Below are 57,671 nucleotides of genomic sequence, written 5' to 3'. Positions count from 1 at the left end.
TTGAATCGGTCTTAATTTGTAATAATGAATTGTATTCAATCAACTGCACTTTTTGGCTGTTGAAGTGCATCCGTGGCTTGGCTGTCGTGATACTTTTAAGACTATCATTACCTTGCTGATAACCTGGTAATATAAGCAGGCTTCCGGTTTTGAGTTTATTTTTATTTTGGCTAATAAAGGCCTGTGGGTTGAGTCGAAAAATCATATCTATGTATTGGTCTTGTGAGGTATTTTGGGGTGCCCGTTGTTTTGCTATCGATGTTAATGTTTCTCCTTTGCGAACGGGTCCATGTTGTAATTGGCTATTCACTCCGGCGGTTAATTGATTAACAATAATATCTTGCGAGGGATTACCTTGTGGCATGTGCGCTGGTGAGACATGCGCATACACTTGACTCACCGTGATGCTATAGCCTATGACCAATTTAAGCCATTTAGCGAGTTTAAATCGGCTATGTAATAGGTGTCCATTCAACATTTTATCGCCTTAAATTATCATCCATAATGATAATAATATTAGCGTATATTTTTCTTGTCGCTGCTTGTAGTTGATGTTAGACGCTTATTTTTCATTCTTTATGGAGTATTAAGGTGGCCGCATCCCATTGCTGGCTAAACTCGATAAACGCAGTGATTAATTCACTTTTGTATTTCTGTTTATGAATGATGATCTTGTACTGGCGTTCTAATTTTTTATCGAGTGTTAATATTCTGACTCGGTCATTGGCTAAAGCGTGAGTCGCACTGAATTTAGACACACAGGCAAGTCCTAATCCGGCCGCGATAAAGTTAAGTTGTGCTTCAATTGAATTGAGCTCGTAGGCGAGTTGCCATTGTGAGATCGAAGGTGCGATGTGACTTTCAAAAAATGCACGGCTACCTGAACCTGGTTCTCGTAATACCCACGCATTGTCTGTTAAATCGGCTAGGGTTAAGTTGGTCTTTTCCAATAAGGGGTGATCCGCGGCGACAATGATACACATTTCATCTTTGAGCCAAGCAAGCGTCTCGATGTCACTGTGATTAACATCTCCTTCGATAAGACCAATATCTAAGCGATAATTTAGTATCATATTAGCAATGTTAGCACTATTACTAATATGCAAGGTTTGCTGTGTGTGTGCTGTTTTCTGTCTAAATTGCGCAAGCAGCCAAGGACATAATTGGTTACCGATGGTCTCACTCGCGCCAATCGCGAGTTCACCGATCAATTCGCCGGATTGCTGAAATAAAGTATCAATACTTGCTGCTCGGTGAAGTAATTCATCGGCAATAGGTAATAAACGCTGGCCGTAGGGGTTTAGATGTAAACGGTTATTGGTCCGGTCAAACAATTGTAGCCCCAACTGGTTCTCGACCTCGCTCAACGCCATGCTTACAGCCGCTTTCGTTAGAAATAAGCTTTTTGCGGCGTGGGTAATACTTTGCTGTTGGCTCACAGCAACAAAGACACGCAGTTGTTTTAATGACAAATTCATACTTGTTTAGATTTCCTTAACGTTATATTAAAAATATACAGCTTTTCTTAACGAAAGGCTAGGCTTATAATTACCGCATCAACAAGTGAGGTGCATTATGTTAAGCCAAATAAAAATAAATTATAAATTATTACCAACACCAGTAGCTGGTCTTGCCTTGGGTATATCTTCATTAGGGGCTCTCTGGGAGTCGGTTTATAGCTTCAATGGTTACATTCAAACAGCGACGGCGATTGTTGCAGCTGTAATTCTATTTTCGTTATTATTACGTTTTATAATTCACCCTACAACACTGTTGAATGACCTGTCTCATAATATTGTTGGCAGTGTGATACCTACATTTGCAATGGCGACAATGGTGGTATCAAACTCACTAATTACCTCGTCACCAGCATTATCGACGACTATATGGCTGGCAGCTATTGTTGTGCACCTTGTGTTTTTGGTTATGTTTCTTTATCACCGTTTTCAAGACATGCAACTAAAGCATATGCTGCCGAGCTGGTTTGTGCCTCCAATTGGTTTGATTGTTGCGGTGTTTACCTGTCCTCAACCAGAAAAATTTGAGTCTATCTGTTACGCGATTTTGGTTTTTGGTCTTGTTAATTACGCAATTTTACTGCCTATCATGCTTAACCGCCTTATTTTTGGTGAGAAAGTACCTACTGGTGCAAAACCATCAATTGCATTAATAGCTGCACCTGCGAGTGTATGTCTAGTGGGGTATTTAGCTTTTGTATCTCAGCCATCACCGATTATTGTCGCAGTACTGTTAGGTATTGCTTTATTGATGACCTTGGTTACCTATATCGCATTATTACATTTATCTAATTTAACTTTCACTCCTGCTTTTTCTGCTTTTACCTTTCCTTTAGTGGTGAGTGCTAAGGGTATTTTTAGCACTGGCGATTGGTTTGCGAGTATCGGTATTGCAGAGCAATATATTACCCAGCTACATGTGGTTGCTTTGTTTGAACTGTGGGGGGCAACGGCTATCGTGACTTGGGTTAGCGCAGGTTATTTAAAAGTTTTTATCCAAAAACTAAAGATGATGTATATTGAACATAAAGTAGCTATTGAGCACGCACTATAGCGAACGGTATGGTTATTAAGTGTATTTAATAAGGGGATGGTGATAAAGTAACTTTTTACCGTGACCCCTTTTTTTTGAGTCTACTCTAATGTTTATAGAACAAGATATTACCGAGATTACTGCAGGTACTTACATTGAAAAGATCACCTTGCAAACTGGTAGTTTTAAGCTGACAAAACCGGAGTGGGTGAAAAATGATGTGGTGTTAAACAAATTGATTGAATTGGGTATTAAACGTGTACTCGTCGATTCATCAAAGTTTGATGCTCAGATGGCGGCCGATACAGCCGCTTTAAAAGCCAGTATGTTTGGACGTAAGCAAGAGTTCAATGTGAAAATGGTGCAAGCCAAAGCCCTCATTTCAACGTCTAAAGACGTGCAAAGAAAGCTATTCAAGCATATCGAAGAAGGAACTGAGATTAATCTTTGTTCAGTTAAAACGCTGACCTCTGAGTTAATCGATACGTTGTTCACCGATTCTGATGCATTAATGTGTGCGATCAATATCCGCCAAAAAGATGAATATTTGTTAGAGCACTCTTTTGCTGTATCTATGCTGATGGCCTTATTCTGCCGTCACCTTGGTATTGAAAAAAGCATTATTAGAGAATTAGCGATAGGGGCATTTTTACATGACATTGGTAAGATACGCACACCAGATGAAATCCTCAATAAGCCAGGTAAATTAACGAACGATGAATTCGCTATCATGAAGTTACACGTTAACCACTCTATTGATATCATTAAATCGATTCCTGGTATTTCTAAACTTAGTTTGGATGTAGCCGGTTTACATCATGAGAAATTAGACGGGGAAGGCTATCCTTATGGTTTAGCTGGACAGCAAATCTCTCGCTATGGTCGTATATTGACTATCTGTGATATCTACGATGCATTAACGGCAAACCGCTGTTATAAAACAGGCTCTACTCAGTTAAAAGCATTTGGTATCCTGCGTAACTTGGGACAAGCTGGGCAAATAGATTTAAGCTTGGTTAATGCCTTTATTAAGTGCATGGGAGTCTATCCCGTAGGCTCACTGGTTAAATTGAGTTCTAATCGTTTGGCGATCGTTGAAGGCTATAATCACGCCGACCCAATCCGCCCGAAAGTAAACTCGTTTTACAGCTTGGATAAATGTGATTTTGAACATGCAAATCAGATTGATTTATCGATGGGTGATGATGAAATTGCCCAGTCGGTCAGAGCGGATGATTTTAATTTAGACATGGAAGAAATCATGCGTTTCTTAGTGAGCGAAGCATAATACTTACAAAATAATACCAGCAACATCTGATGTGCAGCTGGTTGTTATAATCGTCGACTCTATAACAGCCGATTCGTTAAGCGCGCGCTAATCGCAATCATCAGGTTGTAAATACCTGCAAGTTTATACCGCACTGTGTGTACAAGTAGAGCTGACAATACCCCCATGACTGATGCGGCTGCAATATCGAAAGGATAATGTACGCCGATATATACCCGAGATAACCCACCTATAATGGCGAATACCGTTAACCCTAATGCGAATTTCTTTGTTACTTGATGACACAATAAACTAAAGGCGATACAAAACATAAATGTAGTATGATCTGAAGGGAATGATGAATTTGGCGTATGCGCGACAAGCGTAGTCCCCAAGTCATTCATAAAAGGACGTGGGTGAAAATAAACTTGTGCAATAAGCGTATTGATCGCGATACCAACAACTGATGCTAATGTTGCGCCAATAAGATAACGTTTCGTTTGTTCGTCACAGCGAAACCACTGGACGATGACTAAGATGATAAAGAGATAGGGCATCGCTTCAGCAAAAAACATGAAAATGTAATCAATGAATTGGTTTTGACCTGCGAATTGATTGATGGCTAAAAAGAGTTGGCTATTTAACTGTTCCATTACGACCGCTTATAATTATTTTATATAGCGCTAGGACACACTTAATGGGTTTTTGTTCCATTAAAATTGAAAATCCCGACTTATGCTGTAAGCAGCACAGCAAGTCGGGATTTATTTCTCTTTATTGTTAGCGACGAATTATTATTTACTACGTCTTATATCGCTATATTTTAGCGCCTTGATTGATCCAGTTTACAACGACGGTACGTTCACCATCCGTCATTTTAGTGATATTACCTTGTGGCATGACGCGATTGCGCACAGCTGATAAGACCCTGTCTGAGTTCAGTTTAATGTTCTCAGGGGTATCAAGATGAACACCGGCCATTGGTGCAACACCTGTTGTTGCATGACACACTGCACAACGTTCAGCGACAATCGTTTGAACTTCACTAAAAGCCACTTGTGGGGCGCTGCTATCTACAGTTGGTTTCGTCACAAACGCCAACGTGATCATTGCAAACGCGGCGAACGGTAATGTCCATGCGTATTTCTGATTGAGATGGCGAGTATTAAAGTAATGACGCACTAATACACTGATAATTGATACTGCAGCTAATATTAACCAGTTGTATTCACTACCATAAGTACTTGGGAAGTGGTTACTGATCATAATAAACAGCACGGGTAATGTCAGGTAGTTATTATGGCGTGAGCGTAACAGTGCTTTGGCTGGATCTCTTGGGTCTGGCGTATCACCTTTTGATACAGCGGCAACCATTTTACGTTGACCTGGCATTATCACAAAGAATACATTTCCGACCATAATAGACCCGATCATTGCACCGACATGGATATAGGCTGCGCGACCAGTAAATACCAGTGATAACCCATAAGCAACAGCGATGATCATCACCATTAATACTGCGCCCATCAAGGCTGGTTTTTGTGCTAATGGTGATTCACATAATAGGTGGTAAACAATCCAACCTACGACGATAGTCGCGATACCAATAGCGATACCTTGCCACTCGACTAAACCTGATTCTGGTGCAATCAGCATAGATTGGGCATTGAAGTAATAAACCACGGTTAATAGTGAAATACCACTTAGGAAAGTCGTGTACGCTTCCCATTTAAACCAATGTAATGTTTCAGGCATTTTTGCTGGTGCGAGTTTGTATTTCTCTAAGTGATAAATACCACCACCGTGAATAGCCCAGAGGTCGCCAGCGAGTCCTGTTTTTGGATTGATGCGATTAAGATGGTTTTCTAGCCATACAAAATAGAATGAGGCACCGATCCAAGCGATACCAAAAATCATATGCATCCATCGAATCGCAAGATTCAGCCATTCCGTAATATGCGGATCCATAAATACTCCCTGTATATAGTCACGTACTGAGTACGCTTAATTTAATATGATAATGTGAATTACAATTCGGTTAATTCTTAAACTGGATACGCTGGTTTTGCAAATATGCGTTTTTCAGCATCAGTGAAATGAACTTCTTCACAGTTATTTCCCGAACCTGCGCGATCGACGATCAAGAATTTATCTTGGTCGGTTAGTGCGAGGATAGGGTGGTGCCAAACTCCCTTGTGATAGTTGACACCTTGTGAACCATCGCTAATAAAACCACGAATGGTTTGGCTATCTAATCGATCTTGTTCTAGATCGCCTGTTGGCGCGGCGACTAAAATTAAATAAGCATTACCAAGTAAAGGAATGAAGGCTTGCGAACCCAGCGGGTGGCGTTCCATCATAGTTACCGATAGTGGGTAAGCTAATGGGGTCGCTTGGAAAATACTGATAATAGTGCTACCACCCTCTGTTTCAGTATCGACACTCGCAAGTTGATGATAACGACGGGTTGAACCATTGTTGATCATGAAGTAATCACGGTCAGCCGTTGCGATCACATCGCCATAAGGTTTAAATGCTGCAGCAGTTAATGGTTCAAGTGTTATTGTGTTAGTCATCCTTCAGTCCTTTATATTGACAATATGTTTGTTATTACTTACAAAGCTTGGTCATTATTTTGGCTCTGCTATTTCGATACAGTGCCAAACATACGCACACGGCTAATGCCACCGTCAGGGTAAATGTTCACGCGGATATGCGTAATATCGCCGAGTGCATTCACTTGTTCCTGATAGGTATGGATATTATCTGCAGATAATTTTTGTGCTGGTAACAGTTCACGCCAGAATAAGCTCTGCGCTTGGATCTGTTCTTCCGTACCACCTGCCACACAAGCTGCTTGGATGTTGACTGAATCAGGGAAGTTACCTTTAAAGTGCGCAGTATCTATTTCGATGCGATTAACACTGCCTTTATTACCTAATGCGATAATTACCCAGTCATTACCTGGTGTACGACGACGAGCCGTTTCCCAGCCGTCACCCATGTTGATACCACGGCCTGGGTTTAATAAGTTGCCCATGACGCCAAAGTGTTCATCGTTACACGCAATCGCACGACCGCCATTAACGGTTGCAGCAAGATCGATCTCTTGCTCGGCGCTGATGTCATCCCAGTTGATACTTGGCTTACCGTAAACACGCAGGCGTGCTACGCCACCGTCAGGGTAGATGTTAAGACGCACGTGAGTATAAACTGTATCGCCAGCTAGGCTGAATAGGTGTTCTGTATCACCTTGGAGTGACTCTGAACCGAGGATCTCGCTCCATACTGTGCTTTCTTGTGGATCTTGCCCATCAGCTACAAAGCAAGCATCAACTGAGGCTGAAGGTGCGTAGTTACCAGTGAAGTTTGAAGTATCAATGTTTAAACCTTCAATCGATCCCGGTAAACCCAGACGTACGATACAGTAATCATAACCTTCATGACGTTTGCGACGAGATTCCCAACCGTCCATCCATTTACCGTTGTCATCATATAAATCAGGAATGAATACAGCAGCTTCTGTTTTTAACATACGCTGCTTATCAGCAAAGAAATCATCGGTAGCAAAAATAGCTTCAGCACCTAATTTTTCATCTGCAAGGTTAATATGGCGGTCAAAGTTTAATTCAGTAGTCATTGTAGTCGTCCTTGTTATAAGTCGTTTAAGCGAAATGCAGCTATTTTGTTTATTTCTAATAATGCTTGCTTGAATTCGGTGTCGGCATCATTTTGGATACGACGTTTAAAGTCAGCTAAGATTAAAAAACGGTTGGCACCACGCACTGCTTTGATAAACGGGAAGTTGAATTTCGCTTTATAAGCATCATTGAGTTGCGTGAAACTGTTAAACTCTTCTGCTGTACATTGATCTATCCCTGCACCTGCTTGCTCTGAGGTCGAGGCTGTTGTAAGTTCACCATTTACGGCTGCACGGCCTGCTAAATCGGGATGGGCATTGATCAGTGCCAGCTGTTGTCCATGGCTAGCGGCGAGTAAAATGTCCGCCATGCATCGCTGTAATGAAGCTATGTCATCGATACTGCCATCAATAGTTTGATGCTGATATTGCTGATATGCCTTTTCTGCAACCCAAGGGCTGTGCTCATAAATATCCGCAAACAGGGCAATAAAGTCGGATTGCGTTAGCTGACTTGGGGTGCAAGTTTTAAAGTGTGTCATGTTAAGATCCCTGATATGGATGATTTTCAATCCAGTGGTTGGCAATTTGTTCACGTGTGCATAACCACACATCATCATGCTGTTTTACGTAGTCTAAAAAGCGCTTGAGTGACGCAATTCGCCCTGGTCTACCAACTAAGCGGCAATGTAAGCCCACTGACATCATTTTTGGTGATTCAGCACCTTCGGCATACAGGATGTCGAAGCTGTCTTTTAAGTATTGAAAGAACTGCTCGCCACTGTTAAAACCTTGCGGAGTAGCAAAGCGCATATCGTTAATGTCTAAGGTATATGGAATAACTAAGTGTGGCTGATTGTTGGCTTTAACCCAGTACGGTAAGTCATCATCATAAGCATCTGAGTCATATAAGAATCCCCCTTCTTCAGCGACTAAGCGACGGGTATTTGGACCTAATCGACCGGTATACCAGCCTGTTGGACGTTTACCTGTTAATGTTTTAATAATATCGATAGCTTTATATAAGTGCTCGCGCTCTTCGGCTTCATCGATGTATTGATAATCAAGCCAACGATAACCATGACTGCATATTTCATGATCCGCAGCGACAAAGGCTTGTGCCACTTCAGGGTGTCTTTCTAGTGCCATTGCGACTGCGAATACAGTTAATGGTATTTGATATTCTGAGAATAAGTTTAATAAACGCCAAACACCAACGCGGCTACCGTATTCATAACAAGATTCCATGCTGAGGTTACGTACACCTTGTAGTGGCACCGCTCCAGGCATTTCCGATAAAAAGGCTTCAGATTCACTATCGCCATGTAGAACACAACGTTCACCACCTTCTTCGTAATTAAGCACAAATGAGATTGCCAAGCGTGCTTTGTTTGGCCAATTAGCATTTGGAACATCTTGGCCATAACCAATAAGGTCTCTGGGATAGGCAACAGTCATCATGACTCCTTGTCATTAGTATATTTTGATAACAACTCTTTATGTTATAAATAAGTAATTACGCTGTTAAACAATTATTGCAATTATTGTGTACAAAATCCATATGTTTTTGTAACAAAGTTGCAAAGGTTAGTTTTGTACCTAATTAGAGAGTTTTAATTGACGTCTTATGGGTAGTTTGTTGAGGGATGTTCGATTTATGCTATCCATTAGTGATAATTCTGAGATATTCGTACAATTTATTTGTGTTTTTTAAGATTTAATTAGATTAATGATTTAACTTTTAGCTGTTTTTCTGTAATCATGTGAAACATGATGTTAACATTTTGTATCGCATTATGTATGCATTCTTTATTTTGACGATATTTAAATCGTGATATTCAATAGTGACAGTAAGGTATTTTTGATTATGAGTGGACTCAGTACACATGTACTTGATACAGCCAATGGCGTACCAGGTGCAGGCATCAATATTAAACTATATAGAGTAGAGGCAGATAAATTAGAGTTGATTATCTCGACTGTCACCAACAGTGATGGACGTACCGATGCGCTATTATTGACGAGTGATGAACTGCGTGTTGGTAAGTATCAGCTACAATTTGATACAGCTGATTATTTCCGAGCTCGTGGAACGGAAGTGCCTGAAACTGCTTTTTTAGATGACATTGTTATTCGTTTTGGTATTAGCGATACGCAGGCGCATTATCACGTACCGTTACTGGTATCACCGTTTAGCTATTCCACTTATCGTGGGAGCTAGTCTTTAACAATCACTAGTCTTTAATAATAAACAGTATAAAAAGTAAAATGGGTCAAACCAAAAATAACAAGGAAAGTATGATGGATAAGGCACAACAAGGATCTGAGTTAAAGGGATCATCTAAAGGTGGTATTTTAGAGCGGTTATTTAAACTCTCTGAACATGGCACAACGGTTAAAACTGAGCTTATGGCTGGTTTGACTACTTTCGTTACTATGGCTTACATTATTTTTGTAAATCCAGAATTAATGGCAAAGACAGGTATGGATAAAGATGCCTTAATTGTGGCTACCTGTATTGGTGCTGCAATTGGTTGTATGCTGATGGGGCTATACGCTAACTGGCCTGTCGGTCTGGCACCGGGTATGGGGCTTAATGCTTTCTTTACTTATACTGTTGTATTCGACATGGGTTATACATGGCAAGTGGCAATGGCGGCGGTATTTGTATCGGGTGTATTGTTCGCACTAATGAGCTTTTATAAGATCAGAGAGTGGATACTCGACAGCATTCCACAGAGCTTACGTTACGCTATGACGGCGGGTGTCGGTCTGTTTCTTGGTATTATTGGCTTTAAAAATGCTGGCATTGTAGTGTCTTTTGAACCGACTTTGACGACATTAGGTAACTTTAAAGAACCGAGTGTGTTACTGGCTGCGTTAACCTTCCTTATTATTGGTTCGTTATTCCGTCGTAATTTATTCGGAGCGGTATTAGTGGGTATGTTAGTGACAACGCTTGCTGGTATTCCACTGGGTCTCGTATCTGCGCCGGCGTCAATTATTTCTTCACCACCAAGCATTGCGCCTATCTTTATGGCGATGGATTTCGAACACCTGTTCTATAACGCTGAAGGCATCTTTAATGTAGGTATGATCAGTATTATCATCTCGTTCTTATTCGTGAATATGTTTGATACGGCAGGTACCTTAATGGGGGTCGCGGATAAAGCGAATTTGATTAATGAAAAAGGTGAAATTGAAAACCTGAAGAAATCATTGAAAGCGGATTCAGTATCAAGTGTGTTAGGTGCTTGTGTGGGCTGTCCACCAGTAACATCGTATGTTGAAAGTGCATCAGGTGTGGCTGCGGGCGGTCGAACAGGTTTAACAGCTGTTACTGTTGGTGTGCTATTTTTAGCGGCGACGTTCTTTACTGATATTGCGTTAATTATTCCGAGCTACGCGACTGCGGGTGCACTTATCTTTGTATCATTCTTGATGATGAGTGGCTTGAGCAAAGTTAACTGGGATGAGTTTACGGATTATGTACCTGCTTGTATTACTGCAATCATGATGGCATTTACCTTCTCTATTGCGAACGGTATTGCACTTGGGTTTATTGCTTATACGTTCTTAAAAGTGGGTTCAGGTAAAGCGAGTGAAGTTTCAATTAGTATTTGGGTATTAACGGCAGTGTTTGTTGCTAAATTAGCGTTTATGTAAGCAGAATTTATATAAATAGAGTTTAAAGCAAAAAAAGCCACTGATGTTATGTCCTTATTATTGGACTGTCATCAGTGGCTTTTTTATTTGTACGGTTTTTTGTACAGCTTACAGCTACTTCGCGTTATAAATCGTAGTATCTAATTCTTTTTCTGATTTTGCAATAATCACTGATGCAGCGATGTCACCGGAAATATTAACCGTGGTACGAGCCATATCAAGAATACGGTCGATACCAGCAATCAAGGCTACGCCTTCAACAGGTAAGCCTACGGTAGTAAGCACTAACGTTAGCATGATAAGACCTGCGCCTGGGACGCCTGCGGTACCAATGGATGCTAATGTCGCTGTTAAGATGATAGTGATGTATTCAGGCATACCTAAATCAATACCAAATGCTTGCGCGACGAACAGTGTCGTTACACCTTGGTAAAGTGCAGTACCATCCATGTTGATCGTTGTACCAAGTGGTAGTACAAAGCTTGATACGCCTTTTGATACGCCTAATTTTTCACGCGCACATTTCATTGATACAGGTAACGTACCCGCGCTTGATGTTGTTGTAAATGCCACAACTTGAGCATCCACAATACCGCGGAAATACTGTACTGGGCTTAGCTTCGCAATAAAGAGAATTAACGCGCTGTACACACCGAGTACATGCAAAATACTACCAAGGTAAACAGCACCAATCACTTTCATTAATGGCAGTAATAAGGTTAAACCGTATTTACCGGCAACCCATGCCATTAATGCAAATACACCGTAAGGTGCTAGCTTCATCACCAGATCTGTCAGTTTATACATTGCTTCAGCAAGGCTTTCGAATACTGCAACCGCAGGTTTACCTTTTTCACCAATCAACGTTAAAGAGATACCAAGTGCGACTGCAAATACGATGATTTGTAGTATGTGGCCTTGTGCTAATGCACCGATAGGATTTGTTGGTACTAACGCAACTAAGGTGTCTGCCAATGATGGGGTAGCTTTTGCTGCTTCAGCTTGTTGAGCGACAAGTTCTAAACCTGATCCTGGTTGCAATAGATTACCTAATAGGAGACCTATCGAGATTGCTACAGCTGTTGAGAGTAGATAAAACAACACCGCTTTAAAACCAATGCGACCCATTTTACTGGTATCTTGCATTGAGGTAATACCGACAATGATTGAACAGAACACTAAAGGCACAATCAACATTTTAATGGTGTTTACAAATAACGACCCAATTGGTTTTAAGATCTCGGCGTCTTCACCGAAGATAATCCCGACGGTAATACCGAGGATCATACCAATAACAATTTTTTGCCAAAGGGGTAAGTTAAACCATAATTTCTGGCCTAAAGTGGGGGTATCTAATGATTCAGTATTACTCAAAATTGACGTCCTCTGCTTTCTGTATCGTGATGTGGAGCATAATCTGTTGCGAATTAAGCGACAGTTAGTACAGTTGAGAGACGTCAGTTTATCGGCCATAATATAAATGTAAAGCCATTCGTGCTTTATCTTGAGAAATCTTTAGTTTTATCGACTTTTCACTGTGTTTTTAACAGCTATTGAATCTATTCAGTGCGCTTTATTTAACCAATCGTGGATACTGTTGACGATTCCGTTATTAATATGTAATTATTTCATGAGCTTTTTAATGTCACCGTATAGTGCCTTATAGCCATCGCTAATTAACATCATTATTGTGTCATGTGAATGTGGTTTAAGCGCTTTTTGCTTAATATACACAACTAAAGTAATACCAACGAAAAAAGAAATAAGCATAAGTAGAGCCCTATATAGAGTAGATTTGGATATTGATAGTAACATAATCAGATAGCCGTAAAATACTCGAGTTGTACTGTAGGTTTATAACGAGATGTATTATAAACATTATAAAGGAATGTAATGTATAAAATTTTAATCAGCCCGACAGCCAAAAAAGTATATTTCGTGTTGCTCACGATACTTATTCTAGATACGTTTATTGTGTCTCTTCAGTGGAGTGCCGTCGCAGGACCAAAGGCGATATTAGCTCAAAACGTGACAGTTCAGTCTACTACCTCTCTGCCTAGTACTCCGCTTATCGCTGCGACTCCTATTGCTGCCGCTAGCGTACCTAATCAGGATGTTTTACGTGTATTAACTTGGGCTGGTGGTGAAATTATTTTCCCTCGTAGAGGCCACCCACAAAATATAGAATTAGAATATTTACAACAATTTGCTGACGAAAAGAATTTAAAGCTAGAAAAAATTCGCGTTAAAAAGTTTGTTGATCTTATTCCTATGCTATTAGCTGGTAAAGGCGACGTGATTGCCGCGAATTTAACGAAGACCCGTGAAAGAGCGAAATTAGTCAGCTTTACCAAGCCTTATATGCTGACTAAAGAATATCTAGTGATGGGCAGTCAAAGCAAAATTTTAAAAACGGGTAAAGATTTAAATGGGCGCGAGATCGTGATTCAAAGAGGCAAGAGCTACGAGTCAACGGCGTTAGGGTTACAAAAGGTATACCCCCAACTTAAGATCCGTTTAGTCGATAGCGCCATTAGTCATGAAGCATTATACGATAAGTTAGCCAGCGGTGAATTCGATATAACCATTCAAGATAAAAACTTGATTAACTCTGCAAGTGCTTATCGTGATGACATAAAAATGAGCCTACAGGCGAGTGCAACGCGTTATCTTGGTTGGGGCGTTGCGCCGAGCAATAAGTCACTGCTAAATGACTTAAATGCATTTCTAAAAGCCCAAAACCTGATTGCTAAAACGACGCCAAAATCAAAACATCGTTATAAGTCGCAATGGCAAAAGATTCAAGAAACCAAAACAGTGCGCTTTGTATTACGTAACAACCTTTCTTCTTATTATATTTGGCGTGGCGAACTGCTTGGTTTTCATTATGAACTGGCCAAACGTTTTGCCAAAGAACATAAGTTACGTTATGAAATAATTGTGGCGCCGAATAATGTCGCTTTACTTGATTATTTACTTGAAGATAAAGCCGATATCGCATTAGGATTTTTAACGCCGACAGTGCAGAGACGAAAGAAGGGTATTGCTTTTTCACGCCCTTATCATTACGCGTCAGAACTTGTGATCGCACATAAAGATCGCGCTGAAATAGAATCTGAAGCAGAACTGGCGAATAGTAATATTTATATTAGACCATCGAGCTCGTATTGGGAAAGTGCGACAGCATTACAGAAAACGGTCGATAATATTAATTTAGTTGCAGTGCCTGAAAATCAAGAAACCGAGTTAATCATTGATAAGGTCGGTGAAAGAGAATATGAAATGACCATTGCAGATAGTCATATCGTTGATCTTGAAATGACTTTTCGTGATGATATTCAATCGTTAATAGCGTTAGGTGCACCTAAATCACAAAGCTGGGCGTTCGCGTCGGGTAATGATAAGTTATTAGCTAAATCCAATGCCTTTATTAAGAAGCACTACAAAGGTTTGTTTTATAATGTTATTTACAATAAATACTTTAAAAATCAAAAACGTTTAGATACCCACTATAAAGATTACGTACGCCAAAATAACTCAGGTGTATTGTCACCTTATGATGATATTGTTAAAAAATATGCCAACCAATATGGCTTTGACTGGCGTTTATTAGTCGCGCAAATGCATCAAGAAAGCCGTTTTAATCCAAAAGCTAAGTCAATGGCGGGTGCAAAAGGTTTATTCCAATTGATGCCGCGTACGGCGAAAGAGCTTGGGATCAGTAATGTGCATGAGCCAGAGCAAGGGATTAAAGCCGGTGTTCGTTATATGAACTGGGTACGAGAGCGTATGCGTAAAGATGAAGTACAGGAAGACCAATTGCTTTGGTTTACGTTAGCGTCTTATAACGCGGGTGCTGGTCATGTTCGTGATGCGATGCGATTAGCTAAACAGAAAGGCTGGCGTGACGATGTGTGGTTTAACAACGTAGAAAGAGCGATGTTGTTGCTGTCTCAATCTAAATATGCAGCCAAGGCGCGCTACGGTTACGTTCGTGGTCAAGAGCCTGTGCATTATATCCGCGAGATTAAGCGTCGTTTTGAAACATACGATAATATTTTAAAAAGAGAGTTAGTTGTTGCTAACTAATCAGACATGTTAACTTGATAACTTAACTAATAAATAGTACCGAGAATATTGTCTTAGGTCATTCCATTTGGAGTGACCTTTTTTATACCCGCAATATCTATGGACATTACTAAAGAGGTATTTTATCCTGATTCCATCTCTTGTTTTATGTTGTTAAATGTTATGACTACTTTATCTTCTTGGTTTCTTGTTACTCGTCCAAAAACACTGCTGGTGGCTCTCGCAGTAATTCTGCTGGGGCAAACGCTCGCTTGGTTCGATTCTCCTGCTCACTTTAGTGTTTATATCGCCACATTATGTATGATTTGTTGTATGGCATTACAAATTGCAGTGAATCTTTCTAATGATTATTTTGATGGTAAAAGTGGTGTTGATGGTGATGATCGATTAGGTCCTGATCGCGCGCTACAAAAAGGCCTTATATCAGCCTCGCATTTACGCCTTGGTATTATATTCATGTGCTTATTAGCTATAGTCAGTGGTTGCTATCTTATTTATGTTGGCGGCTGGGTCTACGTTGTATTGGGCTTATTATCGCTATTAGGTGTGTATGTTTATAGTGGTGGCCCACGTCCATTAGCGTCACATGGGTTGGGTGAAGTCGCTGTTTTTCTTTATTTTGGTTGGTTGGCGGTTGTCGGTAGTTACTACTTACAAACTCAAGTGCTGATTATTGATGTTTTTATTCCAGCTAGCCAAGTGGGCCTGTTAGTTGTGGCAATTATGCTGGTGAATAACATTCGTGATGTTGCATCAGACCGCCGCGCACAAAAATTTACCCTCGCAACGCGTTTAGGCGTAAAAACCAGTAAGCACCTGTATTGTATTACGCTGTTATTACCGTCATTTTTACTACTACTTGATCGTTACCAAGGGCTAACGATGTTGTTGGTACTGCCAGTGCAATTAGCCTTGTGCATCGCGATATATCAGCGTGATGGCAAGCAATTAAATACGCAGTTGGCACAAACGTCGATAGCGGTATTATTGTGGGGTGTATTGTATTCAGTGGACTTAATGTTACGCTGATTGAGTGCTGATTGGATATGAGAGGACATTGAAATAATACCGAGTTAGCTATTCACTGACAGTAAATAAGCTAACTCGGTTTTATCAATCGTGCTTAATAACGAGTCTTTCGCACACGCGTTGGCATCGATGAGGTGTTTTCATATAGCTCAAAAACACGTTTAAAGTCGAGTTCTAACTCTGTAGCATATACATCGTCATTAACAGGGTAAGTCTGAACTACACGTGCACCGCGGATAATACCCGATACCGATGCTTCGATTGACTCACCTTGCAGTGAACGTGATTTATAATTGCTATCACTGTAAATCTCTTGTCCACTGACTTGCTCTGCTAATTCACGATAAGCATCTAATTTAGAGGCGCGCATCGCATTAAGCATACGTTCACTGTCACTATTGCCCGGCTGCGAACTTAAAGCTGCATAGCCAACGGCTTTAAGCACAGGGAATGATTTTGGTTCTTTGATATCATAAACCGTATTTTTTTCTAATAGTGAACAGCCTGTTAAACTAACCAGAGTTGCAAGTATCAGTAAACGTAGATATTTCATTGATAAACCTTAATTAGTAATTTTAACTGAAGGTGCTGTACCGGTACGATAAATATAACGGCCACGACCTTCGAGCGGCCCCATACTATTTGAACCACCAATGACTAAATGGTTAGGAATGATACCCTGAGAGGTAGATTCAACAAAACCTGATTCCATATTAATCACACGCATATTCACAATTACGCCTTCGCTGTTACGCGACATGGTACCTGTTAGGATACGAGATACTGGTAATTGACCGCGTAGTTTTTTCCAATCACGTGTAAACACAAAGTCACCTTGACCTGTTACGCTGATTGTTCCCGTTGTCTTATAATCAATAACCGGAATTCGACGGATTGTTAATTCGTGTATGAACGATTCTGACAACGTTTGGCCGAGCCAATTGGTTGTCGATAGATCGTCAAGATTTACAAAGGAAGTGACGGCAATCGGTTCATTGTTCGGGATAATAGACAAATCATTGACGATCAGCTGATCCGCTAAACCACGTACGATAAAACTGAGTTCTTGTGTGTAGTTTATCGGTTGGTTTGGTAACAGACTTCTTGGATACTTTGGTTCATAAGAATTACCATCCCATGTAGAGTGAGGCGGTGTATCCTTCTCTTCTTCTGGTTGTACGGGCTGTTTTAATGCGCAACCAGTGAGTAGGGTAATTAGGCTGATAGCTATGACTGCCTTTTTCATATTACTTCCTTAAGTGCTTTAATTATTGTCGTTAAACCGTTATTTACCGCTGGCTGAAACGTCACGGCGGTAAGGGTAGGTATAAGGACTTCTAAATATATTGTTGTACTGTTCTTTAGTAAGCATACTCTGTGCCATGTTTGAATTTCGGCCATTTGGCTGATAAACAGGCTGTACAATAATCTGCTTGATAACTACAGGTTGCACTTTGGTATTTGCACCCGTTAATAATACGTGACTAGGTTCTTCAATTACAGTACATGCTGAAGTCAACACAACCGCTAATGACGGTAGTAAAAAACGCTTCATATTCATTCCTACATTTACATTATTACGTGATAATAAAAGGCATGCCTTTAATCGTCTAGGTCTGGTTATATGTGTGACCAATGTATAAATACAAGCAATTAACTTGCCAGAATATCATTGCCGCTTCATTTTTATAATGATACCGCTTTTATGCCATAATTTAACCTAGATGTTGTTTTATATTCGAAAAAAATTGATCTGGTACAAATGTTGCTTTTAAAATACACATCTCCAGAATTCATATGCGATTAAAAAATGAAAAAACTGCTGTTACTATTATTGGTTTGCTGCTCGTTTACCTTACATGCTGAGTGGTATGAGGTTGAGGGCGAAGCGATTATTATTGACAATGATGTCGATATTGCACGTGAATTAGCGGTGCGTAATGCCTTGAAACAAGCACTATTATATGCCGGAGCATCGGTTTCAAGTTTACAGTCTTTCAATGGCGGAAAAATACTATCTGATAGATTTCAAGTCCGTATGGATGGAGAAGTCAGGGATATTCGTTTAAAAAGTGAATCGATTAAACTCGATAAAATCACGGTACAAGTGATCACGGATATTGTTGCTGACCGTAATAAATGTTTAAGCGCTGGTTATCAGAAGTCAGTCTCGTTATTACGCTTTAATATACGCCACCGTGAACAAGCCAGTTATGGCGGTATCTACAATATTAATGAATCATTCAGTCGCTTGTTGTATCAAAGTCTGCGTAAAAACAGTCAAACTTTTGATGCGCGAGAGTTTATTAATCAAAATATTGGCTTTAGCGGCAGTTCTTTGCCGTTACGTGGGAATCTGACATCACATGAAGTGAAACAAATTAGTAAATCAGCAGATAGCCAATACATTATTTTAGGCTCTATTACCGATATATCTACCTTTAAACCGTCTGTTAATGGTTTCGCTAAAATATTAGCTGATGATTTACCAGAACGTAATTTCCGTTTGAATGTACAGGTATTCGATGGTTTTAACGGCAGCCTATTATTTGATCGTAACTACAGTAAAGTGACGAAGTGGGAATTTGCGAAACACCGTATTATCGATACCGATACGTTAAAGTTTTGGCGTTCTGAATTTGGTGCCTCTCTACAACGGATAATTGACGATGTTTTGTTTGATTTAGATGCGAGTTTACAGTGTAAATCGGTTGAAGCGCGTGTGATTGCGGTTGATGGTAATGAGGTGAATATTAATATTGGCCGTAACAATGGCCTGAAATTAGGCGACCGATTTTTGATTAAACATACGGGCAGTTATGTTGATCAGTTTGGTATTAATCGTAAAAAAGAAACGAATAGCAGTAGCCAGGTGGAAGTAACAAAACTGTATGAACAACAAGCAAGCTTAATGACGGTGGATAGACAGCCTACGGCGAATGTTCAAATTGATGACCTGGTTATATTAAATTAATGGTCTAGTCATATTAAACAAATGCCCGCTGAGTTTTATTTGGACTTGTGATATACCTTCATATTCTTATGTGGGTATTTGGCTTTAGCCCTTGTTTATTTTATGTTTAGCCGTTGATATTTGTGTTTTGAGGATGATATTGTTATAGCTTAGTCTCTGTCGAATTACTCATACTATCTCTGGGAGTTATCACTATATGTGGTTTTTGATTATTGCTATTGCCTTCGTCGTGTTTATGTTAGTTATTCGTAACTTGTATGGAGACGATCTGCGCCAGTACGATAGCACTGATTTAAGCGCGACGTTTTATCGTCCCACGCCATCCTATAAATACCCGCAAGCATTAGAACTTATCGAGAGCATTCAAGAGCCAATCAACTTTATTAAACCAAGTAAATATCTATATGCCTTACGTCAAAATATCGATCGCCTAGGGGATGTAGAATTAGATTGTGAAATTATCCCTGTCTCCACGTTCTTTAATGAGCAGAAGGTAGTCGGGGAGTGGGTGATCAGTAAAAATAGCGATGTGAACAAACGCTTGCTCTATATCCATGGTGGCGGTTTTGCTGTGGGCAGTGCAAAGAGTCACCGGGTTGTTACTGAACGTTTATCTCGCGAGCTCGGTGTTGCTGTGTTTGCTGTTAATTATGACATGCTCCCTGATGGCAAACGTGCTCAAGGTATTCAAGATTGTCGTCATGCCTACCAATGGCTATTAGCGCATAACCCTTATAATCAGCAAGCATGTCATCGTATTTATGCTGCGGGTGATTCTGCGGGTGGCAATTTAACGCTCGCATTGATTGGTTGGCTTAAACACCAAGATCTCCGCCAGGTTGATGCCGCGATTGCAATATGTCCTTGTATTGATAGTACCTTTAGTTATGGCAGTTTGAGCTATAATGCTAAAACGGACTTTTTATTAAACCCGTTAATGGGTAAGTTTCATCACTTTCCACAATTCATGCTGCTTATTTGGGTCGCTATCTTGTTCCGCATGAATCCTCGAGATCCTGAAATATCGCCCATTTTTGCCAATTTATCTGACTTACCACCGATCTTGATCCAAGCCAGTGATACAGAAATGATGGTTGATGACTCACGTCGTTATACCAATAAAGCCCGCTCGCAAGGCTCTGATGTACGTTTGCAAACGTGGTCTAATATGCTCCATGTATGGCATCTATTTGATTTAGAAGAGGCTGATGAAGCATACGCAGAAATTGGTAAGTTTATCGCTCAAAGTGAGCATGAATTAATAAAAGCTGCGGGTTAACAGCCCGGTACTCACGGTGATTTTATGGTTTTATAGTGACTGATATGTTATTTTATGCCAACTTTCACTGAGTTTAAAGGGAGTGACATAATGTCCACTCAAGGCTTAACTAGCCCTATTCAATCGTTTTCTGTTTTTGTGCAATTGTTTGTGCAGTACTTTATGCAAATAACGCTATTGTGCGCTCTATTATTTAGTCTACAAGTTAATGCCACGGCGACGACCAAAGCTGAGACGACTGCTGGCTTAAATACAGACTTAAATTCAGATTTGAATAGCGACTTAAATACAGCCTCGAACGCGCTGACAACTGCCACTCCAGTAAGTGAAAACCAAGTTATCAAGGCACCGACTATAAAAGCTGTGGAGGTTATTGCCGACGCGATTTATTTTGGCGGTGATATTCTAACAATGGCTGACGCGCTACCAAATTATGTTGAAGCCGTTGCGACTAAAGATACCAAGATCATCTTTGCCGGTACCAAAATTGAAGCGATGAAATTCAGTGGCGATAATACCAGGCTAATTAATATTAGCGGCAAAACCATGCTCCCGGGTTTTATCGAACCGCACGTACATCCTTCTATTGCCGCGATCATGCTACCTAATGAGATTATTGCACCTTATGATTGGGTACTACCGAACGAAGTTAAAAAGGGCGCCTCTGGGCATTTTGCTTATCTCGAGCGTTTAAAGCAATCAATTGAAGCCAATGCTGAAGAAGATAAGGTGTTCTTTGTTTGGGGTTATCACCAGCTTTGGCATGGTGAATTAACGCGTCAAATATTAAATGAATTGTCACCCGATAAACCTGTCGCGATCATCCACCGTTCTTTCCATGAAGTATTCTTAAACGATGCTGCGATAAAGAAGTTTGGTCTTAAAAAGGCGGACTTTGCTGACAACCCACAAGTTGATTGGGAAAAAGGTCATTTTTATGAAGGCGGTTGGTTAGCATTAGTCCCTAAAATTTCAGCAGATTTAATTAACCCTGAAAGTTATAAACTCGGGTTGAAAATCATGTCTCAACTGGTGCTTAAAAACGGTATTACGACCATTGCGGAACCCGGTTTTCCAAGCTCTAATTTTGAGTTGGAATATAAACTGCTCAAATCTGAAATGGACCAAAAACCCCCTTACGATGTATTCCTGATCCCAAGCGGCAGTTATTTATATAATGCCAAGGGCCTGAGTAATCAGAAAGCGTTAGATTTCATTGAAACCTTAGAAAGTGAATACAATACCGATAACATTAAGTTTTTACCTAAGCAGGTTAAACTGTTTTCCGATGGTGCTATTTATTCTCAGCTAATGCAGATGAAAGACGGTTATCTGGATGGTCATGAAGGTGAGTGGATGACGCCGTTGGATGTATTTCAGCAGCAGCTAAGCTTTTATTGGGATAACGGTTATCAAATCCACGTTCATGCCAATGGTGATCTGGGGATCCAGCAGGTATTGGACTTTAACAAAGCCGATCAAGCTCGACTTGCACGTGAAGACCATCGATTGACGCTACATCACATGGGCTACTTTACCCCTGAACAGGTCAAGCAGTTAGCTGTGTTGAACATTGATGCATCGGTAAACCCTTATTACTTATGGGCGCTAGCGGATAAGTACGCGGAAGTCGGGCTAGGCAGTAAACGTGCAGAAAATTTGGTACGTGTTAACAGCTTAATGAAAAAGAACATTCCCGTGTCATTCCATTCTGATTTTTCAATGGCACCCATGGAACCATTAACATTAGCGTGGACGGCTGTTAACCGAATTACATCTACAGGCAAGAAGGTGTCACAAGGTGAGCGTATTACTGCTTATCAAGCGATGCAAGCCATTACCATTAATGCCGCTTATACGTTAAGACTGGAAGAAACAATCGGGTCTATTGTTGTGGGCAAAACGGCTAACTTTACGCTGCTTGAGCAAAACCCGTTAAAAGTCACGCCTATGCAGATCAAAGATATTCCGGTATGGGGCGTCGTATTTGAAGATCAGGTCAATACGGTCGTGATGGCGCCGAAGAAGAAGCATTTAGAAGTGCGGGTTATTTATTTAGAGCGCTCAACGTTACCGCCATCATCTACGATTACTGTGACGCTAGAAGATGTTTCCCAAGCTGATATTAGCCGTTCAATGCTGGGACAAAAGACTATCGCTGCGACGACGCAACCGCCTTATAATATTTCTCTGCAGTATGATCCTGCTGCGTTTGACAGTAGCGGCGAGTATGTCGTTCGAGCTCGAATTGAAAATGATGGCAAACCTTTATATTCAGCGACGTTAAATTTACCTAGTTTAGATAAGCTTTCTGGGCAGTTATTTGAATTAATGGTGAAGGCTATTCCGCAGGCTCCTGCGGCTGTGGTTAACGCAGAACCTTTTGTAGAAGAGGTGAAGACGCCAGCTGCATCGACAGCACCAGCTAAACCTTCGGTATCTAAGCCCTCTATACCTAAATCAGCTACGCCAGTAGCACCGTAAGCGCCTTTCTGTCTTGAGAGCCTTTGCTGTCATGCGGCTTAATTTGATCTGACCGAGTATTATACTGAAATAATCTCGGTTTTACCCATTGATAATACTTAGTGCTATTGTATGGTTTATTTTATTGTGTATTATGCCGTTTCTGGTTTTACCCCGACCTTTAACCTGATCTCGTCTAATTAATTTTATATCTTGACGTGTTTTATCATTTGCTAATTGATGCGGTTCACTCTAATCTCGATAGTGTGATATTGAATCCAGTAATAAGTGCAAAAAACTCTTTAAAGGTAGCTATTTACATGCAAAAAAATATACATAGACTAAATCGTAAAACGGCTTTGACTGCAGCTGTCATTACGGGGTTATTAATCAGTTTAGGTGGCTGTGTAACGACTGCTCAACAAACAGCTAAAGTAGAGCAAGCGGTGACGCTTAAGCAACAAACATTAACTGCCAACGTATTTTATTTACAGCGTATTGCCTTACCACCAGGCGCACAAGTGAGTTTGATTTTAGAAGATGTGTCTAAAATGGATATTGCCGCTGAAGTTATCGCTAAGCAGACTATTACAGCCGCGAGTGCTCCCCCGTATCAGCTCGATTTAAGCTATAACGAAGCACTCATTAAGCCGCAACATCGTTATGCTTTACGTGCGCAAATCACGCTCGATGGCCAGTTATTGTTTACCAATACAGAGCAGGTTGATGCATTTGCTAATTCTGGCGCAAAACCAACTGAAATTTTAGTGTCGCAAGTTCGCAGCGAAGCAAAAAATGACGGCCAAGTAAGCTTGATTGATACGCAGTGGCAGTTGTCGATGTTAGGGACACAAGCGATCAGTGCGGATGTAACTCAACAGCATCCTAATCTTATGTTCACTCAAGATGATAACAAAGTGGTTGGTTTTGCTGGCTGTAACCGTTTTAGTGGTCGTTATGATGTACTTACAAGTCACGTTAGCCTGACAGAGTTGGCTACAACAAAGAAAATGTGCTTTCAACAAATGAATTTGGAAACACAGTTTTTAACCGCATTATCAGCAACTGATAATTATAAAGTGATTGATAAGACATTAACTTTATACAGTAATACCGGCGTTGCTTTAGGGCAATTTACGGCTCAGGAAAAATAATAAATACGACCTTGAAACCGTTCGTATTTATTAACGTAATGTTTATTAAAATAGCGAATGGAAAGTAAAATGAAAATGAAAAAATTGATTTGTGCAACGGTTATCGCAGCATCACTATCTGGGTTAACCGGTTGTATTGGTCAAATGGGTCTGACGCAACTAGCGATGGGCGTAAATTTAAAAGCCGTTGATAACCGTTATGGCCGTGCAGGGATCTATGTTTTGGCAGCACCTGTGTATGGCGTTACGTCATTAGTCGATTTGATGGTGATTAACAGCATTGAGTTTTGGACTGGTACTAACCCTATCACTAAAAAAGGCCCCGCAGTTGCCGATACGCCAGTTGAAGCATGGATGAAGGTGAATGATGATATCGATCCTTCATTACGCAGTGCGCCATTGAAAGACTTACAAGTATCGGTGAAATCAACTTCAATGTCAGTACTTGATGATGACAGTTTGCTATTACAAGTAGCGTATTTAGACGGTAGTGAGCAATCAATAACGGGTAAACGTTTAGCGAATAATGACGTTGCTTTTTATAACCAAGGTCGCTTAGTTGCAGTTGCTAATAACCAGCAATTGCTTGAGCACGTAGCCAGTCTATAATATTTGTTTTGATTGTATCTGCTAAATAGTATCGGCTCGACTATATCAGCCCGAACATGCCTGTCATGTTCGGGCTTTTTATTATCTAAATTATCCAACGGTATTTCCAATAACAAATATGTTGCACACAATCTAGTTGTAATTGGAAGTTATCAGGGCTATAGTAAACGCAATTGAGTTGTGTGCAATCTAAATTGCGTTGTTTTAAAGCTTATTTTAGAGCCGTTTTAGAACAGGCTTTATAACTTATCGATAGGGATGAATGATGACTACACTATATACAACAACTGCAACAGCATCAGCGGGTCGTAACGGTCAAGTAGCAACAGATGACGGCATGTTATCGTTAGCATTAAGTTACCCAAAAGCAATGGGTGGAACGGGTGAAGCAACAAATCCAGAGCAGCTATTTGCAGCTGGTTATGCAGCGTGTTTCTCGAATGCTATTTTGCATGTAGCGCGCGAAATGAAACTTAAACTTAGCGCTGCCCCGGTATCAGCTGAAGTAGGTATTAGTCCTAACGCAACGGGTGGATTTGCATTAACAGTTAGCCTTGCCATTGAGCTTGCGTTACCACAAGCAGACGCTGAACAGTTAGTTGCAACAGCACATCAAGTTTGCCCTTATTCAAATGCGGTTCGCGGTAATATCGATGTACAATTGAGCGTAAAGGGTGAAGCATAAGATGGATAAGATGTTATTAACCGCTGGTCGTATCTTATTGGCGCTGTACTTTTTAATTCCTGGCATCATGAAGTTTGTATCTTGGGATATGCACATCGGCTTAATGGAAAAACATAACATGCCATTCGTACCTGTATTACTTGCTGCTGCAGGCGTATTTCAGATTGTGGCTGCGCTCTTACTGATTGCCAATCGTTATACTGCGATTGTTGCGTTATTATTGGCTGGCTTGGTATTAGTGATTAATGTGAACTTACATGATTTCTGGAACTTAGCGGGTCTTGAAGGGGCGCATGAAATGCAAAACTTCATTAAAAACTTAGGTATTCTTGCAGGATTGTTGGTGCTTTCAGGCCATTCTTGGTCATCGACTTGCGCAACGCAGCTCGATAAAGTTGAAAAATAATACGGTTAGTTAATATATTGAAAGCACTAAACTGACATTGTCGTTTAGTGCTTTTTAGCATTTTTTAGCACCTTTGCTAGCAGGCCAGCCTTTACTTGAAAAACGTTGACGATCTTTCCACTGCTCGTTTTTTAGACGGGGTAGTGACTCCCTTATTAAATGCCATTCTTCGTTAAAAATGAAATATCCTCCTACCTAATATTGAATTGATAGAGTGAAATAGCGGTTTCATTAAACAATACATAGCTAAAGTTGTTTATCGTTATCAATCCTGCAAGTTACCGATTATTTCCTTAAATATTCGAGTTATTGCAATATATAAAGCTGCAATTAAAGCCTGATCACAAAATATAGCACCTATTAACGCCTTGATTCTATTTAGTTGTTTTTGTTGATTCAAATCAATTCTTTTAATCACAACTCATTCAGAATACCCCTAAATGGTTATCCGGTTATTCGGCAAATTTTGCCCTTGTCTGACAATTATATAGAGGTGTTTATGACTGAACCAATCGCCAGTGCTCCTAAAGTGAAGATCGGTGGATATATTGCGCTTGTTTTTGCAATTGTCTTTTTCTCTGGTCTGATGAAATCTAACGAATGGTATGGCGTATTTGATTTCACCACCCTTAATGGTTCTTTCGGTAAAGTGGCATATTCAGTATCAGACACTGCAGATGGTGTCGAAGTCGCAACAACTTCACTGCGTGGAAAAGGGGGCAGTGGTGCGCGTGACGGTTTTATTTTTGCGTTAACACTGATCCCAACAGTCATGTTTGCGCTAGGTATGATTAATGTACTTGAGCATTACGGTGCGCTTAATGCCGCACGTAAATTATTAACACCGCTTTTACGCCCGTTAATGGGGATCCCTGGGAACTCTGGCCTCGCACTTATCGCCTCACTGCAAAGTACCGATGCGGGTGCAGCAATGACACGCCAGTTAAAAGATGAAAAACATTTAACCAAGCGTGAAACCGATGTCTTTACGATGTTCCAGTTTACAGCTGGTGCAGCCATTGTGAATTTCTTCTCTTCAGGCGCAGTGCTATTTACCTTAACAAACCCAGACGGATCTACAGCTGTACCTTCTTCTATTGGTCTTGCCGTTATCGTGATGTTCGCCTTCAAATTTGTTGGCGCAAACCTATTCCGTATTTATTTGAATATTACCGAAGGCAAGGAAGGCAGTACTAAAGACAACGACAAAAAAATGCTTGAGGAGACAGTGTAATGAGCAACGTAACAGCAAAAAAACCTATGGTCACAGACATCTTCGTTGAAGGCGCTAAAAAAGGCTGGGTCATTGCAACGACTTCTACGGTACCAAATGTATTGATGGCCTTCGTGATAATTAAAGCATTACAGATCACGGGAGCTCTTGCCTTAATGGGCTCGGTATTTTCTCCGATAATGGCGGTCTTTGGTCTACCAGGTGAAGCTGCTGCGGTATTAATTGGTGCCTGGATGTCGATGGGCGGGGCTGTAGGTGTCGTTATCACTTTATTTGACCAAGGTATTTTGAATGGTGCTCATATTGCAATTCTTGCACCGGCTATTTATTTGATGGGCTCTCAAGTGCAGTACATGGGCCGCATTATGGGACCGATTGGAACTGAAGGCCGTTACATCCCTGTCATGATCGCGATTTCAGTATTGAATGCATTTGGTGCGATGTTAGTCATGAATGTTATTCTTTAAGAGGTATAAAATGAATTTGTCTTTAACTGATTATTTAGAAGAATTACGCCCACTTATTAATGTTGATTGCGGTACTTACACTGTTGACGGTATTGCGTTTATTGCTAAAGAAATGACAGCGAAATATGCGGCAATGAACGGTTGGTCTATTAAACAGATTGATTGCGGCAAAGCGGGTATTGGTCTTGAAGTGCGTAATAAACCAGACGCTGAACATATCGATGTGCTGTTGCTTGGCCATATGGATACGGTTTTTCCTGTTGGTACTGTAGCTGAACGTCCGATGACGACCGATGAGACCAAAGCGTATGGTCCAGGTGTGTCTGATATGAAGTCTGGCTTACTGAATGTGGTTTACGCATTACGTCATATTGACCAATCGGTACTGGATGAATTGTCGATTTGTGTATGTATGAATCCTGATGAAGAAACGGGGTCGCTATATTCTGTTGACTGGATCCAAGCAACAGCCAAACAAGCTAAGCATGTCTTGGTTGCCGAAGCTGCACGCGCAGACGGTGGTTTAGTTAAAGCACGGAAAGGGATGGCGCGTTATAAAATGACCTTTAAAGGTAAAGCGGCGCATGCTGGTAATGAACCAGAGAACGGTCGCAGTGCCATTACTGAAATGGCGAATTGGATCTTAGCAACCAACGCAATGACTAATTTTGAGTCGGGCACCACGTTAAATGTCGGTGTTGTTGCTGGTGGTGCGGGCGCGAATATTGTACCTGATTTTGCAACGGCTATCGTCGATGTTCGATTTTGGGATAACGCTGAATACGACCATGTTGATACGGCTTTAAATGGCATGACGCAAACGCCATTCGTTGACGGTGTATCGGTTGAATTAGCGCGTGAAGCTTACAAACCTTCAATGGTGCCGACTGAGCAAACACAAGCGTTGATGACACTCGTTGAGGAATCAGCGCAAGAATTAGCAATTAAGATTAATTGGAAAGAAGCTGGCGGTGGCTCGGATGCCAATAATACTGCCATTTTAGGAGTGCCAACATTAGATGGTTTAGGACCAATCGGTGCTGGTTTCCATAGTGCAGATGAATATTTGTTACTTGAATCAATTGAACCGCGGATTCAGTTATTAATGCGGGTTTTGACCAAGTTAGCCGAAAATAAAAGCAAAGATAAAAACTAAAATAATAACAAAAATAACATAACGCGCGGCTTAATCATCTGGTAAAGCAGATGCCAAGTCGATGCGTTATTCGCAATTAGAATAATCTTGAAAATTCAAGGTTCATCAATTTTGATGTGGGTGAAAATGCATAAATTTAAAATAATTCAAACAGATGTTGCCATTATTGGCGCTGGTGGTTCTGGTTTACGCGCTGCGATAGAAATAGCGGAAAATAATCCCGAGCTGGATATTGCGCTGATTTCGAAAGTCTATCCAATGCGTAGCCATACTGTTGCGGCGGAAGGTGGCGCGGCTGGCGTTGCACAAGACCATGACTCTTTAGATAATCACTTTAACGATACGGTGTCGGGTGGCGACTGGTTATGTGACCAAGATGTAGTTGAATACTTCGTCGAAAACGCAGCGAAACAGCTTACCCAGTTAGAGCATTGGGGTTGTCCATGGAGTCGTAAACCTGACGGTTCGATCAATGTGCGTGCATTTGGTGGCATGAAAATAGAGCGTACGTGGTTTGCAGCAGATAAAAGCGGCTTTCATATTCTCCATACGCTGTTTCAGACCTCGGTTCAGCATCCTAAAATCACCCGTTTTGATGAACACTTTTGTTTAGATTTAATTGTTGAAGATGGCAAGATACAGGGTGTTGTTATTCTTGATATCGCTGAAGGTGAAATCAAACTGATCCAAGCTAAATCGGTGATCATGGCAACTGGTGGTGCAGGCCGTGTATATAGCTACAATACTAACGGCGGCATTGTTACCGGTGATGGTATGTCACTGGCTTATCGCCATGGTATCGCACTGCGTGATATGGAATTTGTACAATACCACCCGACAGGTTTACCTGGCAGCGGTATTTTAATGACCGAAGGTTGTCGTGGTGAAGGCGGTATTTTAGTTAATAAAGACGGTTATCGTTACCTGCAAGATTATGGTTTAGGACCGGAAGTGCCCGTTGGCCAAACCAAGAATAAATACATGGAACTTGGCCCACGCGACAAACTGAGCCAATGTTTCTGGCAAGAGCAGCAAAAAGGTCGTGTTGTTGAAGGCGACCGTGGTGATTATGTCTATCTAGACTTACGCCATTTAGGCGAAGAGAAAATCAATGAACGCTTGCCTTTCATTCGTGAATTGGCAAAAGCGTATGTTGGTGTTGATCCAGTGCATGAACCAATCCCTGTACGCCCAACTGTGCATTACACCATGGGCGGTATTGCCACGAATGCTAAAACAGCGACCTCACTGGCTGGTTTATACGCTATTGGTGAATGTGCATCGGTCGGCTTACATGGTGCTAACCGTTTAGGCTCTAATTCGTTGACTGAGCTGGCTGTGTTTGGTCAGTTAGCAGGGCAAGAAGCGGCTAAATATGCCAAAAATACTCAACATCAAGATATCGCACCACTAAAAGCACAAACTGAAGCGGTGATTAAACGCATGAATGATTTGTTGCACAGTGATGGTAGTGAAAAGTCAGCGGTTATCCGTCAAGAGATGGGCGATTGCATGGAAGCGGGCGTGGGCATCTACCGTACTCAAGAATCGATGCAAAAGACCATTGATAAATTGGCCGAGTTAAAACTGCGTTATAAAAACGTCAAGGTCGAAGATAAGTCGAGTGTATTCAATACTGATTTCTTATATACCATTGAACTGGGTTATCTACTCGATACCGCGGAGGCGATGGCGCACAGTGCTATTTTACGTCAAGAATCACGTGGTTCACATCAGCGTATTGATGGCTTTGAAGCGCGTGATGATGACAAGTTTTTGAAGCATTCAATGGCTTATTATCAAGCTGACAAAGCACCAAAAATTGATTATAGCGAAGTTAAGATCACTAAGAGCCAACCTGCAGTCCGTGCGTATGGTGCTGCTGGTGAGAAATTAGCGCAGGAGGCAAAATAATGACTCAGCTAACTATGAAAATTGATATTCAGCGTTACCGTCCAGAGATGGATGAAAAACCGTTTATGCAAACCTTTGAACTGCCTTACAAAGCAGATATGTCAGTGTTAGAAGCGCTGCAATATATTAAAGATAATCTTGATAGCACAATTAGTTTCCGCTGGTCTTGTCGTATGGCTATTTGCGGCAGTTGTGGTTTGATGGTTGATGGTGTTCCGAAGCTTGGCTGTAAAGCATTCTTACGTGATTATTACCCTAAGACGCTTACTTTAGAACCGTTGGCTAACTTTCCGATTGAACGTGACTTAGTCGCCGTGATGGATGACTTCATTAAGAAGCTGGAAGAGATAAAGCCTTATATTATCCCTGAGAAAACGGCATCAAACGAAAAGAAATGTTTATCTGACGGTGCTTATAAACAAACACCAGAGCAAATGGATAAATATAAAAAGTACTCCATGTGTATTAACTGTGGCCTATGTTATTCAGCGTGTCCGCAGTATGCGTTAGATAAGAAGTTTACCGGTCCAGCTGCACTTGCATTGCTTGCGCGTTATAACCGTGACAGCCGTGATGCTGGTAAAGCAGAACGGATGAAAATTGTTAATCAAGAAGAAGGTGTTTGGGGCTGTACGTTTGTTGGTTACTGTTCTGTGGTTTGTCCAAAAGGGGTTGATCCTGCAGGTGCCATTCAGCTATTGAAAGTTGAGAGCAGTAAAGACTATCTAATTGGCATGTTTAAACCTGGGGAATAACAATGAGCAAACGTAAACCTTATATACAAGAGCTACCTACTGACTGGTGGATGAAGCAACTTTTTTATACTAAATACATGATCCGCGAAGGCAGTAGTGTATTCATTACGATTTATAGTTTAATACTGGCGTGGGGTGTATTGCGATTAAGCCAAGGTGAAGTCGCTTTTAATGCCTGGATGACCTCATTACAAAGCCCTGTTGCGATTATTGTGCATTTTATGGCACTAGCACTTGCGTTGTATCATACAATAACGTGGTTTTCTTTAGCGCCTAAAGCGGTTGATCTATGGATTAAAGGTAAAGCGCTTGATGACAAGTTCATTGTCTCTGGACATTATGCGGCTTTCATTGCTGCGACTGTTTTTTGTCTATTCGTTATCATGGTGTAAGGAGCTAATATGTCTGAAATGAACAAGAAAACCTACGTACGATCGCATGAACCGATATTTTGGGGATTGTTTGGTGCTGGTGGCATGTTAACTGCGTTTTTAACACCGGTTATGATTTTAATTACTGGGCTGCTAATCCCGTTAGGGATCATAGACCAAGGCAACTTTAATTACCAAACCCTGCATGGTTTTGCGACCACTTGGTATGGCGCTGGTATTATATTGGTGTTAATTTCGCTACCGCTATGGCACACCTTGCACCGTATCTTTCATGCTTTACATGATTTAGGTGTTAAGCGTGGTCGTGATTGGCAGCAAGTATTGAGCTATGGCTTTGCATTTGCGGTGACAGTATTTGTATTTACCTTGTTGCTACAAATGAGTTAATCGCTCACAGTTAGTATTATGTTTAATGAAAGGCGCCATTTATCGGCGCCTTTTTCTTTTTTTATCTTCTTCTTTTTATACAGTTAGGCTCAATTACTTATCACCAGCAGATAGCGCTGCCATCGACATCAAATATAGACATCAGAATTACTTTATGTATTATTAATGTAATCAAGATGTGTATTCAATGTGTCTTGTTTGCTTATGCTTTATTAGTGCGTACAGGGATGAGATATCAGCATATTGGATGATGCTGATACTAAAAGAGGGATTGAAAATTGGAAAACGTTAATAGTGCAGTAGAGACGTTAGTGCAAAGCTCTAACACCATGTTCATTTTACTGGGTGCAATCATGGTTTTGGCCATGCACGCAGGTTTTGCCTTTTTGGAAGTGGGTACTGTTCGTCATAAGAACCAAGTAAATGCCTTGGTGAAGATCATGACCGATTTTGCCATGTCGACACTCGCTTACTTTTTTGTTGGTTATCAAATTGCTTATGGCATGGATTTTTTTGCCAGTGCCAATGAATTAACACAAAATAATGGTTATGAATTAGTTAAATTCTTCTTCTTACTTACCTTTGCTGCGGCAATACCGGCGATTATTTCCGGTGGTGTGGCTGAGCGTGCTAAGTTTTACCCGATGTTAATCGCTTCAGTACTGATTGTCGGTTTTGTATATCCTTTCTTTGAAGGCATGATTTGGAATGGCAACTATGATTTTCAAGCTTGGTTAGCTGCCACGTTTGGCGCTCAATTTCATGATTTTGCTGGTTCAGTCGTCGTGCATAGTGTAGGTGGTTGGATCGCGTTTGCTGCAATTATGGTATTGGGCTCACGTCAGGGACGTTACCGTGATGGTCGCGTTATTGCGTTCGCGCCTTCAAACATTCCTTTCTTAGCCTTAGGTTCTTGGGTTTTAACTGTTGGTTGGTTTGGCTTTAATGTCATGTCGGCACAAACGTTAGATGGTATTTCTGGTTTAGTTGCGGTTAACAGTTTAATGGCGATGGTCGGTGGTACCTTGGTTGCTATGGTGGTCGGTAATAAAGATCCTGGCTTTATTCATAATGGTCCTTTAGCCGGCTTAGTCGCTGTCTGCGCAGGCTCTGATATCATGCATCCAATTGGCGCGCTGGTTGTTGGTGGTGTCGCTGGTGGTTTGTTTGTTGCTGTATTTATCTTAGTGCAAAATAAATTTCCTAAGTTTGATGATGTACTCGGTGTTTGGCCATTGCATGGACTCTGTGGTGCTTGGGGTGGTATTGCTGCTGGCATATTTGGTAGTGAAGCTTTTGGCGGCCTTGGTGGGGTGAGTATGATGGCTCAGGTTGTCGGTACTATCGTGGGTACTGTTGTTGCACTTGTTGGTGGCTTCCTTGTCTATGGTGTGATCGATAAATTGGTCGGTATTCGTCTCGATGAAGAATCTGAATATTATGGTGCAGATATTTCTATCCATAAAATTGGTGCGACATCGATGGATAAATAAAGGGAAGTAAGGGAGTGTTGGAATAGTTAAATATGTTATGTCGAGTCAAATAACAACTATTTGTCTGCAAGTTGAGCATGGGTATTTAAGAATGTCACTATTTCTAGCTTATTCAGTGTCGCATATTTACATGGTACTGAAGTTCCTCTATTATTCATCTCGCTGCGGAGGGGTGGCAGAGTGGCCGAATGCACTGGTCTTGAAAACCAGCAGGGGTTAATAGCTCCTCGAGAGTTCAAATCTCTCCTCCTCCGCCATCTATTTAGAGAAGCCGGAACTTATTAATTTAGGTTCCGGCTTTTTGCTATCTGGGCATTCACTTCTTGCGATGCATTACGCCTTATTTCTAGTCGATCTTGGTATTGAGTGATAAAGCCATGCCTAAAGCTCATTATCAGAACTACAGTCATTATTGCTATAGCTGCCTTTTCATACGATTGGTTGAATATTTAGCTGGCTGAAATGAATTTGTGATTTATTCTGTGAGCTATGTTTACAAACAATGATGTTTACCCTATTATTCGAACCTGCTGCGGAGGGGTGGCAGAGTGGCCGAATGCACTGGTCTTGAAAACCAGCAGGGGTTAATAGCTCCTCGAGAGTTCAAATCTCTCCTCCTCCGCCATCTATTTAGAGAAGCCGGAACTTATTCATTTAAGTTCCGGCTTTTTGCTATCTAGCGTTTAATTCTTTTTATCAAAACAGCTGCACTAAAACAAGCACACTAAAAGAAGGTCGATATCGGTAAACAAAACTGTAATTCGAACTGCTCATCGTCGTCTAAAAAATGGTTCTTCTGGTAATGTACATAGGCGGGTGTCGATTGCATCTTAAAGCCTGATGATGGTAACCATTGCTCAATGATCTTACTTAAATACGGTAGTAACTCACCATACTTTCCCGATAGCTTAAACACGGCATGCAAACCGCCGGGGATCACCATGCTATTCACGGTGCCACGACGTAGCAAGGGTTTATCTATCGCTAAACAAGCGACGTAACGGCACTGTTCTAAACTGACAAACGCAGGATTTGATTGGTGCAAGCCAAATTGTTGTTGGTAACTTCTACCTTCTACATTTGCCCATGCCATGAGTGTTTGCCAAGCAAGCCGAATAGAACGACCATACCCTTGATGACGAACGTAAGCGACATGTCTTTCCGGTAATTCAATCAGTTGTACGCGCGGTAATATCCTGCTTTGAATACGTGAGTAAGCGGCTGCAATTTCTGGATCGCGTAAATAGGGTGGGGTGCTGGTGGCTAAATCTTTACTGCGCCATTCACCTGGAGACATGGCAAAAGTGGCTTTAAATGCACGGCTAAAAGAAGATACTGAAGCAAAGCCTGATTTAGTGGCTACTGTGACGACTGAACTACGAGGATCAAACATTAATTGGTTAGCCGCAAACTCTAACCGGCTACGGCGAATGTATTGATGTACAGACTCACCGACAACATTTTTAAATACCCGATGGAAGTGTTGTTCAGAGTAAGCGGCAATTTCTGCAAGCTGCTTTGCGGGTAACTCTGCACTGATATCACTATGAATAAAGTTGAGTACATCGTTGATTCGTGATGTCTGCTGATTTGAAGATGGGTTTAAAAGCGCTGTCATCGGTCTAGTTATCTTACAAAAGCATAAATGGACATCTATAAGCGCATAAATGGACATGCTATGTCAAATTTTTATCCGTAGTATTGATGAAAGTCTTATTTTACTCATGCTTTTTTCATCAGCTTAAACAGGTAAGTTAACTAATAAACTATAAATTAGCTGTCAAGTTAGATATTAATACCAATAAAACCAAAATAACCAGAGAGATAAACTATGCAGTTAGCGAAATCATTACAGGCAATTAAACCATCTTACATCAGAGAAATTTTGAGTGTCGCTAACTCAGCAGATGTCATTTCATTAGCGGGGGGGTTACCGGATGGTGATCACTTTCCATTAGCATTAATGGAACAGAGTATTCAGCAATTGAGTACCCGCGCAGAATTATTCCAATACGGCAGTACAGCAGGCTATGCACCGCTACTAGCTTACTTCCGTGAATGTTATCAGTTGTCTGATGAACAAGATGCATTAGTGTGTACTGGTTCGCAGCAAGGCCTAGATTTGATTGCCCGTGCCTTTTTAGATGCTGGCGATAAAGTGGTAATGGAAGCACCGAGTTATTTAGGTGCTTTACAGGTGTTTGGATTAGCACAGGCTAGCATTGAAAGTATTCAGCAGCGTGAAGATGGCCCTGATTTGCAAGAGTTAGAGCAATGTTTTGCGAATAAGACGATTAAGATGTTTTATGCGGTACCTGATTTTCATAATCCTACCGGTGTATGTTGGTCACTTGAAGTACGTAAAAAAGTAGCACTGTTATGTCAGCAATATAATGTTGCGCTGATTGAAGATGCTCCTTACCGTGAGTTACGTTTTTCAGGCTCTGAATTACCTTTGGTATCGAGCTTCTGTCCTGAACATGCAATTGTGCTGCGTTCATATTCTAAGATTGCGACACCGGGTATTCGTTTAGGTTTAGCGAGTGGCCCTAAAGCATGGATCTCGGCACTAGAGCGAGTTAAACAAGGCGCTGATTTACACTCAAGCCAACCGATGCAAGCGGTATTACTCGACTTGTTACAACATGAAGACTTTCCAAAGCACTTAGATGGATTACGTCAGTTATATCGTCAACGTTATCAACATCTAGCAGGTTTATTAACCGCACAATTACCTGTTAATTGTCAGTTTGAGCAGGTGGAAGGTGGCATGTTTATTTGGCTACGCCTGCCTGATTGTGATGTTAATATATTGGCTAAAGAAATGCTTGCTGTGGGCGTTGCAGTGGTACCTAGCTCGGTATTTTATCAGTCAGAATTAGGAAAGGGGGCTGCATTTAGATTAAACTTCACTAACGCTTGCCACGATGATCTTGCCTTAGCGGTTAATCGCTTGGTACAAGTACTGGCAAGGGTGAAATAGTGATCTTGGTACTATAGTATTAATTATTTTATAATATTTTAATAGAAGTTTGAACTAAAGCATTAATGCTAGTGTCGTTGGTTCCTTTCTAGGACTACAATCGTGTTACTTTTAAATTATAAGGACACGGTAGTCGCTATGTCAAAAAATGGAATTTCAATTGCGCTCGCATTAGCATTTACATCTCTAGCCTCATCAGCAGCGAGTTATGCACCTGATGGTCGTTCAAATGCGATGGGTAATATCGGTGTTGCTACAGCTGACTATTTAGTAGCTCCGCTTTATAACCCTGCATTACTTGCCGTGTTTCATGAATCTGATGATGTCGGTATTTTATTACCTGCTATCGGCGTAAATATCAAGGATGCAGATAGTTCATTAGAAACGATCACAGACCTACAAGATGCTATTGAAGATTTTGAAAATAATCCTACTCCAGGTGGGCAGGCTGAAATTGATGGCTATCTAGCAGAGCTAGATGGCAATGCCCCTGTAAATGTAACAGCCGGAGTCGCTTTTGCAATTGCAATCCCAAGTAATAATGTGTCTGTTAGTTTATATGGCCGTGGTTATGTTGAAGCTATTTCGAAAGTTATTGTAACTTCTGATTATAGTACCTCAAAAGTTGAGATTACAGGTTTTGGTTATTCAGAGTTAGGTTTAGCGTTAGCTAAAAGATATCAAATATACGGTGAGTCATTTTCATTTGGTGTAACACCTAAATATCAAATATTACAAACTTATTCTGATGTGACGAGTGTTGCTGATTTTGACGTCGAACTAGAAGATGCAGATTCAGAAGTAACTGCATTTAACTTCGATTTAGGTGCAGTCTGGATGAAAAATAATTTCCGCACGGCACTCGCTGTCAAAGATGTATTGGCACAAGAAATTAAATCAAAATCAGGTCGTACTTACGAGATGAACCCACAAGCAACGTTAGGTTTAGCGTATGCCGTGGAGTATTTCATGTTCGGTGTTGATGTGGATTTAACAGAACAAACGCGTTATGTGGAATTAGAAGATAATACGCAGTTCGCACGTGTTGGAGTTGAATTTAATGCATGGCATTGGGCACAATTACGCGCTGGTTTCGAACATGATATGCAAGGTACGATGGAAGATTCATTAACAGCTGGTATTGGTATTAGCCCATTCGGCACGTTAAACCTTGATGTTGCAGGTTCTTACGGCAGCGATAATCAAGTCGGTGCGTCAGCGAGCTTAAGCTTTACATTCTAAGCGGGTTTATATACCCCTTAAACCTTGAATAAAAGAAGGGCTGTACTATATATCATATAGACAGCCCTTTTTGTTACCTACCATTTCGATTTAACGATTCGTTAATAGATCTAAGTTGATAAACCTAAGCTAATTAAGCCTATTGATTAAGAGAAGATCTTCTCAGCCCAACGGGTTAAACCTTTGGTTACACTGCCAAAGTGATCACCAATAATGATTTCACAGTTAGGGTAGTGCTGTTGAATATATTGGAAAATGATTGGCGACTTAGCTGTACCACCAGTCACGAAGATAACATCCGGTGTGGTTTGAGCTAGTGTAATGGTTTCATCCATTAATGCTTTAATTTTTGTTAGCTGCGGTGCATTCGCAATTTCTAAGGCTTGGCGAGCTAACGGTAACGTTAAACCATTTTCAACAAAGCTTAAATCTGCAATTGTGCTGCTATCTTGTGATAGTTGCTTTTTCATCTGCTCTGCAAGATTAACCACTTGATAAGTTTGTTTTTGTTGCTGCACATTGAGTAAGCGCGCAATCAACTCTTTTTGTTCGGCGTTCTTATATAAATCTTTTAATGCAATAAGACTACGTTGGCTATAAAAGTCTGTCTGACTGCCAATGTCATTAATTGCGACCGCATCCCAAAATGGTTTTACTGGCATAGGTAAACCGCTGATTAGGTCTGAGCCTAAACCAAATAATGGCATTAATGATTTTTGAGCAAAATGAATATCAAAATCATTACCCCCAATACGTTCACCTGAATAACCCAAAACATGTTGGAAACGATCACTCAGACCGTAATTTTCTGGACCCATCTTGAGTAATGAGCAATCCGTCGTACCACCACCTATATCAACCACAAGCACGGTCTTTTCTTTCGTTAGACTTTGTTCGTAATCAAAGCCTGCTGCAAGCGGTTCATACAGAAATTCGATATCTTTAAAGCCAGCACGTTGCGCAGCTGTCGTTAACAGTGATAATGCCTGTTTGTTACTTTCTTCGCCTCTAATACCTTGGAAGTTGACCGGTTTACCCATGACAACTTGGGTTATTTGCTTGTCTAATTGCGATTCCGCTTTGTTTTTAATATTGCAGATCATTGCGGTGACGACATCTTCCATTAGCGCGAGTTGTGCAGGACTTAAACTCGTGGCACCTAAGAATGATTTTGGCGACTTGATGTAATAGCCTTCTTCAGGGTCTTCTAGATAAGTATCAAGGGCTTCTTGGCCGAAGAAAATCTGATCTTCATAGCCTTCATGAATGAGGTTGCTACCAGCTTGGATTGGTCCACGACGTAATTGCAGATAGTTAGGTTTTGCTACTGATTCTGGTAAGTTGCGTGCGACCCAGTTAGGGATCATATTACGATGCGAAGCATATAATGTAGATGCGAGATAAGAGCTGCCCTGGCCAAGGGAAACCAGTTCAGGATTAGCATTGTTAATATACCCAACGGCGCAGTTAGAAGTACCGTAGTCAAAACCGACAAACATAATTTATTCCAATAAAATCACACAAGCCGCGCATTGTACACTGCTGGGAAGAGCGAAACCAGATTGAAATGAAACCCTGTTTATGTTTTATTAAAACTTGCTCGCTTATCACTGCCTATTGGTTATAACTAGTACACTCTTACGTAGTCAAGGTAGCTAAACCGCGCAGTAGAAATAACTAAAATAGCATAGTCAGGATAAGCGGTTTATATTAATCTAAGCCAATAATATGGCCAGCATCGTCAATATCAATATTAAGATAATTAGGCTTGATATTCAGTCCCGGCATCGTCATGACTTTCCCTGCAAGCGCAGTAATAAAACCTGCACCAGCATTCAATCTCAACTCGGTAACGGGCAATTCAAAATCACCAGGTATGCCTTTAACGCTAGGATCATGGCTGATAGACATCGGCGTTTTAGCTATACACAGTGGTAAGTGAGAGAACCCAAGCGCCTCAAATCGCTGCATTTGCTGAGTTGCTTGTGCAGTTAGTGTGACGTTATTAGCGCCATAGCCACTTTCAGCTATGGTCAGCAGCTTACTGATTATTGTAGTATTTACATCATAGAGAAATTTAAAGTTGCTGGTTTGCTCTGTAGCGGCTGCGACTGTCTTCGCGAGCTGCTCCGCGCCACTGGCACCCTGGGCAAATGACTGGCTTATTTCACAACCAAATGCAGCTGTTTTAGTTACAGCATGTTGTAACCAATCGAGTTCTTCTTGGGTGTCTGTAGGAAAGTGGTTGATAGCGACTACAACAGGTACGCCATATTTAGCCACATTATTGATATGCCAATTTAAGTTACTAAACCCTGCTTGTAGTCTGTCCATATCAGGTTTATTTATATCGAGGTCACTCGCTATACCACTATTAGCCTTAAGCGCTTTTAGCGTCACGACGAGCACTGCGGCATCAGGTGCTTTACCTGACTCTCTCACTTTAATGTTACAGAATTTTTCAAATCCCATATCTGAGCCAAAACCAGCTTCGGTCACGACAAAGTCGGCCAGTTTAAGCGCGATCTTATCGGCAATAATAGAGGAGTTACCGTGGGCTATATTGGCAAATGGACCTGCGTGAATAAGGCAAGGTTGGCCGCTAATTGTCTGCATTAGTGTTGGTTTAATGGCTTCAACCATAATTGCGGTCATTGCCCCTGCAGCACCAAGATTTTCTGCGGTAATCGGATTAGCTGAGGTGTCAAGTGCAAGTACAAGGTGACCAATACGTTTTCGCATGTCGGTTAAATCATGGCTTAACGCTAAGATAGCCATTAATTCTGAGGCTGCGGTGATATCAAAGCCTGAATCATGTACTGGCCCATTTATAGCTCCAAGACCAACGGTTATATGGCGTAAACTACGTTCGTTATGATCGATAACTCGACGCCAAAGGAGTTGTTGCGGGTCTATATTAAGCGCTGTTTGCTCGGACTGGCGAGTAAATTCAGCTGTGCCTAATCGAGTTTCATGAAATAGACGAGCATCTAGCGCCGCTGCTGCTAGGTTATGAGCACTGCTAACGGCGTGAATATCACCTGTTAAGTGTAAATTCATTTCTTGCATCGGGATCACTTGGGCGTAACCACCGCCAGCGGCACCGCCCTTGACGCCAAATACAGGCCCCATACTAGGTTGGCGAATACAAGCACATGATTTTTTGCCTATGTGCGCAAGTCCCTGTGTTAGACCAATCGTCGTTACTGTTTTACCTTCACCGTGGGGCGTTGGCGTAACTGCTGTGACGATGATTAATTTACCTTGCTGTTTTGCTGCTAAGCGCTTTAGTAAAGCTGGGTCTACTTTGGCTTTTGCATCTCCGAATGATGTCAGCTCATGAGAAAGAATACCGAGTTTATTCGCTATATCAGAGATAAGCTGAGGGCTTGCTTGATTTGAAATTTCAATATCTGAGAGCATCATATATTCCTAACAGGTTTATTTAAAGGCTTTATCTTAAGAGGCATATGTTTAAGAGACATACTGTATTAGGCGCATTGTTTAGTGGGCATAGTAAGGTAAAACATGACAGATAAGAAGATGTTCGTATTGTGTTATCGCCATTTTCGAACCTAGGTCAATAAAGCCCAACAATAGACCAATCATAGCCTTGTCATTACAGCCAATGCTAAAGCAAACACGCTCTGTTTAAATAAGTTTTATAGGTATGAATCTTATGTGAATGAGTCTTATATCAACGAACCTTGCTTAAAGTTATGTCGCAATTAATGGATTAATATCATGATAAATAAAGTAGAAATTGAAACCGCGGATGGTTATCAACTTGTCGCGAGTGAGTTTAAACCAGCGTCTAGTAATGGGCGCGTAGTCATTATAAACGGTGCTACAGGGGTATTACGCAAGTATTACCAACCCTATGCCGCGTTTCTATGTCAACAAGGCTTTACCATCATCACTTATGACTATCGTGGTATTGGCGACAGTAAACAAGCGAGTGTGAATGCAAAACCTGCCAGCATGATACATTGGGGGCAGTTGGATATGGATGCGGTGCTGACATGGACACAAAAGCATTATCCCGAAATGAAAATTGCTGGTATAGGACATTCTATTGGCGGGCAGTTACTGGGTATAACACCAAATAACAATCGTTATGCATCATTTCTTAATATTGCCGCACAGCAAATTCATTGGAAAAACTGGGAACGTAAAGATCAGCCATTATCTGTACTGTTCTTTTATTGTGTCCTGCCGCTATTTTTCAGTGCAAATAAGGGCTTACCAAAATGGGTTCTCGGTGCGGAGTACTTACCCAAGCAAGTGATCCGCGATTGGAGTCGCTTTGGCCGCAAACCTTTCTATACAGATGAGCAAGGTAATGAGTTACATGATGGCTATCACCGCTATACTGGTAATATGCGTTTTTATGCAATGGCAGATGACAATCGATTTGCCCCACCGAGCTGCGTTAAAGCACTGCAGCGGCATTTTAAAAATGCACCATCGGATATGATCGTCGTCGACCCGAAAAAAGTGGGGATGAGATCGATAGATCACTTTGGATTCTTTAAACGTTCAATGTCTGAGTCTGTATGGCAAGATACGTCAAATTGGTTAGCTTCATCTTCGTAGAGGTGGCTTAAATTATTTTTGATCAAGCAAAAACTAATTTTAACTAGAAAACTTTTATACTTCTGAAGTACCGAGTGAAATAATGTTGTTTGCGTGCTAATCTTGCCGAAAAATACCATTCATTATTACAAAGTAAGGCCTTGGCTTGGCACAATCAAACATAAAATTTCACCTTTTAGTGATACTTGCTACTACCTTAGTGGCGGGTTCATTTTTAGCATCTGCAAATCTAGCTGGTCTAGTAAACCCATTTTCTTTAACCTTATTGCGCTTTACTGGTGCGGTAAGTGTGTTATTACCGTTTATATTATTTACCAAAAAATGGCGTAACAAGGTATTAAGAACCTTGCCGCGTTCGATGGTGATTAGTCTATTTTATTCGATGTTTTTTATCTGTCAGTTTGAAGCATTGAAAATAACTACGACGTTAAATACCGGTACCTTATATACCTTGGTGCCATTCATTACTGCTGTGTTATGCGTATTGGTGTTTAAAGATAAGATTAAAGCAAAACAGTTAATGATATACCTGCTTGGTGCCTTAGGTACTTGTTGGGTTATTTTTGGTGGCGATTTATCCCAATTATTAGATTTTTCACTTAATAATGGTGATTTATTGTTTATCGCAGGCTGTTTGTCTATGTGTTGCTATTCAATTTCGATGAAACGTCTATACCGTGGTGACGAATTGATCGTCATGGTGTTTAGCACGTTACTTGGGGGCTGTATTTGGATGGGATTAGCGCTGTTGGTATCAGGTTTACCACTAGAGTGGCATTTGATCCAAGGTGAATCGATATTCTATATGGCGTACTTAGTGATTGGTGCGACGCTAATGACTGTGTACCTATACCAAAAGACGACGGTTGCGTTGGGACCAACTCGGGTGATGGCCTATATTTATATGAACCCTGCGGTTGTAGCCTTGTTGTCACTGCTCGTAAACGGTCAAACTATTAATATGCAAGTTGTCCCTGGTATTTTATTATCAGCTTCCGCTACCTTTTTATTACAGCGACAAGCAAACGCGACGAAAACCTAGATTGCGCATTCAAGTATTTAGCGTTACAACAGTGTCATGATTTTAATTCGTTGTTAACGCTAAATACAGAAGGTGCTATATGTTTAACACCCGCAGAAAATCAAAAAGTTTAGAAATCAAGCTGTCTCATACCGATCGTGCAAATGATATTCGTGGCGTAAACCAGCTCGCAGTCGATGCTGTGACAGGGTTAACGGACATCGTTGAAGCACTGCATTACACCATTTTAAGCCTTGGTCTTAATGATAAAACCACGCCGACAAAAACACGAGGCGTGACTGGCTTTGTTTATCGTAATATTCGTAGTATCACTGCGTTCGTCGGTGATAAAGTGGATTTATCTTTATCACAATTTGGCTCGGCTTTGGGCCAGCATGAATCATCACTCAAACGTGAAGTGGCCATTTCAATGCTTAATGGTGTACTCGGCGATTATTTACTTGAACGTCAAAACCCGCTTGCTGTGATCATGCAATTACGCCGAGATGGTGTCGCATTAACAGATGTAGCCTTACGTAATCTTATTCAAAAATCTGATGGCAAGATATTGTTGATGGTACACGGCTTATGTATGAACGATCTGCAGTGGCAAGTTGATGAACACGATCATGGTATTGAGTTAGCACGTGACCTTGGTTATGAGCCAATTTATTTACACTATAATACCGGTCGTCATATCTCTGAAAATGGCCGTGATTTAGCCGCGCTCCTTGAATATTTAGTGACGATATCACCACAACCCTTAACACTTTCTATTCTTGCTCACAGTATGGGCGGGTTAGTCTCTAGAAGTGCTTTTCATTATGGTGAAAAAGCTGGGAACTCTTGGTTACAACAAGTACATAAAATGGTATTTTTAGGGACGCCACATCACGGCGCTGCGCTCGAAAAGGGCGGTAATATGATTGATATATTACTGGGATCCAATCCATTTAGTTTACCGTTTGCTAAGCTAGGTCAAATCCGTAGTGCTGGTATTACTGATTTACGTTACGGCTCGATAATTGATGAAGACTGGCAAGGTAAAGATCGCTTTAGTTATACCTCTGACGATCGAGGATCACTGGCGTTACCTAATGGTGTGCATTGTTATACCGTTGCAGCAGTGAAAAGTAAGCAATCCACAGTCGTTGGTGATGGTTTAATTGGTGATGGTTTAGTGAATGTAGACAGTGCCCTTGGTCGTCATAACGATGATTTACTACACTTAACTTTCCCTGAGCAACATCAATGGGTTGGTCGCGATATGAATCACATGGATCTGCTTTATCATCCTGATGTATATAGTAAAATAAGACATTGGTTATTAGATAAGTAAATTTGGAGTCAGTATATAGCGTCACGAGCCTGTTATCAGCTATCGGTTATCTGCTATACTGTGCGCCATAACTTAAATTGTGAGTCATAATGACATCACGCTAGCCTGATTAGGACTAATTAATGACCAATAATGATATTTTACGCCGTATTCGCTACACTTTTAATTTCAGTGACGACAAAATGATTACTTTGTTTAAACACGCTGAAGCAGATGTTACACGTGGCGAAATCAGCGATTGGTTAAAAAAAGATGAAGATCCAGCATGTGTGCGTCTTAATGATACGAAAATGGCTACTTTTTTAAATGGTCTAATTAATGCGAACCGCGGTAAAAAAGACGGCCCACAACCTGAACCTGAGCATGCGATCAATAACAACATTATTTTACGTAAGTTAAAAATTGCGTTAGATCTTAAGAATGAAGACGTTCTTGAATTATTAGAAATTGCTGGATTCCGTTTAGGTAAGCATGAACTAAGTGCATTTTTCCGTAAACCTGATCACAAACACTTCCGTGAATGTAAAGATCAAGTATTACGTAACTTCCTTGCAGGCCTGCAAATAAAACATCGTCCAGAAGATAAGTAATAAGATCAAATATAATGAACAGAAAGAAAAAAGTTGTTTCAACATTAAAGAAAAAAGCTAAAAAAGCGAATGCTAAATTAGCACCAAGTTCTAATAAGCCACGTTACATTTCTAAAGCTGAACGAGAAAAAATGGCATTAGAGGCAGAGCTTGTTTTACAAGATAATGTTTTACAAGAAACTACTCAGCAAGAAAGCGTTCAGGAAGAACCAAGTGTTGAAAAAGATCAAACTGCAGCAGAATAGCTAGCTAAAATGTAAAATAACAAATATAAAAAAAGGTATAGCGACGCTATACCTTTTTCGTTTCAATCGATTACAGCTTAGAAAATAGTGTACTGATTACGACCATTTTCTTTACTCTTATACAATGCACTGTCCGCATTCTTTGTCCAATGATCAACCGACTCTACATCCGCTATAAACTCAGCCATACCAATCGATATTTTTACTTGGATGACATTACCATCATCTAACACTAGCGTGCTCTCAATCGCCTTACGCAGACGCTCTGCTAATATAATCGCATTATCAGCCGTTGTATTCGTCAAGCAAATGGCAAACTCTTCACCACCGTATCGCGCTGAAAAATCGGTTTCTCTGACGCTTTCTCGGATCACTCTTGATACTTCCGCAATAACCTTATCACCCGCAACATGGCCATAAGTATCATTGACCTTTTTGAAGTGATCAATATCAAGCATCATTAATGTTGATGTCTGCTCGTAGCGTTTAACGCGTTTAAACTCATTATCAATGAGGGTATTCCAGCGATGGCGGTTAGCAAGTTGTGTTAGCGCATCTGTTTGGCTTAAATGTGCGAGTTTTTCATTGGCTTTATCAAGCTGCAAACGGTTAATCGCAATATCGGTAACATCATAAATAATTAAACTTACGTGTGTGACTTCACCTGTGAAAGATGCCAACGGTATGATTGTCATGTTCTGAAACATAAACTCTGAAATACCAGTCACAGGTCGGTAGTTATTAAAACGGAAGATATAAGGGCGCTGTTCCCAACTGGTGAAAGCGTTATTTTTGAGTAAAAAAACTGAATCGATCTTACTGCGTAACCAGGCTTCTGGTAGCTCAGGGAAGTGTGAGAATAGCGGAGTATCTTGCATATCTCTCGCACTTACTCCACTGTGATTACTCATAAAGTCGTTCCAAAGTTGAACTTTTAAGTCTTTATCTAATACCACAAGACCCGCGTCAATGGTTTGTACCATATTCATGATCCAATGAAACTCACTCAATGAACTTTGATTATCCATGTTAACAATTCCTTGAAGCGGTCAGCTTATTTGATCGCTGTGTATTTAAATAAGTCATCAAGACAAACTCAGTTAATCGATGAGGTAAGAAAGGCTATTAAGTAAACTCGGCAGCGATCTCTCAGTAAACAGCATTAATAGATCACATTGTACATTGTGGTGTTCAATCTGATAATTTATTTCAATCGCAACGGTTTTTTGTTTACGGAAATTATTCGCATTTATCATCTCTTGTACTGTGCTGTGTTGACCGAGAACAGAAGGGTGGCCTTGGCTAAAACTAACGTTTAGCTGCTGGCTAAAGCCTTGTAGGAATGCGCCAATGAGAATATTCGCCGTGTCCATGAGAATTTCTTTCTCTTGGAAATTTGAATCTTGGTTATCAATGCCCATTAACTTAGCCATGTCATCAAAGCTTGAGTCATGGAATAACAATAATGCTTCACCAGAAATACCAGAGCAGATAAAGCCTTGGCAAACGGTTGATATCGACGCTTGTTCAGAGGCTGCAGACAACGCCATGGTTAATTCACTGGCTTCTAAAACATTTACGTTCGGTACAGGTAATAACACGAATACATCGAGTAAACGTGCTAATAAATCGGCAGCTTGTCCCATTGCTACATTAGCCACTTCCTGTAATGCATCACGAAATTCAGGTTGTAGTTCGAGCTCTTTGCTTAATGACGGCAAGGTATCTGGAATCGATTTGATTAAATCTTGTTGTCTCTTTTCTGCTTTTTGTTGGGCTATTAATTGTACTTCCGCCCGAGAGAACTCATCTTTATCAACGATGCCGTAATTGATCAGGATAGTTTCGATTTGCTTACTTGTTACCGGCTTTTTGATAAATGCCAGTGCGCCTAATGCGGTAACCCGTTGGTGAGCTTCTGCTTGGATATCACCAGAAACAACAATAACTAGTGCATTTAATTGCTCTTTTTGAATGGTCTCTAAAACTTGGTAGCCGTCCATTACTGGCATATTCAGATCGAGAAATACGATGCTACCTTTACCTGCTTTGATTAAATCAATGCCTTCGGCTCCGTTAGATGCAAAGCTAACGTCTACATCCCAATAGGGAGGAAGTGTTCTAGCCATTTGTTTACGAGCTAGGTTTGAATCATCACAGATTAATACAGAAACTGACATGAATATCCTTTTTCAATTTCAGTGAAGGAGCACAGAATTAGGGCGTAATAGTAACTAAAAAACGGGGGGAAGTAAAAGAAATAGAAGCGGACAAAGAGGAAATAATAACAGTTCAAGATAGTGTTATTGAAAATATGAGCAGTAGATAACACTGCTCATAAATATGTTTATTGTGGTTTAACAACCATAACATTCATTGATGCTGCACTGACCACTTTCGCAGCGATAGAACCGATCACTGCAAGCTCTAATTTAGCGCGCTTATGGCTTGGCATAACGATTAAATCAGCATGGTATTTATTCGCCGCTTTAATGATTTCTTTTGATGGGCGGCCTTCAGCCATGTGAATGTGCGTTGTAATGCTGTCATCAATATGTTTTTTAGCAAAATCTTGTAATGCTACATGCGCAGACTTGCGGATCTCTTGCAAAACAGATGCAGGGAAATGCGCAGAAACCATTGGCAGTTGAGACGTTGGTAAGACGTTTAACAAATGGATGTCTGCACCCGCTATTTTAGCTAATGCGCAAGCGTGTTCAGCTGCGATATGACTAAAACCTTCTTCGTTAAGATCAACCGGTAATAAAATCGTTTTATACATAATAAGTTACTTATTTAAAATGAGTGATGTAGTGAGTGCTAATCAGCATTTCATCAGTAAAGAAATGCAGTGTTAGAAAATCCACTGCATTTCATATTCTGGATGATAATTACTTATTGGCTGCGATACGGCGACGCTGACCAAATGCAATACCTGCAAGTAGCAATAATGCTGGAATGAACAGGAACTCTTTCGCTGGACGGTCTAATGGTCGTTCAACCATGAGAATACCCCAATCAAAGTCAATACCTGATTTTTCAGCTGGAGAGTCAAAACCAACCATATCAACAATTGTTTTGTCACCCTCGGTACGTAATTCTAAACCAGTACTTAATAATCGTTCTGCACCTGTGATCGCATCTTCAGCAAAAGGTAGCTGTACAATTTTAGTTTGGAATGCACCATCGAGTGTTTCGCCTTCAACGCGCAAGCGTACATCAGTACCAACAGGTAAATCAGCAAGTACTTGCTCAATATGTTGCGGGCTTACTTCTTCAATTGGTGGATAGACCATATCCCACCAGAAACCAGGGCGGAATAAGGTAAACGTGATTAATAATAATCCGATCGTTTCATACCATTTCGATTTTGTTAACCAGTAACCTTGCGTCGCTGCGGAGAATACCAGCATCGCAGTGGTCGCCGAGAAGATGGTTAGAAGCAAGTGACCTATTGAGTCCACACCAATCAATAATAGCTGAGTATTAAAGATGAACATGAAAGGTAAGATCGCGGTACGGATGTCGTACATGAAACCTTGAATACCAGTCTTAATTGGATCTGCTTTGGCAATGGCGGCTGCAGCGAAGGCTGCAAGACCCACTGGCGGTGTATCATCGGCTAGGATACCAAAGTAGAATACAAATAAGTGCACTGCGATTAGCGGTACGATCAAGCCATTTTGAGCACCAAGTTCAACAATCACTGGCGCCATCAATGTTGATACCACGATGTAGTTTGCTGTTGTTGGTAAACCCATGCCTAAGATCAAGCTAATAAGCGCGGTAAAGCCGAGCATCAACATGATGTTACCACCAGAGATGAACTCAACAAACTCAGTCATCACTAGACCGATACCTGTCAACGTTACTGTTCCCACAACAATACCTGCAGCAGCAGTCGCTACACCGATACCGATCATGTTACGTGAGCCAGTTACCATGCCATCGAACAATTCAACAAAACCAGTTTTAATTGCACTTGGTATTGGTTGGCTTTGTTTGAAGTAAGCTTGTAATGGGCGCTGCGTGATCACGATAAAGATCATGAATACAGTTGCCCAGAATGCAGATAGACCTGGAGAGAAACGTTCAACCGTTAAACACCATACTAATACTACAATTGGTAGTAGGAAGTATAAACCTGCTTTTGCTGTTGGCCCCGGTTCTGGTAATACAAGCAGTTCACTGTCTGGATCATCAATTTCAAGTTCAGGGAATTTTGTTGAATATCTAACTAAGGCGACATAAATAACAACTGTTGCGATACCCACTATCCAAGTTGCAGCATCACCAAAGACATCTTTCGTCCAGCCGATACCATAGTACACAGCAAAACTAAGCACGATGATTAGCACCACAACAGACATAAACGAGAATAAGCTCTGCGCTAGTGTCGGTTTATGACGACGTGGTAAACCTTCCATGCCGGCTTTACATGCTTCTAAATGCACGATGTAGATTAACGCAACGTAAGAAATAAGCGCAGGTAAAATCGCCGCTTTAATTACTTCGATATAAGGAATACCAACGTATTCCACCATCAAGAATGCAGCAGCACCCATAATTGGTGGCGTTAGCTGTCCATTGGTTGATGCCGCAACTTCTACAGCACCCGCTTTAGTCGCAGGGAAACCAACACGTTTCATCAACGGAATAGTAAAGGTACCTGTTGTTACTACGTTCGCAATTGAAGAGCCTGATACTAGACCACTTAAACCTGATGCAACAACGGCTGCTTTTGCAGGACCGCCACGCATGTGACCAAGTAGTGAGAATGCAACTTTAATGAAGTAGTTACCAGCGCCTGCTTTATCAAGTAGTGAACCGAATAGTACAAACAAAAATACGAATGACGTTGATACGCCAACAGCAACACCAAATACACCTTCGGTAGTTAACCATTGGTGAGACATGGTTTTATTTAAACTTGCACCTTTGTGGGCAATAATGTCCGGCATATATGGGCCAGCAAAGGTATAAGTTAAAAATACCGCTGCCACGATCATCAGTGGTGGACCTAAAGAACGGCGAGTCGCTTCTAGCAGCAATAACATGCCCGTCGTAGCAACTGCTGTATCAAAGAAAGTCGGTGCACCAGCACGATCAGCTAGTTCATTATAAAATAGGAAAAGGTAAGCAGCACAAAAAGCACCTACGAATGCAAAAGCCCAATCAGTCAGCGGCACATGGTCGCGCGGTGACGATTTCATCGCAGGGTAAGCTGTAAACGCTAAAAAGATAGCAAAAGCTAAATGGATCGAGCGGGCTTCAGTATCATTAATAATACCAAAGTTTAAAATGAACGGCAGAGGAGAGGCATACCATAATTGAAATAACGCCCATATAAACGGCACTATTAACAAAATCTTTTTAGCAATACCTTTAGGATCGCGCGCACCAGTATCTGATTGTGCAAGCATTTCCTGCAGTTCAGCATCCATGCTAGTGGTTTGATTTTCTGTTTTAGACATCTGTCCTCCATCATTCTTCGATATGTGATCGTAAGAAGTGGCTCGGTTATTCGTTAGTTGAATAATTAATAATTACAGGACTCTTAATATATGAAAGGCTGTACTGCTTATCAGCTTAACTAATCCGTAGTATAAGAATAGTCAGTAACAGGAGTAAGAGTAGTAAAAATTGAATTATGATTATAAAGTCGGATAAATAATTTGATATAAAATATGAAGGGGACAATGTCCCCTTCATATTATTCAAATAAAAGAGGGCTTATTTTAGGCCAACTTCTTTGTAGTATTTAGCTGCGCCAGGGTGAACTGGTGCGCTAAGTGCTGCTGTCGCCATGTCTTCTTTTGTTAGCGATGCAAATGATGGGTGTAAACGCTTAAATGTATTAAAGTTCTCGAATACAGATTTAGTTACTTCATACACGATTTCGTCAGACATTGATTTTGGTGTAACGATTGTTGCACGCGCACCAAATGTTACTGTGTCTTTTGGCGTACCAGTGTAAGTGCCACCTGGAATCGTTACTTGGCTGTAGTAAGGGTTCTCTTCAATTAGTTTTTCAACCGTTGAATCGTTAACTGTTACAAGTACTGCGTCACACGTTGTTGTAGCTTCTTTGATTGAACCATTTGGGAAACCAGCGAAGAATACGAATGCGTCGATTTTGTTATCACATAGTGCTTGAGATTGTTCGTTTGCTTTAAGTTCTGATGTTAGTGAGAACGCACTGTTATCCCAGTTGTAAGCTTTCATTACAACATCCATTGTGCTGCGTTGGCCTGAACCTGGGTTACCTACGTTTACGCGTTTACCTTTAAGATCTTTAAAGTCTTTGATGCCAGAATCTTTACGAGCAACAATAGTTAGTGCTTCAGCGTGTAGTGAGAATACCGCGCGTAAGTCAGTGTAAGGGCCTTGATTCTTGTATTGGTTTAAACCTTTGTAAGCATAAAACTGTTGATCAGATTGTGCTACACCGAAATCAAGTTCACCAGCACGCATTGTGTTGATGTTATAAGCTGAGCCACCAGTACTTTCTACTGAACAACGGATGTTGTGCTCTTTACGGTTGCGGTTTACAAATTTACAAATTGCACCACCGGCAGGATAATAGACACCTGTAACACCACCAGTACCGATTGTAATAAAGTCACTTGTTTTCGCTGTTGCGATACTTGGTGCAGCAGCTGCTACTGTCAAACCTGCGATAGCAAGTGATTTTGCAATTGTTTTTGTAATAGACATGTTGTGTTCCTTTTAATAAGTCATTAGTCGCTTGTTTACTTCAGGGCATTCTGTGGCCATGAAATTGAATCCGTAAATTCAAGTGGGTGTATTTAATCAGCAAAAATAAATAATGCAATACTTATGATACAGCAAAATAACCCATCATTATCTGTTTTGACCATACTTTGTGACACTGAATTAACATAAAGTAAACATTATATGATTTTGAAGTGATTTAAGCTAAATTCTAGTACACACTGGGGTCTTAGATAGATTTTTTTGTATATAAATACATATTTGTAAATTTGAATTAGTTATTTTGCGAGGGATATTATATTTTGTTAAATGTTCATAACATAAGGTAAATATTTATTCTAATGGTTAAATACGTGAACTCCATCACTGAATAGGTTGGCTGTTTTGTGTTCGTTTCAAAGAATATTACAGATATAAAGCGTCATAGATCATGGTTAAAAGTCGAAAAAATGCCTGAAAGCTTGCATTTTATAACGTGAAACAAGCGGATTATAGAGTCTAAATGTAATTTCTGCTCCTTGTTGGCGCTGTGATAATTGACTACAGTCTATTGCTGAAATAACCCCCGCTTTCGGATAACCACCTATCGTTTGTCTGTCTTGAAGCAAAATAATAGGTTGGCCATTAGCTGGGAGTTGCACGCTGCCTAGTGCCACACCTTCCGAAGTTAATGCTGTCGGGAGATCCGTGATCATGTCACCGACTAATTGATAGCCCATTCTGTTTGCTTGCGTGCTGATCTGATATTTATTGGATAGCAGTTGATGCTGCTGTTTTGACGTCAACAAGGACCATTGATAGCAAGGTAATAAACCCAAAGTAAGAGGCGCTGAGTAATTAGGAATATAATGTCGGGGAACCATCACTTCTGCTGGTAAATCAGTGGCTGTTTTTACGTATTTAAGGCTGGCTATTGATGCGGGTAAAAGTTGGCTTTGATATAACGGTGTACTGGTCGCTGGGCTAAGTTCATCGCGGATCACTGTGCTACGACTTTGGTAATCTGTTTCTGTTTGTAGGCCACCTAAAATGGCGAGATAACCACATTTCCCTGTTTTTGCGCTACGGTACTGGATCACATCACCAGAGTTTACATGATGGGTTTGCCAATTAAATGCAGGTTTATCATTAATCGTTACGCCAAACTCTGCACCACAGATAGCGATTTGAGTATCAACTAAGGCTGTTAATGTCACTAATCCATAATGGATCTCAATGCTGGCCATATTACTGTGATTACCCAGTATTTTATTGGCCCAGAGATAGGCGTGCAGATCTGCTGGCCCGCCAGGAGTAATGCCTAAGTGTTGATAGCCAAACCGACCAAGGTCTTGAATTAAGCTATGTATTCCCGGTTTACTCACTTCAAATGCAGAAATGTGTGTCATGACGAATTAGCCCTCTGTAAGTTCTTGCCTTGGCCTAGATGCTGATATTGATGAAAGTCATCTAGGGATATTGGTTCAAATTTAACTTGGCAACCTACTGTAAGGCAATCTAAAGCAGCAGGGCTTTGTCCTATTATCTGCCAGCCACCGGGACTGGCTTTTGGGTAGATCGCGGTTTGATTATCTGCAATTCCAACACTTCCGGCCGGAACTTGCGTTCTTGGTGCCGTATGCCGAGGCATTTGAATGCGTTCATCAACATTACCTAAGTAGCCAAAATTCGGCATAAAGCCAATAGCATAACAACTATATATAGTAGAAGAATGGATGTGGATGATGTCAGTAATCGATAATCCACTACGCTGTGATAATGACTCTAAATCTGGCGCAACGTTTTGATGGTAACAAACCGGTATTGTGATCGGTAATGTAGGGAAATCAACAGCTTTTAAGTGGGCACTTAATACTTGCTTAACATGACTGTTGATTCGATGGATTAACTGCTCTGGCTCTATTTTCATGATATTAAAGCTAACTAGCAAGGTTTGGTACGAAGGGATGACATCAGTAATCGCTGCCTTTAAATTTGTTGAGTTAATTAGCTTTAGATTTAAGGTATAGATAACGGGTAATAGTTGGCTGTTATCTGCATTTGTAAAACGAATAAGGATCGCATCATAACCAATCATTTCCAGGTGGTACTGCATCGCTAATCCTTAGTGCTCATTAATGCTGATTTTATTTGCGCGATCGCGGCAATAGATTGCGCATTATCGCCATGAACACAGATCGTGTCAGCCTTTAGCTTGATTAACTTACCTGTATTACTTATTACACAGCCTTGCTGTGCAAGTTGTATTGCTTGATTGATAACCTGACTCTGCTGAGTTAGTACAGCATCTGTTTGGCGTCTATCTTGTAATAATCCTGAATCTGTATAGCGACGGTCGGCAAAAGCTTCGAATAGTAATGGCACCTCAAATTGAGCTGCAAGTGATTCATTATGACTATTATCTGCTTGTGCCATCAGCATTAGTGGTAAGTTAGCGCTAAATGCTGCGACACCTTTAAGAATCGCAATGAGTATTGCCTTATCTTGCATCATATCGTTATAAAGCGCGCCGTGCGGTTTGACATAACTGAGCGGAATGTCTTGTTGCTGACAAAAAGCGGCGAGGGCACCGACTTGATAGAGTATTAAGGCTTGGATCTCATCTGCAGTGCATTGCATATGGCGACGGCCAAAGCCAACAAGGTCGGGATAACTAGGATGTGCGCCAACTGCGACATCGTATTGTTTAGCCAGCGCGACTGTTTTCTGCATAATAAGCGGGTCAGAGGCATGAAAACCACAAGCGATATTAGCCATATCAATATGCGGCATGACAGAGTCATCCATACCAAGTTGCCAATGGCCAAAGCTTTCGCCCATATCACAATTTAATTTCACTGGTTAATATCCTTATTAACAAACTCTTTCTATATAGTAGTGGGCAGTATTTAGAGCTAATTTGGGTTTAGTCATCGAAAGTTATTCTGGTTCATTCACTAAAAGTATAGATATTAGTTATTGCAGCAATTAATTATGATGGCAAGTATTTTATATAGATGAAGGATCTTATTGAGGAATTAACGGAGCAATTAGCATAAACGATGGCAAGTAGCATAAACGGCGGGAGAGTTCATTTAGACGAGATCTGATTAGCTCAGAAATAAAAATCCCTAACAATGACGTTATCACGTGTTAGGGATGTGAGCATTTAATCCATTAGTCAGTCTGCGACCTGCAAACTATCTGTTTGGCTGTGCTTTAAATGTTTTACCTGTTTCCGCAACGCTATCGTTACCCATGAGGTAAAGATAAAGCGGCATGATCTGCTCAGGTGTGAGTAATACTTTTTCATCTTCACCAGGGAAGGCTTTCGAGCGCATACCGGTACGTGTTGCACCAGGATTAATACAGTTAGCTCGCACATTGGTATTCTCAAATTCGTCAGCTAATGTTTGCATCATGCCTTCAGTAGCAAATTTTGAAATTGCATATTCAGCCCAGTAAGCACGGCCTTTCACACCAACGCTTGATGACGTGAAAATAATAGAGGCTTTGTCGGCTTTTCTAAGGACGGGTAATAGCGCACTCGTCATGAATAACTGAGCTTTAACATTAACCTGCATTACTTCGTCATAGCTTTTTTCATCAATTTGATGAAATGGACCTAATACACCTAATTGACCTGCATTGTTCAATAAACCATCTAGTTTACCGAATTGCGTATCAATGGTATCAGCCATGTCTTTATAGTTTTCAACCGTCGCGCCTTTCATATCAAGCGGAATAATCGCAGGTGTTGGCGCGCCAAGCGCTTCGATTTCATCATAAACAGCTTCAAGTTTAGAGACTGTTTTACCCAGTAATATAACTGTCGCACCGTGTGCTGCATAGGTTAGCGCTGCTTGACGTCCAATGCCATCACCGGCACCTGTTACTAAAATAGTTTTGTTTTCTAATAGATTTTTTTCTGCTTGATAATCCATTTTTTGGGTTCCATATCGACATATCTGACAATATTGTAACCTGCAAAGCTTGTAGATGCGATGCTGTAGATGCTATAAAGAGCAAAAATAGATATAACCGACCGAGGATTAAGATTTGGAATTTTTAAATGAATACGGTATTTTTTTAGCGAAAACGCTAACATTCGTTTTGGCATTATTATTTGTAGTGGTCAGTATTATCAGTCTTACGTCTAAGCAAAAGAAGACCAATGGACGTTTAGAGATCACTAATTTATCAGAGCAATTCAAAGATGTTGAAGATGAACTTCAGCTACACCTTGTGTCTGAGGATGAAGCTAAGTTATTAGAAAAAGAACAACACAAAGCAGAAAAGAAAAAACATAAAGCAGAGCTGAAAGCACTTAAAAAAGCACATAAAGAAAAGGCCAAACAGAAAGACGAAAGCAAAGCTGAGGAGCTTGAATCGCGTTTATTTGTACTCGACTTTACGGCTGGTATTGATGCTAAAGAAGTTGCCTCGTTGCGTGAAGAAATTACGGCTATTTTATTCGTCGCCAACGAGCGTGATGAAGTCTTAGTGCGTTTAGAAAGTGGTGGTGGTGTTGTGCATGGTTATGGCCTTGCAAGCTCACAGCTAGAACGTCTAAAACAAGCTAATATTAAGCTAACTGTCGCGGTAGATAAAGTCGCTGCGAGCGGTGGTTACATGATGGCATGTATTGCTGACCATATCATTGCAGCGCCGTTTGCGATTGTGGGTTCTATCGGTGTTGTTGCTCAAATTCCAAATTTCAATCGTCTATTGAAAAAGAACAATATTGATGTTGAACAGCTTACTGCTGGCGAGTTTAAGCGTACGCTTACCATGTTTGGTGAGAATGATGAATCTGGACGTGAAAAATTCCAGCAAGAGCTTGAAGAAACGCACGTATTATTTAAAGATTTTGTCAGCGCTCATCGCCCTGCAATGGATATTGAAAAAATCGCGACAGGCGAGCATTGGTTTGGTACTCACGCCCACGAACGTGGCTTAGTGGACACTTTACAAACCAGTGATGATTACTTATTAAAAGCCAACAAGTCGCAAACTATTTATACCGTGAAATATGTAGTGCGTAAAAAATTAGCTGAAAAACTCGCTCAAGCTGCATCAATGGCGATGTCGACAAGTTTAAATAAGTTTTTACAGCAAAGTAAGTACCCACATTTATAAATTGTAAGTACTTCATTGCAAAAAATAGATTGATGTATAAAACTAATGTATTGATGACTGACGGTTTATTTATTTGATTTTTATTTATTTTTAGTGCTTTAATCTACATTTTAACGACCACCTTAGTGGTATATTTTTGTATGAATTCTAAGCATTAGAAAAATAATTAAAAAAATATTGACTACTATAAGTG

Annotated in this window: 53 protein-coding genes and 2 tRNA genes (1 of these 55 running past the window's edge); 31 read left to right on the top strand and 24 right to left on the bottom strand. The window is 40.8% G+C overall.

Features of this window, described 5'->3' with window-relative positions:
- Together JFU56_RS20800 and JFU56_RS20795 are read right to left on the bottom strand one after the other, a co-directional pair.
- Nucleotides 1-478 carry the 5' portion of a FimV family protein gene (locus JFU56_RS20800; protein WP_198439163.1) on the bottom strand. The gene continues 317 nt to the left of window position 1, outside the view, so only the first 478 of its 795 coding nucleotides appear in the window; the start codon lies at nucleotides 476-478; its stop codon lies beyond the left edge, outside the window.
- A gap of 91 nt (nucleotides 479-569) precedes the next feature.
- A complete protein-coding gene (locus JFU56_RS20795) occupies nucleotides 570-1,478 on the bottom strand; it encodes a LysR substrate-binding domain-containing protein (RefSeq protein ID WP_198439162.1) in 909 nt (302 codons plus the stop codon).
- Nucleotides 1,479-1,575: 97 nt separating this feature from the next.
- Between JFU56_RS20795 and JFU56_RS20790 the strand changes: the two genes are divergently transcribed.
- Both JFU56_RS20790 and JFU56_RS20785 read left to right on the top strand, forming a co-directional pair.
- Nucleotides 1,576-2,571 carry a TDT family transporter gene (locus JFU56_RS20790; RefSeq protein WP_198439161.1) on the top strand — a complete coding sequence of 332 codons (996 nt, stop codon included), beginning with the start codon at nucleotides 1,576-1,578 and terminating at the stop codon, nucleotides 2,569-2,571.
- Between the two features lie 88 nt (nucleotides 2,572-2,659).
- Nucleotides 2,660-3,838: an HD-GYP domain-containing protein gene (locus tag JFU56_RS20785; protein WP_198439160.1), complete on the top strand. Its 1,179-nt coding sequence runs from the start codon at nucleotides 2,660-2,662 to the stop codon at nucleotides 3,836-3,838.
- A 59-nt stretch (nucleotides 3,839-3,897) separates the two neighbouring features.
- Here JFU56_RS20785 and JFU56_RS20780 read toward each other — a convergent pair whose 3' ends face one another.
- The 6 genes from JFU56_RS20780 to puuE form a co-directional block, all read right to left on the bottom strand.
- Nucleotides 3,898-4,470 (bottom strand): undecaprenyl-diphosphatase, encoded by a 573-nt coding sequence (locus tag JFU56_RS20780; protein WP_198439159.1) that lies wholly within the window; start codon nucleotides 4,468-4,470, stop codon nucleotides 3,898-3,900.
- A 163-nt stretch (nucleotides 4,471-4,633) separates the two neighbouring features.
- Nucleotides 4,634-5,785, bottom strand: coding sequence for a urate hydroxylase PuuD (locus tag JFU56_RS20775; RefSeq protein ID WP_198439158.1), 1,152 nt, complete (start codon nucleotides 5,783-5,785; stop codon nucleotides 4,634-4,636).
- A 77-nt stretch (nucleotides 5,786-5,862) separates the two neighbouring features.
- Nucleotides 5,863-6,393 carry an ureidoglycolate lyase gene (locus tag JFU56_RS20770; RefSeq protein ID WP_198439157.1) on the bottom strand — a complete coding sequence of 177 codons (531 nt, stop codon included), beginning with the start codon at nucleotides 6,391-6,393 and terminating at the stop codon, nucleotides 5,863-5,865.
- 68 nt (nucleotides 6,394-6,461) lie between these two features.
- Nucleotides 6,462-7,457, bottom strand: a complete 996-nt coding sequence (gene alc, locus JFU56_RS20765; protein ID WP_198439156.1) for an allantoicase — start codon at nucleotides 7,455-7,457, stop codon at nucleotides 6,462-6,464.
- Between the two features lie 14 nt (nucleotides 7,458-7,471).
- Complete coding sequence (gene uraD / locus JFU56_RS20760; RefSeq protein WP_198439155.1) at nucleotides 7,472-7,999, bottom strand: 2-oxo-4-hydroxy-4-carboxy-5-ureidoimidazoline decarboxylase; 528 nt, start codon at nucleotides 7,997-7,999, stop codon at nucleotides 7,472-7,474.
- Nucleotide 8,000: 1 nt separating this feature from the next.
- Nucleotides 8,001-8,915, bottom strand: coding sequence for an allantoinase PuuE (gene puuE / locus JFU56_RS20755; protein ID WP_198439175.1), 915 nt, complete (start codon nucleotides 8,913-8,915; stop codon nucleotides 8,001-8,003).
- Between the two features lie 409 nt (nucleotides 8,916-9,324).
- Here puuE and uraH point away from each other — a divergent pair, with 409 nt between their 5' ends.
- On the top strand, nucleotides 9,325-9,678 hold the full coding sequence (gene uraH, locus JFU56_RS20750; protein ID WP_198439154.1) for a hydroxyisourate hydrolase: 354 nt from the start codon (nucleotides 9,325-9,327) through the stop codon (nucleotides 9,676-9,678).
- Nucleotides 9,679-9,758: 80 nt separating this feature from the next.
- Nucleotides 9,759-11,123, top strand: coding sequence for an NCS2 family permease (locus tag JFU56_RS20745; RefSeq protein ID WP_198439174.1), 1,365 nt, complete (start codon nucleotides 9,759-9,761; stop codon nucleotides 11,121-11,123).
- 114 nt (nucleotides 11,124-11,237) lie between these two features.
- Here the strand turns inward: JFU56_RS20745 and JFU56_RS20740 are convergent, their stop codons facing one another.
- Nucleotides 11,238-12,497 carry a dicarboxylate/amino acid:cation symporter gene (locus JFU56_RS20740; protein ID WP_198439153.1) on the bottom strand — a complete coding sequence of 420 codons (1,260 nt, stop codon included), beginning with the start codon at nucleotides 12,495-12,497 and terminating at the stop codon, nucleotides 11,238-11,240.
- A gap of 519 nt (nucleotides 12,498-13,016) precedes the next feature.
- Here JFU56_RS20740 and JFU56_RS20735 point away from each other — a divergent pair.
- Both JFU56_RS20735 and menA read left to right on the top strand, forming a co-directional pair.
- On the top strand, nucleotides 13,017-15,212 hold the full coding sequence (locus JFU56_RS20735) for a transporter substrate-binding domain-containing protein (protein WP_198439152.1): 2,196 nt from the start codon (nucleotides 13,017-13,019) through the stop codon (nucleotides 15,210-15,212).
- Between the two features lie 162 nt (nucleotides 15,213-15,374).
- Nucleotides 15,375-16,241, top strand: coding sequence for a 1,4-dihydroxy-2-naphthoate octaprenyltransferase (menA, locus tag JFU56_RS20730; protein WP_242066043.1), 867 nt, complete (start codon nucleotides 15,375-15,377; stop codon nucleotides 16,239-16,241).
- Between the two features lie 94 nt (nucleotides 16,242-16,335).
- On the opposite strand, the gene JFU56_RS20725 is transcribed toward menA, so the two are convergent.
- From JFU56_RS20725 to JFU56_RS20715, 3 genes are read right to left on the bottom strand one after another with little or no spacing between them, the layout of a single operon-like run.
- The gene (locus JFU56_RS20725; RefSeq protein ID WP_198439151.1) at nucleotides 16,336-16,794 is read right to left on the bottom strand and encodes an LPP20 family lipoprotein; all 459 of its coding nucleotides are present in this window, start codon (nucleotides 16,792-16,794) and stop codon (nucleotides 16,336-16,338) included.
- Between the two features lie 9 nt (nucleotides 16,795-16,803).
- On the bottom strand, nucleotides 16,804-17,487 hold the full coding sequence (locus JFU56_RS20720) for a FlgO family outer membrane protein (protein ID WP_198439150.1): 684 nt from the start codon (nucleotides 17,485-17,487) through the stop codon (nucleotides 16,804-16,806).
- Between the two features lie 39 nt (nucleotides 17,488-17,526).
- Nucleotides 17,527-17,796 carry a hypothetical protein gene (locus JFU56_RS20715; protein ID WP_198439149.1) on the bottom strand — a complete coding sequence of 90 codons (270 nt, stop codon included), beginning with the start codon at nucleotides 17,794-17,796 and terminating at the stop codon, nucleotides 17,527-17,529.
- A gap of 255 nt (nucleotides 17,797-18,051) precedes the next feature.
- Between JFU56_RS20715 and JFU56_RS20710 the strand changes: the two genes are divergently transcribed.
- The 17 genes from JFU56_RS20710 to JFU56_RS20630 all read left to right on the top strand — a co-directional run bounded on the left by JFU56_RS20710 (nucleotide 18,052) and on the right by JFU56_RS20630 (nucleotide 34,234).
- Complete coding sequence (locus JFU56_RS20710; protein WP_198439148.1) at nucleotides 18,052-19,215, top strand: flagellar assembly protein T N-terminal domain-containing protein; 1,164 nt, start codon at nucleotides 18,052-18,054, stop codon at nucleotides 19,213-19,215.
- Between the two features lie 196 nt (nucleotides 19,216-19,411).
- Complete coding sequence (locus tag JFU56_RS20705) at nucleotides 19,412-20,494, top strand: alpha/beta hydrolase (RefSeq protein ID WP_198439147.1); 1,083 nt, start codon at nucleotides 19,412-19,414, stop codon at nucleotides 20,492-20,494.
- A 90-nt stretch (nucleotides 20,495-20,584) separates the two neighbouring features.
- The gene (locus JFU56_RS20700; RefSeq protein WP_198439146.1) at nucleotides 20,585-22,978 is read left to right on the top strand and encodes an amidohydrolase family protein; all 2,394 of its coding nucleotides are present in this window, start codon (nucleotides 20,585-20,587) and stop codon (nucleotides 22,976-22,978) included.
- A 299-nt stretch (nucleotides 22,979-23,277) separates the two neighbouring features.
- Complete coding sequence (locus JFU56_RS20695; RefSeq protein WP_198439145.1) at nucleotides 23,278-24,111, top strand: YbaY family lipoprotein; 834 nt, start codon at nucleotides 23,278-23,280, stop codon at nucleotides 24,109-24,111.
- Between the two features lie 69 nt (nucleotides 24,112-24,180).
- Nucleotides 24,181-24,720 (top strand): DUF3332 family protein, encoded by a 540-nt coding sequence (locus tag JFU56_RS20690; RefSeq protein ID WP_198439144.1) that lies wholly within the window; start codon nucleotides 24,181-24,183, stop codon nucleotides 24,718-24,720.
- 265 nt (nucleotides 24,721-24,985) lie between these two features.
- Nucleotides 24,986-25,405: an organic hydroperoxide resistance protein gene (locus JFU56_RS20685; protein ID WP_305798261.1), complete on the top strand. Its 420-nt coding sequence runs from the start codon at nucleotides 24,986-24,988 to the stop codon at nucleotides 25,403-25,405.
- Nucleotide 25,406: 1 nt separating this feature from the next.
- A complete protein-coding gene (locus JFU56_RS20680; RefSeq protein ID WP_198439142.1) occupies nucleotides 25,407-25,811 on the top strand; it encodes a DoxX family protein in 405 nt (134 codons plus the stop codon).
- A gap of 499 nt (nucleotides 25,812-26,310) precedes the next feature.
- On the top strand, nucleotides 26,311-27,045 hold the full coding sequence (locus JFU56_RS20675; RefSeq protein ID WP_198439141.1) for a nucleoside recognition domain-containing protein: 735 nt from the start codon (nucleotides 26,311-26,313) through the stop codon (nucleotides 27,043-27,045).
- The gene (locus JFU56_RS20670; RefSeq protein ID WP_198439140.1) at nucleotides 27,045-27,512 is read left to right on the top strand and encodes a YjiG family protein; all 468 of its coding nucleotides are present in this window, start codon (nucleotides 27,045-27,047) and stop codon (nucleotides 27,510-27,512) included. Before JFU56_RS20675 ends, JFU56_RS20670 begins: the two co-directional genes overlap by 1 nt.
- 10 nt (nucleotides 27,513-27,522) lie before the next feature.
- On the top strand, nucleotides 27,523-28,668 hold the full coding sequence (locus tag JFU56_RS20665) for a M20 family metallopeptidase (RefSeq protein ID WP_198439139.1): 1,146 nt from the start codon (nucleotides 27,523-27,525) through the stop codon (nucleotides 28,666-28,668).
- 126 nt (nucleotides 28,669-28,794) lie between these two features.
- A complete protein-coding gene (gene frdA / locus JFU56_RS20660) occupies nucleotides 28,795-30,582 on the top strand; it encodes a fumarate reductase (quinol) flavoprotein subunit (RefSeq protein ID WP_198439138.1) in 1,788 nt (595 codons plus the stop codon).
- Nucleotides 30,582-31,337, top strand: a complete 756-nt coding sequence (locus JFU56_RS20655; RefSeq protein ID WP_198439137.1) for a succinate dehydrogenase/fumarate reductase iron-sulfur subunit — start codon at nucleotides 30,582-30,584, stop codon at nucleotides 31,335-31,337. Before frdA ends, JFU56_RS20655 begins: the two co-directional genes overlap by 1 nt.
- Before the next feature lie 2 nt (nucleotides 31,338-31,339).
- Entirely contained in the window at nucleotides 31,340-31,729 is a 390-nt protein-coding gene (locus JFU56_RS20650; RefSeq protein WP_198439136.1) for a fumarate reductase subunit C, read from the top strand.
- 9 nt (nucleotides 31,730-31,738) lie between these two features.
- Nucleotides 31,739-32,116, top strand: coding sequence for a fumarate reductase subunit FrdD (gene frdD / locus JFU56_RS20645; protein WP_198439135.1), 378 nt, complete (start codon nucleotides 31,739-31,741; stop codon nucleotides 32,114-32,116).
- Between the two features lie 278 nt (nucleotides 32,117-32,394).
- Entirely contained in the window at nucleotides 32,395-33,609 is a 1,215-nt protein-coding gene (locus JFU56_RS20640) for an ammonium transporter (protein WP_198439134.1), read from the top strand.
- A gap of 166 nt (nucleotides 33,610-33,775) precedes the next feature.
- Nucleotides 33,776-33,866 (top strand) — tRNA-Ser (locus tag JFU56_RS20635).
- A gap of 277 nt (nucleotides 33,867-34,143) precedes the next feature.
- Nucleotides 34,144-34,234 (top strand) — tRNA-Ser (locus tag JFU56_RS20630).
- A 99-nt stretch (nucleotides 34,235-34,333) separates the two neighbouring features.
- Here the strand turns inward: JFU56_RS20630 and JFU56_RS20625 are convergent.
- Nucleotides 34,334-35,227, bottom strand: coding sequence for a GyrI-like domain-containing protein (locus tag JFU56_RS20625; RefSeq protein WP_198439133.1), 894 nt, complete (start codon nucleotides 35,225-35,227; stop codon nucleotides 34,334-34,336).
- Between the two features lie 213 nt (nucleotides 35,228-35,440).
- Here JFU56_RS20625 and JFU56_RS20620 point away from each other — a divergent pair, with 213 nt between their 5' ends.
- The gene (locus JFU56_RS20620) at nucleotides 35,441-36,592 is read left to right on the top strand and encodes a PLP-dependent aminotransferase family protein (RefSeq protein ID WP_198439132.1); all 1,152 of its coding nucleotides are present in this window, start codon (nucleotides 35,441-35,443) and stop codon (nucleotides 36,590-36,592) included.
- 138 nt (nucleotides 36,593-36,730) lie between these two features.
- Nucleotides 36,731-37,834, top strand: coding sequence for a conjugal transfer protein TraF (locus JFU56_RS20615; RefSeq protein ID WP_198439131.1), 1,104 nt, complete (start codon nucleotides 36,731-36,733; stop codon nucleotides 37,832-37,834).
- Nucleotides 37,835-37,980: 146 nt separating this feature from the next.
- Here JFU56_RS20615 and yegD read toward each other — a convergent pair whose 3' ends face one another.
- Together yegD and JFU56_RS20605 are read right to left on the bottom strand one after the other, a co-directional pair.
- Entirely contained in the window at nucleotides 37,981-39,333 is a 1,353-nt protein-coding gene (gene yegD / locus JFU56_RS20610) for a molecular chaperone (protein ID WP_198439130.1), read from the bottom strand.
- 211 nt (nucleotides 39,334-39,544) lie between these two features.
- The gene (locus tag JFU56_RS20605; RefSeq protein WP_198439172.1) at nucleotides 39,545-41,257 is read right to left on the bottom strand and encodes a formate--tetrahydrofolate ligase; all 1,713 of its coding nucleotides are present in this window, start codon (nucleotides 41,255-41,257) and stop codon (nucleotides 39,545-39,547) included.
- A gap of 321 nt (nucleotides 41,258-41,578) precedes the next feature.
- Between JFU56_RS20605 and JFU56_RS20600 the strand changes: the two genes are divergently transcribed.
- The 5 genes from JFU56_RS20600 (at nucleotide 41,579) to JFU56_RS20580 (ending at nucleotide 45,625) form a co-directional block, all read left to right on the top strand.
- Nucleotides 41,579-42,430 (top strand): alpha/beta fold hydrolase, encoded by an 852-nt coding sequence (locus JFU56_RS20600; protein ID WP_198439129.1) that lies wholly within the window; start codon nucleotides 41,579-41,581, stop codon nucleotides 42,428-42,430.
- Nucleotides 42,431-42,575: 145 nt separating this feature from the next.
- Nucleotides 42,576-43,472, top strand: a complete 897-nt coding sequence (locus JFU56_RS20595) for a DMT family transporter (RefSeq protein ID WP_198439128.1) — start codon at nucleotides 42,576-42,578, stop codon at nucleotides 43,470-43,472.
- 79 nt (nucleotides 43,473-43,551) lie between these two features.
- The gene (locus tag JFU56_RS20590) at nucleotides 43,552-44,790 is read left to right on the top strand and encodes a triacylglycerol lipase (RefSeq protein WP_198439127.1); all 1,239 of its coding nucleotides are present in this window, start codon (nucleotides 43,552-43,554) and stop codon (nucleotides 44,788-44,790) included.
- Between the two features lie 122 nt (nucleotides 44,791-44,912).
- Nucleotides 44,913-45,380 carry a DUF1456 family protein gene (locus JFU56_RS20585; RefSeq protein WP_198439126.1) on the top strand — a complete coding sequence of 156 codons (468 nt, stop codon included), beginning with the start codon at nucleotides 44,913-44,915 and terminating at the stop codon, nucleotides 45,378-45,380.
- 14 nt (nucleotides 45,381-45,394) lie between these two features.
- Complete coding sequence (locus tag JFU56_RS20580; RefSeq protein ID WP_198439125.1) at nucleotides 45,395-45,625, top strand: DUF2986 domain-containing protein; 231 nt, start codon at nucleotides 45,395-45,397, stop codon at nucleotides 45,623-45,625.
- Between the two features lie 77 nt (nucleotides 45,626-45,702).
- Here the strand turns inward: JFU56_RS20580 and JFU56_RS20575 are convergent, their stop codons facing one another.
- From JFU56_RS20575 to JFU56_RS20535, 9 genes are all read right to left on the bottom strand, one after another.
- Nucleotides 45,703-46,653, bottom strand: a complete 951-nt coding sequence (locus tag JFU56_RS20575) for a GGDEF domain-containing protein (protein WP_198439124.1) — start codon at nucleotides 46,651-46,653, stop codon at nucleotides 45,703-45,705.
- 72 nt (nucleotides 46,654-46,725) lie between these two features.
- On the bottom strand, nucleotides 46,726-47,805 hold the full coding sequence (locus tag JFU56_RS20570) for a response regulator (protein WP_198439123.1): 1,080 nt from the start codon (nucleotides 47,803-47,805) through the stop codon (nucleotides 46,726-46,728).
- Nucleotides 47,806-47,972: 167 nt separating this feature from the next.
- Nucleotides 47,973-48,407 (bottom strand): universal stress protein, encoded by a 435-nt coding sequence (locus JFU56_RS20565; protein WP_198439122.1) that lies wholly within the window; start codon nucleotides 48,405-48,407, stop codon nucleotides 47,973-47,975.
- Between the two features lie 109 nt (nucleotides 48,408-48,516).
- On the bottom strand, nucleotides 48,517-51,099 hold the full coding sequence (locus JFU56_RS20560; RefSeq protein ID WP_198439121.1) for a TRAP transporter permease: 2,583 nt from the start codon (nucleotides 51,097-51,099) through the stop codon (nucleotides 48,517-48,519).
- Nucleotides 51,100-51,358: 259 nt separating this feature from the next.
- Nucleotides 51,359-52,342 carry a TAXI family TRAP transporter solute-binding subunit gene (locus JFU56_RS20555; RefSeq protein ID WP_198439120.1) on the bottom strand — a complete coding sequence of 328 codons (984 nt, stop codon included), beginning with the start codon at nucleotides 52,340-52,342 and terminating at the stop codon, nucleotides 51,359-51,361.
- A 452-nt stretch (nucleotides 52,343-52,794) separates the two neighbouring features.
- A complete protein-coding gene (locus JFU56_RS20550) occupies nucleotides 52,795-53,748 on the bottom strand; it encodes a biotin-dependent carboxyltransferase family protein (RefSeq protein WP_198439119.1) in 954 nt (317 codons plus the stop codon).
- Complete coding sequence (locus JFU56_RS20545) at nucleotides 53,745-54,455, bottom strand: allophanate hydrolase subunit 1 (RefSeq protein WP_198439118.1); 711 nt, start codon at nucleotides 54,453-54,455, stop codon at nucleotides 53,745-53,747. The genes JFU56_RS20550 and JFU56_RS20545 overlap by 4 nt, the downstream gene beginning before the upstream one ends.
- 2 nt (nucleotides 54,456-54,457) lie before the next feature.
- Nucleotides 54,458-55,198 (bottom strand): 5-oxoprolinase subunit PxpA, encoded by a 741-nt coding sequence (locus JFU56_RS20540; RefSeq protein ID WP_198439117.1) that lies wholly within the window; start codon nucleotides 55,196-55,198, stop codon nucleotides 54,458-54,460.
- A 341-nt stretch (nucleotides 55,199-55,539) separates the two neighbouring features.
- The gene (locus JFU56_RS20535; protein WP_198439116.1) at nucleotides 55,540-56,283 is read right to left on the bottom strand and encodes a YciK family oxidoreductase; all 744 of its coding nucleotides are present in this window, start codon (nucleotides 56,281-56,283) and stop codon (nucleotides 55,540-55,542) included.
- Nucleotides 56,284-56,398: 115 nt separating this feature from the next.
- On the opposite strand from JFU56_RS20535, the gene sohB reads away from it, so the two are divergent.
- Nucleotides 56,399-57,478, top strand: a complete 1,080-nt coding sequence (gene sohB / locus JFU56_RS20530; protein WP_198439115.1) for a protease SohB — start codon at nucleotides 56,399-56,401, stop codon at nucleotides 57,476-57,478.
- Nucleotides 57,479-57,671: the final 193 nt, after the last annotated feature.

Source organism: Moritella sp. F3, from assembly GCF_015082335.1.
Taxonomy (GTDB): Bacteria; Pseudomonadota; Gammaproteobacteria; order Enterobacterales; family Moritellaceae; genus Moritella.
The sequence above is the reverse complement of the archived record's forward strand: the minus strand, read 5'-3'. Positions and strand labels throughout refer to the sequence as shown.

Excerpts from the sequence above, each read along its gene's own strand:
- JFU56_RS20545 (WP_198439118.1), bottom strand. The coding sequence starts at position 54,455 with ATGCAGTACCACCTGGAAATGATTGGTTATGATGCGATCCTTATTCGT.
- JFU56_RS20690 (WP_198439144.1), top strand. The coding sequence starts at position 24,181 with ATGAAAATGAAAAAATTGATTTGTGCAACGGTTATCGCAGCATCACTA.
- JFU56_RS20570 (WP_198439123.1), bottom strand. The coding sequence starts at position 47,805 with ATGTCAGTTTCTGTATTAATCTGTGATGATTCAAACCTAGCTCGTAAA.
- JFU56_RS20605 (WP_198439172.1), bottom strand. The coding sequence starts at position 41,257 with ATGCTCTCAGATATTGAAATTTCAAATCAAGCAAGCCCTCAGCTTATC.
- JFU56_RS20600 (WP_198439129.1), top strand. The coding sequence starts at position 41,579 with ATGATAAATAAAGTAGAAATTGAAACCGCGGATGGTTATCAACTTGTC.
- JFU56_RS20625 (WP_198439133.1), bottom strand. The coding sequence starts at position 35,227 with ATGACAGCGCTTTTAAACCCATCTTCAAATCAGCAGACATCACGAATC.
- alc (WP_198439156.1), bottom strand. The coding sequence starts at position 7,457 with ATGACTACTGAATTAAACTTTGACCGCCATATTAACCTTGCAGATGAA.
- JFU56_RS20715 (WP_198439149.1), bottom strand. The coding sequence starts at position 17,796 with ATGAAGCGTTTTTTACTACCGTCATTAGCGGTTGTGTTGACTTCAGCA.
- yegD (WP_198439130.1), bottom strand. The coding sequence starts at position 39,333 with ATGTTTGTCGGTTTTGACTACGGTACTTCTAACTGCGCCGTTGGGTAT.
- JFU56_RS20720 (WP_198439150.1), bottom strand. The coding sequence starts at position 17,487 with ATGAAAAAGGCAGTCATAGCTATCAGCCTAATTACCCTACTCACTGGT.
- JFU56_RS20685 (WP_305798261.1), top strand. The coding sequence starts at position 24,986 with ATGACTACACTATATACAACAACTGCAACAGCATCAGCGGGTCGTAAC.
- JFU56_RS20680 (WP_198439142.1), top strand. The coding sequence starts at position 25,407 with ATGGATAAGATGTTATTAACCGCTGGTCGTATCTTATTGGCGCTGTAC.
- JFU56_RS20705 (WP_198439147.1), top strand. The coding sequence starts at position 19,412 with ATGTGGTTTTTGATTATTGCTATTGCCTTCGTCGTGTTTATGTTAGTT.
- JFU56_RS20580 (WP_198439125.1), top strand. The coding sequence starts at position 45,395 with ATGAACAGAAAGAAAAAAGTTGTTTCAACATTAAAGAAAAAAGCTAAA.
- JFU56_RS20590 (WP_198439127.1), top strand. The coding sequence starts at position 43,552 with ATGTTTAACACCCGCAGAAAATCAAAAAGTTTAGAAATCAAGCTGTCT.
- JFU56_RS20770 (WP_198439157.1), bottom strand. The coding sequence starts at position 6,393 with ATGACTAACACAATAACACTTGAACCATTAACTGCTGCAGCATTTAAA.
- uraD (WP_198439155.1), bottom strand. The coding sequence starts at position 7,999 with ATGACACACTTTAAAACTTGCACCCCAAGTCAGCTAACGCAATCCGAC.
- puuE (WP_198439175.1), bottom strand. The coding sequence starts at position 8,915 with ATGACTGTTGCCTATCCCAGAGACCTTATTGGTTATGGCCAAGATGTT.
- JFU56_RS20745 (WP_198439174.1), top strand. The coding sequence starts at position 9,759 with ATGGATAAGGCACAACAAGGATCTGAGTTAAAGGGATCATCTAAAGGT.
- JFU56_RS20615 (WP_198439131.1), top strand. The coding sequence starts at position 36,731 with ATGTCAAAAAATGGAATTTCAATTGCGCTCGCATTAGCATTTACATCT.
- menA (WP_242066043.1), top strand. The coding sequence starts at position 15,375 with ATGACTACTTTATCTTCTTGGTTTCTTGTTACTCGTCCAAAAACACTG.
- JFU56_RS20670 (WP_198439140.1), top strand. The coding sequence starts at position 27,045 with ATGAGCAACGTAACAGCAAAAAAACCTATGGTCACAGACATCTTCGTT.
- JFU56_RS20780 (WP_198439159.1), bottom strand. The coding sequence starts at position 4,470 with ATGGAACAGTTAAATAGCCAACTCTTTTTAGCCATCAATCAATTCGCA.
- JFU56_RS20555 (WP_198439120.1), bottom strand. The coding sequence starts at position 52,342 with ATGTCTATTACAAAAACAATTGCAAAATCACTTGCTATCGCAGGTTTG.
- JFU56_RS20725 (WP_198439151.1), bottom strand. The coding sequence starts at position 16,794 with ATGAAATATCTACGTTTACTGATACTTGCAACTCTGGTTAGTTTAACA.
- JFU56_RS20735 (WP_198439152.1), top strand. The coding sequence starts at position 13,017 with ATGTATAAAATTTTAATCAGCCCGACAGCCAAAAAAGTATATTTCGTG.
- JFU56_RS20700 (WP_198439146.1), top strand. The coding sequence starts at position 20,585 with ATGTCCACTCAAGGCTTAACTAGCCCTATTCAATCGTTTTCTGTTTTT.
- JFU56_RS20620 (WP_198439132.1), top strand. The coding sequence starts at position 35,441 with ATGCAGTTAGCGAAATCATTACAGGCAATTAAACCATCTTACATCAGA.
- JFU56_RS20535 (WP_198439116.1), bottom strand. The coding sequence starts at position 56,283 with ATGGATTATCAAGCAGAAAAAAATCTATTAGAAAACAAAACTATTTTA.
- frdD (WP_198439135.1), top strand. The coding sequence starts at position 31,739 with ATGTCTGAAATGAACAAGAAAACCTACGTACGATCGCATGAACCGATA.
- JFU56_RS20795 (WP_198439162.1), bottom strand. The coding sequence starts at position 1,478 with ATGAATTTGTCATTAAAACAACTGCGTGTCTTTGTTGCTGTGAGCCAA.
- frdA (WP_198439138.1), top strand. The coding sequence starts at position 28,795 with ATGCATAAATTTAAAATAATTCAAACAGATGTTGCCATTATTGGCGCT.
- JFU56_RS20565 (WP_198439122.1), bottom strand. The coding sequence starts at position 48,407 with ATGTATAAAACGATTTTATTACCGGTTGATCTTAACGAAGAAGGTTTT.
- JFU56_RS20665 (WP_198439139.1), top strand. The coding sequence starts at position 27,523 with ATGAATTTGTCTTTAACTGATTATTTAGAAGAATTACGCCCACTTATT.
- JFU56_RS20585 (WP_198439126.1), top strand. The coding sequence starts at position 44,913 with ATGACCAATAATGATATTTTACGCCGTATTCGCTACACTTTTAATTTC.
- JFU56_RS20675 (WP_198439141.1), top strand. The coding sequence starts at position 26,311 with ATGACTGAACCAATCGCCAGTGCTCCTAAAGTGAAGATCGGTGGATAT.
- JFU56_RS20575 (WP_198439124.1), bottom strand. The coding sequence starts at position 46,653 with ATGGATAATCAAAGTTCATTGAGTGAGTTTCATTGGATCATGAATATG.
- JFU56_RS20785 (WP_198439160.1), top strand. The coding sequence starts at position 2,660 with ATGTTTATAGAACAAGATATTACCGAGATTACTGCAGGTACTTACATT.
- JFU56_RS20775 (WP_198439158.1), bottom strand. The coding sequence starts at position 5,785 with ATGGATCCGCATATTACGGAATGGCTGAATCTTGCGATTCGATGGATG.
- JFU56_RS20655 (WP_198439137.1), top strand. The coding sequence starts at position 30,582 with ATGACTCAGCTAACTATGAAAATTGATATTCAGCGTTACCGTCCAGAG.
- JFU56_RS20560 (WP_198439121.1), bottom strand. The coding sequence starts at position 51,099 with ATGTCTAAAACAGAAAATCAAACCACTAGCATGGATGCTGAACTGCAG.
- JFU56_RS20695 (WP_198439145.1), top strand. The coding sequence starts at position 23,278 with ATGCAAAAAAATATACATAGACTAAATCGTAAAACGGCTTTGACTGCA.
- JFU56_RS20790 (WP_198439161.1), top strand. The coding sequence starts at position 1,576 with ATGTTAAGCCAAATAAAAATAAATTATAAATTATTACCAACACCAGTA.
- JFU56_RS20550 (WP_198439119.1), bottom strand. The coding sequence starts at position 53,748 with ATGACACACATTTCTGCATTTGAAGTGAGTAAACCGGGAATACATAGC.
- JFU56_RS20650 (WP_198439136.1), top strand. The coding sequence starts at position 31,340 with ATGAGCAAACGTAAACCTTATATACAAGAGCTACCTACTGACTGGTGG.
- uraH (WP_198439154.1), top strand. The coding sequence starts at position 9,325 with ATGAGTGGACTCAGTACACATGTACTTGATACAGCCAATGGCGTACCA.
- JFU56_RS20710 (WP_198439148.1), top strand. The coding sequence starts at position 18,052 with ATGAAAAAACTGCTGTTACTATTATTGGTTTGCTGCTCGTTTACCTTA.